32 protein-coding genes (1 of these 32 running past the window's edge) are annotated in these 43,269 nt (G+C 67.9%); 18 read left to right on the top strand and 14 right to left on the bottom strand.

Annotation, left to right across the window (positions count from 1 at the left end):
- The 3 genes from JF781_RS02440 to JF781_RS02450 form a co-directional block, all read left to right on the top strand.
- Positions 1 to 562 carry the 3' portion of an alpha/beta hydrolase gene (locus JF781_RS02440; RefSeq protein WP_225326622.1) on the top strand. Its footprint begins 395 nt before the window's first position, so 562 of the gene's 957 nt are visible here — the last part of the coding sequence; its start codon lies off the left edge, out of view; it ends in the stop codon at positions 560 to 562.
- Positions 563 to 784: 222 nt separating this feature from the next.
- Positions 785 to 1,936, top strand: a complete 1,152-nt coding sequence (locus JF781_RS02445; RefSeq protein ID WP_225326621.1) for an acyl-CoA dehydrogenase family protein — start codon at positions 785 to 787, stop codon at positions 1,934 to 1,936.
- On the top strand, positions 1,933 to 3,177 hold the full coding sequence (locus JF781_RS02450; protein ID WP_225326620.1) for an acyl-CoA dehydrogenase family protein: 1,245 nt from the start codon (positions 1,933 to 1,935) through the stop codon (positions 3,175 to 3,177). The genes JF781_RS02445 and JF781_RS02450 overlap by 4 nt, the downstream gene beginning before the upstream one ends.
- Here the strand turns inward: JF781_RS02450 and JF781_RS02455 are convergent.
- The 8 genes from JF781_RS02455 to JF781_RS02490 all read right to left on the bottom strand — a co-directional run bounded on the left by JF781_RS02455 (position 3,174) and on the right by JF781_RS02490 (position 13,998).
- Positions 3,174 to 5,141, bottom strand: coding sequence for a SpoIIE family protein phosphatase (locus tag JF781_RS02455; protein ID WP_225326619.1), 1,968 nt, complete (start codon positions 5,139 to 5,141; stop codon positions 3,174 to 3,176). The two genes, JF781_RS02450 and JF781_RS02455, sit on opposite strands and share 4 nt — an antisense overlap.
- 406 nt (positions 5,142 to 5,547) lie before the next feature.
- Positions 5,548 to 6,756 (bottom strand): amidohydrolase family protein, encoded by a 1,209-nt coding sequence (locus JF781_RS02460; RefSeq protein ID WP_225326618.1) that lies wholly within the window; start codon positions 6,754 to 6,756, stop codon positions 5,548 to 5,550.
- An 81-nt stretch (positions 6,757 to 6,837) separates the two neighbouring features.
- Positions 6,838 to 7,869, bottom strand: coding sequence for a hotdog fold thioesterase (locus JF781_RS02465; RefSeq protein ID WP_225326617.1), 1,032 nt, complete (start codon positions 7,867 to 7,869; stop codon positions 6,838 to 6,840).
- A gap of 246 nt (positions 7,870 to 8,115) precedes the next feature.
- Positions 8,116 to 9,624: a class I adenylate-forming enzyme family protein gene (locus tag JF781_RS02470; protein WP_225326616.1), complete on the bottom strand. Its 1,509-nt coding sequence runs from the start codon at positions 9,622 to 9,624 to the stop codon at positions 8,116 to 8,118.
- A gap of 34 nt (positions 9,625 to 9,658) precedes the next feature.
- Positions 9,659 to 10,594 carry an acyl-CoA dehydrogenase family protein gene (locus JF781_RS02475; protein WP_225326615.1) on the bottom strand — a complete coding sequence of 312 codons (936 nt, stop codon included), beginning with the start codon at positions 10,592 to 10,594 and terminating at the stop codon, positions 9,659 to 9,661.
- Positions 10,591 to 11,748: an acyl-CoA dehydrogenase family protein gene (locus JF781_RS02480; RefSeq protein ID WP_225326614.1), complete on the bottom strand. Its 1,158-nt coding sequence runs from the start codon at positions 11,746 to 11,748 to the stop codon at positions 10,591 to 10,593. The genes JF781_RS02475 and JF781_RS02480 overlap by 4 nt, the downstream gene beginning before the upstream one ends.
- Positions 11,745 to 12,854, bottom strand: coding sequence for an acyl-CoA dehydrogenase family protein (locus JF781_RS02485; RefSeq protein ID WP_225326613.1), 1,110 nt, complete (start codon positions 12,852 to 12,854; stop codon positions 11,745 to 11,747). The genes JF781_RS02480 and JF781_RS02485 overlap by 4 nt, the downstream gene beginning before the upstream one ends.
- Positions 12,855 to 12,927: 73 nt before the next feature.
- Positions 12,928 to 13,998, bottom strand: coding sequence for an acyl-CoA dehydrogenase family protein (locus JF781_RS02490; protein WP_225326612.1), 1,071 nt, complete (start codon positions 13,996 to 13,998; stop codon positions 12,928 to 12,930).
- Between the two features lie 76 nt (positions 13,999 to 14,074).
- Here JF781_RS02490 and JF781_RS02495 point away from each other — a divergent pair, with 76 nt between their 5' ends.
- A complete protein-coding gene (locus JF781_RS02495; protein ID WP_225326611.1) occupies positions 14,075 to 14,935 on the top strand; it encodes an LLM class flavin-dependent oxidoreductase in 861 nt (286 codons plus the stop codon).
- 3 nt (positions 14,936 to 14,938) lie between these two features.
- On the opposite strand, the gene JF781_RS02500 is transcribed toward JF781_RS02495, so the two are convergent.
- Entirely contained in the window at positions 14,939 to 15,655 is a 717-nt protein-coding gene (locus tag JF781_RS02500) for an SDR family oxidoreductase (protein WP_225326610.1), read from the bottom strand.
- A gap of 19 nt (positions 15,656 to 15,674) precedes the next feature.
- Positions 15,675 to 16,496, bottom strand: a complete 822-nt coding sequence (locus tag JF781_RS02505) for a FadR/GntR family transcriptional regulator (protein WP_225326609.1) — start codon at positions 16,494 to 16,496, stop codon at positions 15,675 to 15,677.
- A gap of 92 nt (positions 16,497 to 16,588) precedes the next feature.
- On the opposite strand from JF781_RS02505, the gene JF781_RS02510 reads away from it, so the two are divergent.
- Together JF781_RS02510 and JF781_RS02515 are read left to right on the top strand one after the other, a co-directional pair.
- Positions 16,589 to 19,003: a CoA transferase gene (locus JF781_RS02510; RefSeq protein ID WP_225326608.1), complete on the top strand. Its 2,415-nt coding sequence runs from the start codon at positions 16,589 to 16,591 to the stop codon at positions 19,001 to 19,003.
- A 19-nt stretch (positions 19,004 to 19,022) separates the two neighbouring features.
- Positions 19,023 to 19,217 carry a ferredoxin gene (locus JF781_RS02515; protein ID WP_009957531.1) on the top strand — a complete coding sequence of 65 codons (195 nt, stop codon included), beginning with the start codon at positions 19,023 to 19,025 and terminating at the stop codon, positions 19,215 to 19,217.
- Between the two features lie 104 nt (positions 19,218 to 19,321).
- Here the strand turns inward: JF781_RS02515 and JF781_RS02520 are convergent, their stop codons facing one another.
- Complete coding sequence (locus tag JF781_RS02520; RefSeq protein WP_225326607.1) at positions 19,322 to 20,566, bottom strand: cytochrome P450; 1,245 nt, start codon at positions 20,564 to 20,566, stop codon at positions 19,322 to 19,324.
- Positions 20,567 to 20,672: 106 nt separating this feature from the next.
- On the opposite strand from JF781_RS02520, the gene JF781_RS02525 reads away from it, so the two are divergent.
- Genes JF781_RS02525 through JF781_RS02550 form a run of 6 tightly spaced genes read left to right on the top strand, consistent with a single transcriptional unit; the run spans position 20,673 to position 25,363 of the window.
- Entirely contained in the window at positions 20,673 to 21,800 is a 1,128-nt protein-coding gene (locus tag JF781_RS02525; RefSeq protein WP_225326606.1) for an aromatic ring-hydroxylating dioxygenase subunit alpha, read from the top strand.
- 10 nt (positions 21,801 to 21,810) lie between these two features.
- Positions 21,811 to 23,376: an AMP-binding protein gene (locus JF781_RS02530; protein WP_225326605.1), complete on the top strand. Its 1,566-nt coding sequence runs from the start codon at positions 21,811 to 21,813 to the stop codon at positions 23,374 to 23,376.
- Positions 23,377 to 23,412: 36 nt separating this feature from the next.
- Positions 23,413 to 23,838: a nuclear transport factor 2 family protein gene (locus JF781_RS02535; protein WP_225326604.1), complete on the top strand. Its 426-nt coding sequence runs from the start codon at positions 23,413 to 23,415 to the stop codon at positions 23,836 to 23,838.
- A gap of 13 nt (positions 23,839 to 23,851) precedes the next feature.
- Positions 23,852 to 24,382 carry a MaoC family dehydratase N-terminal domain-containing protein gene (locus tag JF781_RS02540; protein ID WP_225326603.1) on the top strand — a complete coding sequence of 177 codons (531 nt, stop codon included), beginning with the start codon at positions 23,852 to 23,854 and terminating at the stop codon, positions 24,380 to 24,382.
- A complete protein-coding gene (locus tag JF781_RS02545) occupies positions 24,379 to 24,840 on the top strand; it encodes a MaoC/PaaZ C-terminal domain-containing protein (protein ID WP_225326602.1) in 462 nt (153 codons plus the stop codon). The genes JF781_RS02540 and JF781_RS02545 overlap by 4 nt, the downstream gene beginning before the upstream one ends.
- Complete coding sequence (locus JF781_RS02550) at positions 24,833 to 25,363, top strand: maleylpyruvate isomerase family mycothiol-dependent enzyme (RefSeq protein ID WP_225326601.1); 531 nt, start codon at positions 24,833 to 24,835, stop codon at positions 25,361 to 25,363. Before JF781_RS02545 ends, JF781_RS02550 begins: the two co-directional genes overlap by 8 nt.
- Here JF781_RS02550 and JF781_RS02555 read toward each other — a convergent pair.
- Positions 25,358 to 26,824: an aldehyde dehydrogenase gene (locus JF781_RS02555; RefSeq protein ID WP_225326600.1), complete on the bottom strand. Its 1,467-nt coding sequence runs from the start codon at positions 26,822 to 26,824 to the stop codon at positions 25,358 to 25,360. The genes JF781_RS02550 and JF781_RS02555 overlap by 6 nt on opposite strands.
- A 138-nt stretch (positions 26,825 to 26,962) precedes the next feature.
- Between JF781_RS02555 and JF781_RS02560 the strand changes: the two genes are divergently transcribed.
- Positions 26,963 to 28,318 (top strand): lipocalin-like domain-containing protein, encoded by a 1,356-nt coding sequence (locus JF781_RS02560; RefSeq protein WP_225326599.1) that lies wholly within the window; start codon positions 26,963 to 26,965, stop codon positions 28,316 to 28,318.
- On the opposite strand, the gene JF781_RS02565 is transcribed toward JF781_RS02560, so the two are convergent.
- Together JF781_RS02565 and JF781_RS02570 are read right to left on the bottom strand one after the other, a co-directional pair.
- A complete protein-coding gene (locus tag JF781_RS02565; RefSeq protein WP_225326598.1) occupies positions 28,307 to 29,452 on the bottom strand; it encodes an aromatic ring-hydroxylating dioxygenase subunit alpha in 1,146 nt (381 codons plus the stop codon). The two genes, JF781_RS02560 and JF781_RS02565, sit on opposite strands and share 12 nt — an antisense overlap.
- Before the next feature lie 75 nt (positions 29,453 to 29,527).
- Entirely contained in the window at positions 29,528 to 30,373 is an 846-nt protein-coding gene (locus JF781_RS02570) for a helix-turn-helix domain-containing protein (RefSeq protein WP_225326597.1), read from the bottom strand.
- Positions 30,374 to 30,459: 86 nt separating this feature from the next.
- Between JF781_RS02570 and JF781_RS02575 the strand changes: the two genes are divergently transcribed.
- From JF781_RS02575 to JF781_RS02595, 5 genes are all read left to right on the top strand, one after another.
- Positions 30,460 to 30,900, top strand: coding sequence for a hypothetical protein (locus tag JF781_RS02575; protein ID WP_225326596.1), 441 nt, complete (start codon positions 30,460 to 30,462; stop codon positions 30,898 to 30,900).
- Between the two features lie 49 nt (positions 30,901 to 30,949).
- The gene (locus JF781_RS02580) at positions 30,950 to 31,672 is read left to right on the top strand and encodes a DUF1906 domain-containing protein (protein ID WP_225326595.1); all 723 of its coding nucleotides are present in this window, start codon (positions 30,950 to 30,952) and stop codon (positions 31,670 to 31,672) included.
- Between the two features lie 550 nt (positions 31,673 to 32,222).
- On the top strand, positions 32,223 to 41,480 hold the full coding sequence (locus JF781_RS02585) for a type I polyketide synthase (protein WP_225326594.1): 9,258 nt from the start codon (positions 32,223 to 32,225) through the stop codon (positions 41,478 to 41,480).
- A gap of 9 nt (positions 41,481 to 41,489) precedes the next feature.
- Complete coding sequence (locus JF781_RS02590; protein ID WP_163706636.1) at positions 41,490 to 41,882, top strand: holo-ACP synthase; 393 nt, start codon at positions 41,490 to 41,492, stop codon at positions 41,880 to 41,882.
- Positions 41,879 to 43,269, top strand: a 1,391-nt coding sequence (locus JF781_RS02595) for a dipeptidase (RefSeq protein ID WP_225326593.1), incomplete at its 3' end; no start/stop codon positions are given. The genes JF781_RS02590 and JF781_RS02595, both read left to right, overlap by 4 nt.

Here is a 43,269-nt window from a genome sequence, read left to right on the forward strand (position 1 = left end):
GTGTCCGGCCGCGCTGGACGACGTCGAAGCGGCCTTCCGCTACGCGGTCGACCACAGCGCGGAGCTGGACGCCGACGCCAGCCGCATCGCGGTCATGGGCCGGGACGCCGGCGCGGCGCTGGTCGCGAGCCTGACCCAGCGCATGTTCGACCAGGAAGGTCCACCCATCCTGATGCAGATCCTGCATCAGCCGATGCTCGACTCCGATGCCACGCCGTCGCGTCGCGAGTTCCAGCGCACCCCGGGTCTCAATGGTCCGGCCGTTAGCCGGGCCTGGAACCACTACCTCGGCCACGCCAGCGCCAGTGGGCAACACGTCCCCGCGCACCGGGCGAACCTCGAGGGGCTGCCACCCACGTTCGTCAGCTGCTCCGAAATCGATCCCTGCCGAGACGAGGCCATCGACTACGCCAATCGGCTGCTGCATGCCTACGTCCACACCGAACTGCATGTGATTGCGGCGACCTTCAATGGCTTCGACTCGATGGTGCCGGATTGGATTGTTTCCCAGGAGAACCGGGCGCTGCACGCCCAGGCGGTACGCCGTGTGTTCGCCATGTAGGAAGGGCTCGTCCGGGTAGACCCGGGCGGTTTCCGCGATTCCCCGAGGCGCACGTTCGGCACGGTTTTTACCGACCGAACTCCGGTATCTCTTACCGTATCGCCCGTTGCTAACATCGGAATCGCCAGCCAACCGAGGACCGATCGGGCGGATGATCAAATACCCAAACCGTTTCCGTTGCACCCGCAGCGATCGAATGTCAAGAAGGATCCCCTCGGCGCCATGACCACCATCGACTCTCCCGAAAAGATCCTTTTCACCTCGACCACCCAAGCCTTTCTCGAAAAGGAGGCGCCGCTGCGTCGGGTGCGGGAGCTACACGCCGAGGGCGCGTCGTTTGACCCCGCGTGGTGGCGGCGCGCCGCGGAGCTCGGCTGGGCGGGGCTGCTCGTCCCGGAGGAGCTGGGCGGGGGAAGCGTGTCGGAGAGCGGGTTTGCCGACCTGGCGACGGTCGCCGAGCAACTCGGAAAGACGGTGGCGCCCGGGCCGCTGTATCCGGTCAGCACCGTCCTGTCGGCGCTCGCCGACTGCACGAACTCGGCCGCGCACAGCGACGCCATCGAGGCGCTGATAGCGGGTGAAACGGTGGCGTCGTGGGCGGTTTGTGAGCCCGGCCAGGGGTGGGCGCCGCTCGATCCCTCGGTGACGGCCACCGAGACCGACGCCGGCTACCGCATCGACGGCATCAAGGACCGCGTCGAGGCGGGCGCCCAGAGCGCGGCGCTGCTGGTGGTGGCGCGCAGCGGGGCGAATGCCGCTGAGATTCGCCAGTTTCTGGTCCCGACGGACGCGTCCGGCGTCAGCATCGAGCCCCAGCAGTCGGTGGACCTGGTCAAGCAATACGCGCGCGTGCGTTTCGACGGTGTCGTCGTACCACGGTCCGCGGCGGTCGGCACCGCCGACGAGACGGCCGCGCTGGTCGATCGACAAAGCCAGATAGCCCAGGTGTTGCAATGCGCCGAGGTGGTCGGCGTCCTGCAGACGGTGTTCGACTTCACCACCCAGTGGGCGCTGGACCGGCACACATTCGGCCGGCCGCTGGCGTCGTATCAGGCCCTCAAACACAAGTTCGCCGATATGAAGCTGTGGCTGGAGGCCTGCCGGGCCACCACGTGGGCGGCGGTGGACGACGTGGCCGCCCGCGCGCCGCAAGCGGGTTTGTCGGCCAGCATCGCGAAGTCCTACGTGGGGGAGATGGCCGGCCAGATCGTCCAGGCCTGCGTGCAGATGCACGGCGGCATCGGCGTCACCTGGGAGCATGACCTGCACCTGTATCTTCGCCGGGTTGCGTTGTACCGCGGCATGTTTGGGACGCCGGAGGAACATAACCTGCGGGTGTACGAGTTCGAAAAGGCGGGTCGTTCGGACAGATGACGCAGACCGAATCCGTCGCAGAGTTCGCCGCCCGGGCCAGGGCATGGCTGGCCGACAACATGCCCGCCATCGACCGCGACTCCCCGCCACCGGCCCCGCGTGACGATGCACGGGCGTGGCTGCGGGCGCGAGAGCTGCAAAAGCGCTTGTACGACGGCGGTTTCGCCGGCATCTGTTTTCCCCGCGAGTACGGCGGGCTGGGGCTGGACTACGAATACCAGCAGGCATTCGACGCCGAAACCCTGGACTACGAAATGCCCTTGATCCTCAACACCCCGACGTTCACCATCTGCTGTGCGACGCTGCTTGACACCGGCAGCGAAGACCAGAAGAAGCAGCACATCGCCGCGGCGCTGCGCGGCGAAGAGGTGCTGGTGCAATTGTTGAGCGAACCCAGCGGCGGATCGGATCTGGCCGGCGTGCTCACCCGGGCCGAACGCGACGGCGACCGTTGGATCATCAACGGCGCCAAGACCTGGAGCACGAGCGCGTTCGCCGCCGATTACGGCCTGTGCCTGGCCCGCACGAATTGGGATGTGCCCAAGCACGAAGGCCTGACCATGTTCCTGGTGCCCATCGCTCATCCGGGAATCACGTTGCTGCACATCACCATGCTGAGTGGTTCCACCGAATTCTGCGAGGAGTTCCTCGACGGAGTCGACGTTGGGGACGACGCCGTTGTCGGGGAGGTCAACGGCGGCTGGGCGGTGGCCTCGCGGCAGCTGTATCACGAACGGCGGGCGGTGGGGCAGGGCTCGGAGTTCGCCAGCGGTGGCGGCAGCGAGGGCGGCAACGCGATCCCGGTCGATTACGTGAGCCTCGTGGAGAAGACCGGACAAGCCGACGACCAACGCGTGCGCGAGAAGGCCGGCCGCGTCCTGGTGCACCGTGCCGTCGCCGAGCAGTTGATCGGCCATGTGTACCGCAGTGTCAGGGACGGCGTCCTGCCGCCGGCGGCCGGAACGCTCATCAGATTGTTTCACTCCGAGACCGTGACCACGGATGTCGACACCGCGTTGGAGATCGTGGGAAGCGCCGGCGTGGTGGGGGAGCAGGGCGCCGGCCTGGAGGCGGGGTTGCGTTACTTGTCCCGGCAGACGGTCGCGATCGGCGGCGGCACAACGGAAATGGCCCGCAACGTGATCGGCGAGCGGGTGCTGGGCTTCCCCCGTGAATATGCCGCCGATCGCGGGGTGCCGTTCAACCAGGTGCGGCACGGCGAGCGATCCGAGCGGTCTTAGCCTTCGGCCACGACGTTCTCGGCGAGACCGCTGACCACCGGGATCTGCACCAGTGACAAGACGTGGTGCGCAGGGGTTCCTGGCGGGGCCACCAGCACGTACTCGCTGCCCTGTCGTTGCGCCCGCTCCCGCGCGGCGGCGAGAGCGCTGACGCCCGCCGATCCGAGGTGGGTGACGGCGCTGAGATCGATGGTCAACGGTGCGACGCCGGAACGGCTTTCGACCGCGATCTGACGGTCCAGGGTGGACGCGGTGTTGGAATCGACGTCGCCGCTGACCACGATGCGGCCCGGTTCGGTGACCGCGGAGACGAACTCGGAGTCGTGTGCCCGACGACCGGCCGCGCGGCTGATCAGCGAGTCCGTGACGAAGTCCGCCGGCCGCGACAGGTGGTGCCTCACACTGGCGGTCGTTCCATCGGGGCCGTGACTGACGTGCGCGTGTGACACCAAGGCTTCGGCCATGGCGAGGCCGCGGCCGCGGCCGGTCTCGCCTTCGCGGTGATCCTTCCACCGTCCGCGGTCGATCACCGAGACGTGCAGATCGCCATCGCCGGACAGCGTCGCTTCGACGACGACGCCGTCGGAGACCTCGGTGGCGTACCCGTGCTCGACCGCGTTCTCGACGAACTCCGAAATCGCGTGCACGACATCGGAGATGTCGTCCGCGTCGGCGCCGATCTCCGACAGCCACTGCCGCAGCCGATTGCGTACCGTGCGGGCGGTCTGCAGCGTGGCGTCCAGCGTCATGTTCAGCGGCGCGGGCGGTGTGCGGCGCTGCGCCGCAAGGAGCGTCACGTCGTCGCTGTAGCCGGTCGACCGCAGCAGTAATTCCAGTGTCTCCGAACAGATTCGGTCGACCGGTCGCTCCGATGATGCGATGACAAAGCCGCGTTGCCCTCCGGCGATATTCGCGGCCAGCTCGGCGAATTCGGCGGTGCTGGCGCCCAGTGGCCGGCCGGGTCGCTCGATCAGGCCGTCGGTGTACAGCAGGATCGAGTCGCCCACGTCAAGGAATTCGGTGCGGACCGGAAAGCCGGTGCCGCTGCCGAGCGGGCCCGCGCCGGAGGGCTCGAGATAGCGCGAGGTCGCGTCCGACGTCACCAGCAGCGGTGGTGGGTGACCAACGGTGCAGTACCGGAATTCGCCGGTGCCGAAGTCGAGCGCTCCGACGCAAATCGTGGCCGTGTTCGACCCGGGCACGTGCTTGCGGAATCGGTCGACGGCCTCGAGCGCCTCGGCGATCGGATATCCCGCAACGACCTGCATCCGCAGTGCGGTCCGCAGTTGCGACATCACCGCGGCCGCTTCGACACCATGGCCGACGACGTCACCGACGACGAGAACCAGCCTGTCCCCCAGGGGAATCGCATCGAACCAGTCGCCACCGGCCGCGGTGTCTTCCGTGGCGACGAGATACTGCGCGGTCACGTCCGCGCCGGGAATGACGGGCACCGACGGCGCCAGCAACGCCTGCTGCATGACGGTGGCGGAATCGCGGACGTTGCGGTACCGCTCGGACAGCTCCTCGAGGCGCGCTTCGGCCGCCATCCGCATTTGCACCCGGTCCGTGACGTCGGTGAACGCGAGCTGCACGCCCTCGATCGTGCCGTCCTGGGCGTGGCGCGGCGAGACGATGAAGTCGAAGAAGTGTTCCTGCGCTCGGCCCGCGCCTTCGAAGTCGGCTTGGACCCGCCACTCTGTTCCTGACTGCGGCTCGCCCGTCTGGTACACCCGGTCGAACATCTGGATGATTTCCTGGCTCACAAGCTCGGGATAGACGTCGCGGGCCAGCAGGCCGATCGAGTCGAGGGGAGGACTGAGGATGCGGTAAGCCGCGTTGACCGCGACGAATCGGTGGTCGGGCCCCTCGAGCCCGACCAACAGCATGGGGACATGCTCGAAGACGCGCCGTACATCGTCGGCCGCACCAACGGTTCTGTCCCAGTCCTTTTCGGCCACCATCTGGCCGTTCCTCCTCGCAGTTTCGACGGGCCTGCGGGCAATCAGAGTCGTAAACCGGGTCAAATGAGTTGACTTATTCAGCGCACGTAGGTGTTCAGATTAGCAATGGTATTAGTTGCATACCGCAACGGTTTGATACCGGAGTGTTATATCGCCGAATCCGGCGACAGGCAAAATTGACGTCGCCGCAAATCGCGATAGCCGTCGACGCGGGTGCGCGCGTGCGGAAAGGGCTTGCCCGAGTGCGTCATCGGCAGCGTCATGCGAATTCGTCGCGCCGTGTCCGCAGGTGCATTCCGGAAGGCCGGTTACGCGTTGCCGGGCGAGCGAGTTCGCGATGGGTCACCCAAAACTACAGGCGCACAAAATATTTCGGCCGACCTACCGGACGGCGCCGGGCACCCGATCAGGCCGAGACGGGCTTTTTTGAAGCCGGCGCGGAAACCTTCATCAGCTTCATCAGGTTGCCGCCCATGATCTTTGCCTTGTCCTCGTCGCTGAAGTCGGCCAGCTCGTCGACGAAGGTGATCGGGTCTTTCAAGCCCTCGGGGTGCGGCCAGTCCGATCCGAAGACCACCCGGTCCGTGCCCACCATGTTGACGATCTCGGTGAACCGGTCCTCCCAGAACGGGCTGACGTACACGCACCGCTTGAACGTCTCGATCGGGTCCTCGGCGAACGCTTGCGGCATCTTCTTGTAGACGCCCTTGAGGCCCCGGAACAGGGTCGGCACCCAGTCGGCGCCATTCTCGATCGACAGTATCCGCAGGTCAGGGTTGCGGGTCAGCGCGCCATGGCAGATCAGGGCGCCAAACGCGTCCTCGATCGGGCGATGGCCCATGGCCAGGCTGCGGAAGGCGGTCGGCTTGAACGGCAGGAACTCGTCGCCCGGCTCCCAGATGTTGAGCAACTCGGAGTAGCCGCTATCCGAAGCGTGCATCGAAACGGGGATCTCGGCGCGCACGCAGGCCTGCCAGAACGGATCGAACTCTTCGAGCCCGAACGACCGGCTGCCGCGGTAGCCGGGCACCGGCGCCGGACGCACCAGGACGGTGCGGGCGCCGCGCTCCAGGCACCACTGCAATTCCTCGAGCGCGCGGTCGACGATCGGCAGGGTGATCACCGGGGTGGCGAAGATGCGGTCCTGGTAGTTGAACGACCACTGCTCGTACATCCACTCGTTGAGCGCGTGGATGACGTCATGGGTCATCTCCGGGTCGTCCTTCATGCGCTCCTCGACGAGGCTGGCCAGTGTCGGGAACATCAGCGCGAAGTCGATGCCGAGTTCGTCCATGACCTCCAGGCGTGCGCCCGGTTCGCGGAAGGCAGGGATGGCTTTCATTGGCTCGCCGAGGATTTCGCGGTAGCTCTTGCCCTGCGAGCCGTGGCGGAAGTAGTCCTCCTGGGCGCCCGGGCGGGCCACCACTTCGAACGTCGGGTTCGGGATGTATTCGCTGATGTGGCCGCGCACAACGATCTTGGTGCGGCCGCGGACCTGGACGTAGTCGATGACGTTCTTGCGTTTGTCCGGCAGGAACTTGGTCAGCGCTTCCTGCGGCTCGTACATGTGGTTGTCCGCGTCGAAAACGGGGAAGGGAAGCTCGCGAGACGGCATGGCGATCTCCTTGCAAAGATTCTGAATTCTCACTGCCCGGTAACGACGTTACCACTCCTGGGCAACGAGGTATACCCGCGCCTACCCGTCCGCCTGCGGCCCGATGGTCGGCGTTGTGCCGTTGATGATGGCGAAGTTCACGGTGGCGGTGGCGAGCAGTTCGTCGTCGCCGTCCCCGAAGATGTCCACCTGCATCACCATCGCCCGCCGTCCGGATCGCAACACCTTGGGCACCGCGAACGCCGCGCCCTGCCGGACGGGTCGCAGGTAGCGGACAAACAGATCCGAGGTCGTCATCGTGGTGCCGGGCTCCAAATACTCCAGCCCGAATTGCCCGCCCGCCACGTCCACCAGCGTCGCGATCAGGCCCCCCTGCAGGGCGCCGGACGTGTTGACCACCTGCGGGCTGACCGGCATGGTCATGGCGAATTCACCGTTGCGGCTTCCCGGGCGCATGCCGATCTGAGCGAACAGCTCGGCCAGCGACGGGACCGTCGACTCTTCGTCGGTTTCGCGGATGCCGAGGGCGCGGCTGCAGAAGTCGTAGAGGTGGCCGGTATCGACGGGTGCGCCGTTCAATTCCGAACCCAGCCAATGCAATCGCTGCGCGCCCATCACCGTCTGCATGACGATGGCGGCCGACGCGCCGACGTCCAATCCGGGGTTGAAGACCCCTTCGGTGATGCCCTGCCCGACGATGTCGCGAATCAGCCGGTGCAACGGTGAGAGCACGCGGGCGTAATCGCGGGGACGGGTCTCGGCCAGGTGCTGGTTGTACAGGGTCAGCGCCCGATTCAGGCTGTCCTGGGTGCTCGATTCCGGTTGCTGGCTGAGCCGGTCGATCAGCAATTTCAAGGCCGAGGTGCTGTCCAGCCCGTCGGTCTCAGCGCGCCACGCCTGCACCGATTGGGCGATGGTTCGGTCGAACAGCGCCAGCAGCAGTTCGTCCTTGCTGGCGAAGTGTTGGTAGAAGGCCCGCAGCGAAGTCTTGGAGCGTGCCACGACCTCCTGCACGGTGAAGTCGGTGCGTCCCGTTTCCCCCAGAATCGCGACGGCGGTCTTGATGAAGCGGTCGCCGCGCGTCACTTCGGCTTCCTCATTAGGGGCGGTCATCGGCGCTGGTCCCTTCCGTGGCGCAATCCTTGCGCTCCGAGAATGAGGTTACCGCGCTTCGTGGCGTGTCCGCGATGCCCAGGACCGGCCGCCGTCCCCCCTGGTGACGGCGCACCGCCCCGCCGCACGCAAATCGACCGGGCCGACCCCCATTTTCACGGTGCGTTTGTTGACGTCACATTTGATTTTGCTGTCATTGAAATTCTCGATGCGGCCGAATATGCCCGCTGACCAACGGTCCGACGCTCAGCCGCCGCGGGCCTCGATCATCGCCGAGCGGTTCACCTTGGTGGCTGCGGTGCGCGGTATCGCGTCGACGAATTCGACCGTCTTGGGCGCCTTGTAGGGCGCAAGGCGGCTCTTGGCGTACTCGATCACGTCCCGTTCGGTGAGGGGCTCGGCGCCGTCGGCGTCGGCGCGCTGGATCACCGCGTGCACGCGGCGCCCCCACTGCGGATCGGCAAGGCCGATCACGACGACGTCGGCGATTCCGGGGTGGCCGGCCAGCGCCGACTCGACTTCGGCCGGAAAGACATTGGCGCCGCCGCTGACGATCATGTCCACACGGCGGTCCACGATGTAGAGAAAGCCGTCCTCGTCGAGGTGGCCCATGTCCCCGGCGGAGCGGAAGCCGTCCTCCGTCGACGGAAGCGGGGGCGCCCCACCCAGGTAGCGGTACCCCGCGCTCATCGGCGCTCGCAGGTACACGTCCCCGTCCTCGCCGGGTCCCAGCGGCCGCTTCTCGGCGTCCAGAATGCGGATCTCGGTGTCCCGGAAACCGCGACCCACGCTGCCCGGGTGGGCAAGCCACTCGTCGCCGCGCAGCGCTGTGAGCCCCAGGTTTTCGGTCATGCCGTACGCCGTCACGATCTGCTCCGGGCTGAGCAGTTCGAACCAGGTGTGCAGCAGCGACGGCGGCATCACCGCGGCGCCCTGCAGGATGAACACGATGCTGGACAGGTCGCGCTCCCGGACGTCGGGCCGGGCCGCGATGCGCGCCAGCATGGTGGGCGTCGCGGTGAAATTGGTGATCCGGAAGCGCTCGATTACGTCGAGAGCCAATGCGGCGTCGAACTTTTCGAGTATCACCAGATGGTCGCCCGCCAGCAGCATGAGGAAGGTGGCGAAGCCGTTGGTGTGATACATCGGCGCGGGCACCATGATCGTCTGTGGCTGGGAAACCGGTGTCCAGTTCGACAGGAACGGTTCGCCCTGCTGGGGGACCCACAGCGACGGCGCCAGGTTCAGGATCACCTTGGGCACGCCGGTGGAACCGCTGCTGCAGATTCCGTTGGCGGTGGGGGAGACGGCCACCGGCAGGGGACCGTCGGACTCGCCGGCCGCGCGGGTGTCGAGTTCCCAGCGGCTCTTTTCGTCGACGACGACGACGGGATCGATCACCTCGCGTACCCGGTCGCGCTCCCACTCGGGAAGATCCCAGTGCATGGGCACCGGAACCGCGCCGATCTTCCAGCACCCCAGCGTCGCCAGCACAAGATGCGCGGAGTTCGGGATGGCAAGGGCCACAAGGGAACCGGTCGCGGCCCCGTTGGCGGCAAGGGCCCGACCCCACTGGTTGGCGCGGGCGTCGAGCTCGCCGAATGTCAGCGTATGCGCGGTGCCGTCGAGCGCCACGATCGTGACGCCGGTATCGTCCGGACGTTGTTCGGCGAGCTCTTGCAGCTTGGTTCCGAACGGAACTCCGTCCGCGAACGGGTTTTCCGCCGCGTCGGCCGCGACGGGTTCGCTACTCACCTGCGCCGTTCCTCCTCAATCATCGTGCGGCGGCTCACGCGGATACCGGCTCGCTGAACAGCGTCTCCAGCGACCCGTCCGACACGCTGGGGATCAGGCGCAGGGCGAGTTCCTCGGTGCCCAGCGGCAACCGGATCAGCGGCTGGGTGTGCCGGTCGAGCACGCTGACGTCGGACTCGTCGCAGAAACCCAGGGCTCCGAGTAACTGGTGCGACGTGCGCATCACCTGCCGCGCGGTGTCGGCGGCTTTGAGCCGAAGGACCAGGGCGTCGGCCGAATGGATCTGCGACGGCAGCGATTCGGGTCGGCAGATCGTATATTTCGCGAGTTCGTGCAGCCCGCGCACCGCGACGGCGGCGTCCGCGACGGCAAACCTGACGGCCTGAAAGTCCGCGAGCGGCTTGCCGAACTGAATCCGGGCGCGCACGTGTTCGGTGACAATCTGCAACGACTGCTGCACCGCTCCCAGAATCCGCCATGATCCCAGCACGAGATGAAGATTAACGTCGGCGGCTCCGACGCTTCCCTCGGGTGCGCCCAGGGTGGCCGGAACCAGGAACGGCCCCAGCTTGGCGCCGGTCCGCGCCGCCGGCTGCGGCCGGTACCGGTTGCCGTCCAGGTCCGCGGCGATCCAGTCGCCGGCCAGATCTCCGTGGTCGATGCGCGGGGCCTTCGGATTCACCAGGGCCAGGCGCGCGCCGTCGATCGACAGCAGCTCCTCCACCAGTGGATAGGGCAGCACTGTGGCGCCGGCGGCCTGGCACAGCACCGCGGCAGCCAGCAGATCGTCCGGGGCCGAGCGCACGTCGAGGTCGAACGCGCCCACCTCGTTCAACGCGGCGCGCGCCGCGTCGCGGACGGTGTCGTCGGCCTCGGCGCGCAGCGCGGCCGGCGGTCCACCCAATCGGGTTAGTCGCTTGCCCGCGACCGCGGCGAAATCGCTGATGTCTTGTGGCAGATCGGTTTTCATCGACTTCCTCCCAACACGTCCCGTGCCACCAGCATCTTCTGCACTTCGATGGTGCCCGATGCCACGGTGGCCGCCTGTGCGTAACGCCAATGGTCTTCGATCGCCCCGTGCAGTGGCGCGGAGCTGCCGCTGTCCAGCGCCGTGGGGCCCAGCACGTCGAACAGCAGCTCGGCGACCTGCTGATCGAGGGTCGTCGTGACGATGCGGGCGGCGCTGGCGGCCGCGCCCGCCGCCGGATCGTCCTGCAGTGACACGGCGCGATAGGCCAGCAGCCGGGCGACGCGCAGGTCGACGAGCGCCCGCACCCACCGGGTGCGAATCGTCTCGGGCAGCTCGTCCCATTCGTCGCCGAGCCGGCTGCGCATCCGTTCGAGCAGCGACTCGCACCGCGCGTACCGGGCGATGCCCACCCGCTCGAAGGCCAGCGCTTCGCGCATCACCCGCCACCCGTCACCGACCTCACCGAGCACGTCGCCGGGAAACGCCTGCACGTCGTCGAGGAACATCTCGTTGAGGTGGTGCGGCCCCAGCATCGACGGGATCGGCCGGACGGTGAAACCGGGGCGGTCCATCGGGATCAGAAACAGGGTGAGCCGCTGGTGTTTTGGGGCGTCTGGGTCGGTGCACGCCGCCAGCACGCACCAAGAAGCCATCAGCGCATAGGACGTCCACACCTTCTGGCCGGTGATGCGCCAACCGTCGCCGTCGGGAACGGCGCGGGTGCGCAACGACACCAGGTCGGTGCCGGCCTCGGGCTCCGAAAAGCCTTGGCACCAGATGACGTCCCCGGCGGCGATGGCCGCCAGGTGCTTGGCTTTCTGTTCCTCGGTCCCGTAGCGCATCAGCGCCGGACCGACCCAGTTGATCCCCATGTACTGCGGACCGCGGGGCTCATGTTGGGCCCACATCTCCTCGCGCAGCACCGTCTGCTGCCAGACCGAACCACCGCCGCCGCCATGCTCTTTCGGCCACGCCAGCGCGAGCAGTCCCTCGGTGGCCAGTAGTTTGCAGAACGTCTCGGTGGTGGCGAGGTCCTGCGGGTTTTCGGTGCACGCGCCGAGGAAGTCGGCGGGGATGTGGTTGGCTACCAGCTCGCGCAGGTGGCTTCGCAGTTGTCCGGCGTCGTCGCCGAGGTCGTAGTCCATCGTGGTCATCCCTTCGGCAGTCCGAGCAGCCGCTCGGCGATGATGTTGCGCTGCACCTCCGACGTGCCGCCGTAGATGGTCGCGGCCAGCGCGTCCTGACGTTCGAACAGCAGGTCCGGGTCGGCGGCCGACTCCGGGCCCGCCGTGGCCGCGCCCAGTTCCCAAACACGCTGCAACGTAAGCGATCCGAGCAGCTTCATGGTGTCGGCTTCCGGGCTGGGCCGCCCGGCCAGTTCGTTGCCCAGCGCGCGATATCCGGTGGCCCGCAAGGCTTCGGCGTCGGCGAGCAGCGAGCCGAGCTCGGCGTAGACGTCGTGGCCCAGGCCCGTGCCGGAGCGAACCGCGTCGAGCCCGCGTTTGATCTCGACCCAGTTCATGATCCAGATCATCTGGCGTTCATGCTGCAGCGACGACAGGGCGACATTCCAGCCGCCGTTGAGCGGCCCCAGCAGATTGTCGGCCGGCACCTCGACGTCGTCGAGGAAGACCTCGCAGAATGTTTCGTCGGAGATCGAGGCCATGCGGATGGGCTCGATCCTGACGCCGGGCGCGTGCAGGTCCAAAATGAGGCACGAAATGCCGCGGTGTTTCGGCGCATCGGGATCCGTGCGCGCATACAGGGTGCACCACCGCGACTCGTGGGCCTGGGTGGTCCAGATCTTGTGACCGTTGACCCGGAACACGTCTCCATCAGGGCCACAGCGTTCGGCGCGGGTGCGCAGTCCGGCGAAATCGGACCCGGCCTCGGGTTCGGACATGCCCAGCGCCCACCACTCGTCACCGCGTAACAGCGGAACGAGCAGCCGCTCGACCTGGGCGGCGGTGCCGAACTGACGAATGCCGGGCGCGGCGACGTTGGGGCCGGCGATGTTGGGCAGTTTGGGCGCAGAGCGCAGCGCGGCCTCGAGCCGGACCTCCATGGCGTCGCGCAAGCCCAGGGACCGGCCGCCGTGCTCGCGAGGCCAGGTCGGCTGGATCCACCCGGCCTCGAAGGCGGCCCGTTGGTAGTCGCGCCGCAGGCCCAGGTCCCACCGGTACTGCCGGTACTTCTCGTAGTAGTCGTCGGGCAGAAACTCCGTCAGCCACCGACCGAATTCCTCAACGACGATGCTCATCGGCACCGCTCCTCCTCATCGCTGCGTCCCCCGCAAGCGGGAGGTGCCCCCGCTGCATCGTCGCCGGTGCGGCTCACGCGGCGCCTCCGCAGAATCGGCGGCCCACCTCGTGATAGAGCGCGCGACTGTCGCCCAGCAGCGCGGCGCCCTGCCAAGCGCGCCTGACATAGAGGTGCACGTCGTGTTCCCAGGTCTGTCCGAGCGCGCCGTGCACCTGGACCGCGGTGCGCGCGCACGCGGCGGCCGCGTCACCGGCCGCCGCTTTCGCGAGGGCGGCGGAGGTCCACGCATCGCCGGGCGTCGCGGCCGGGTCGGAAAGGCGCGCCGCGGCCGCATAGGTGAGACTGCGGGCGCGTTCCAGGCCGACGTAGTTGTCGGCCAGCGCGTGCTTGATTCCCTGGAATGCGCCGATCGGTTGGCCGAACTGGCGCCGCGACTTCGCGTGCTCGACGGAGCGGTGCAACGCGGCGCTCGCCACGCCGACCAGGTCGGCGGCGCAGGCCACCCACGGCGCCGTCAGCGCCGATTCGACGTCGACGCTCGCGGCGGCCGCGGGCACGGCGTCGATGTCGACCGCAGCCAATGGCTGGGCGGGGTCGGTGGGTTCAGCCGCCGGCACCACGGTGACACCGTCGCCGCCACGGACGACCGCCGCCACGGTGTCACCGGCGTCGTCGCGGGCGAGGGTGACGACCAGCTCGGCGCGCGACAGGTGGGGGACCGCGACGGCGCGGCCGCGCATCCGCCCGTCACGCAGTGTCATCGGCGCGCCGGGCAGTCGCGACCCGGGTGCGTGGACGGCCAACGTGGCCACGGCGCCACCGGCGATGTCGGCCAGGACGGAGTCGAGGCCGGCGGCCCGCAGCACGCCCGCGGCCAGACCGACGCTGCTCAGCAACGGGATTGGCGCGAGCGCGGCACCGCATTCCTCGAGCACCACGGCCAGCTCGACCGGCCCGTAGTCGGTTGCTTGGGGGGCGGCGAGTTCGGTCCAGCCGAGGTCGACGACCGTCTTCCACAGGGCGCGCCAGCGCTCCGGATCGGTGATCGCTTGACGCGCGGCCTCAGGCGGGCACTCCGTACGTAATATGTCGCGTACGGCGTCGCGCAGCGACAACTGTTCCGAGTTCAGCCCTACATCCATAAGACCTCTAACATAGTAAAGATAATAAACTAGCCCGGCCGGTGCAATCGCACCGAATCACACGCATAGGTGGCGCATGGTCGAGTGGTATCTGTTCCTGCCGCAGGTCCGGTTGTCGGCGGCCGACATCGCGGAGCGGGCGCGCCACGCCGAGGCCAGTGGTTTCGACGGCATCGCGTTCATCGATCACCTCGAGGCGCCCGGGCTGCCCGACGAAAGCATCTGGGAGGCAATGGGGATCGCCACCTGGGTGGCCGCCAAGACCGAACGGCTGCGGATCGGTCATCTGGTGCTCTGCGACGCGTTCCGCCACCCCGCGGTGCTCGCCAAACAGGCCGTCACCCTCTCGGAGGCGTCCGGCGGCCGATTCGAGCTCGGCCTGGGGTCGGGGTCGTGGCCCGCGGAGTTCGCCAGATTCGATGTCGGCCAGCAGGATCCGAAAGCACGGGTCGCTCAACTCGACCGCCACCTGAAGCTGCTCAGGCAGTACTGGGGCGACGGGATGGGGGAGGGCGAGTCGGCGCCGCAGGCGCCGCGACGGTCGCACCCGATACCGCTGGTCCTGGGTGGCAGCGGTCCCCGGATGATGGAACTCGTTCGCAGATACGCGGATTGGTGGAATCTGCCGGCGCATCAGCTCGACAAGCTGCCGAAACTGGCCGGGGCCGCGGGAACCGCCCGGTTGTCGACCCAGCAGATGGTGGGCTTTGTTCGGTCGGGAACCGATCCCGATGCCGTGCGCGAGGTGAGCACCCGCCGATTCGGCAACCTGGGATCCGGACTGATCTGCGGGGCTGCCGACGAGCTGTTCGGGCACTTCACCGGACTGGCCGGCCAGGGGGTCGAGCGGTTCTATGTCTGGTTCGCCGACTTCGCCGCACCGGACTCCCTGCACGAGTTCGGCGAATCGGTGATCAAGCCCTTTCCGGCGCCGTAGGCGTCAACCCCGTTGCGCGCGGCGGCGGGCCTCGGTGGGCACGACCGGCGGTCGCGCGAAAGGGCCGCGCTCCACCGCGGACAGGCGGATCTCCGGCAAGTCGACCGACGGGTCAACGGTATCCAGCCACACGACCGCTTCGGCGACATCCGAGACCGCGATCGCGTACATCTCGAACGGAACGTCCTGCAGCATCTCGGTGGCCACCGGGCCCGGCGTGACGACATGCACGCTGATGCCGTCGCGATCGACTTCGAGCGCCAGGGCCCGCGCGAACGCGTTCATGCCGGCTTTTGAGGCGGAATAGGCGGTGCGCGCCGGCATCGGCTCGTGTGCCGCCGAGGACGAGATGAACACCAGCCGCGAGCCCGGCTTCATCCTGGGCAGCACCGCGGACGTCACCACGAAGCACGAATCCAGGTTCGCCGACATGATGGCCTGCCACTGCTCGAACGTCTGCTTGCGCGCGTAGGTTCCGCCGAGCGTTCCCGCCGCGTGGACAACGAGGTCGATTTCCCCCAATGCGCTTATCGCGGTGGGGAATCCGAGCGGATCGGAGGCGTCGGCCACCACATGACGCGCACCGATCTCCTCGGCCGCGGCGCGCAGCGGGCCTTCCCGGCGAGCCGAGAGCACCACATCGTAGCCGCGCTCAACCAGCTTGCGGGCGCACCCTTTTCCGATCCCGCCGCTGCCGCCGGTGACCAATGCGGTTCGCATGACCGTTGCAGGCCGCCCTTCAGGATTGGCGAATATCCCGCGACCGCGACAAGGCCTGCGGGGACAGCGCATAGATGCGTTGATCGTGCTGACCGGACAGCACGTAGGTCTGGGTGTCGGCAAGGTGGCGCCCGGCGATACGACGGGCCCGGTCGACGTTGCCCTCCGCGATCGTCTCGGTCAGCTTGACGTGCGTGGTGAGCACCGCGCGGCGCTGAGCCAGCGAAGGGTAGGTGCCCCGCGACGCGCTCTCGTCGGCCCACTGCCGTTCGTGACTGGTCCACAGCGTCTCCAGGCTGCCCACGACGGCGATGATCGTGTGGTTGCCGCAGCCGCGGACGACGAGATCATGGAATTCACGGCCGATTTCGGTGAACCGGCGGCCGTCTTCGAGGTGTTCGGCCATCGACTCGTTGATCCGCGTGAGTTCGGGCACCAGGGTCTCGGCCCGGTCCGGGCGGCGGGCGGCCAGCGCGGCGCAGGCGGGCTCGAGTTCCTGTAACGCCATACCGAGATCGGCCACCTCAACGGACTCGCTCTGCAGCAACAGGCCGAGCATGTAGGCGGCGCTGGTCTTCGCCGGGGCGTGCACGACGGCACCGCCACGGTTCCCGCGCCGCACCGACACCAGCCCCTCGGTTTCCAGGATCCGCAAGGCCTCACGCAGCGACACCAAGCTCACGTTGAACTGTTCGACGAGCACCTCTTGCCGCGGCAGGAGATCGCCATCGGCGAGGTCGCCGTCGATGATCTGACGGCGCAACTCATCGGCTACGATTTCGGCGATCCGCGGCGCCGACAACCGGCGCCGGGCGTCGGGGCCAATTCCCAAGGCGGTCATCCGATCCTCGAACAAATCAACTCGCTGGCTTAGCTATTTTAGCAGTAATGATATAAATAGCTTCTCTGATCGCGCGTCGATCGGAAGGGCGGGTGCAAGTGAGCGAGCGGTCCGAAAGCCGGCCGACACCGCTACACGATTTGCGTGTCGTCGAGATCAGTGACCGGATAGCGGGCAGCTACTGCGGGAAGCTGCTGCTCGACGCGGGCGCTCAGGTCTACAAAATCGAACCGCCGCAAGGGGATTGGCTGCGGCGGTATACCGCCAGCGGTTCGCCGGTCGCCGAAAACGGCACCGCGCCCTTTTTCAGCTACCTCAACGCCGGCAAGCGCAGCATGACGTTCGCCCCCGGTGGCTCGGATTCGTCGCGACTGCGCGCCATGCTGGGCGCCGCCGACGTCGTCGTCGTCACCGCCGGCTCGGCGCAGGCCGCGGCGATGGGCATCGACCCGCGGCAACTGCTGGAACATTCGCCGCGGGCCGTCATCGTTACGATCTCCGATTTCGGCTGGGCCGGACCCTACGCGGACCGCGCCGCCAGCGAGTTCACCTTGCAAGCGTGGGCGGGCTCGCCCGGCTTCCGCGGCGATCCCGCGGGGCCCCCGATTTCCATCGGCGGCGACCTGGGCGAGTACATGGGCGGTGTGTTCGCGGCGTTCGGCGCGTTGGCCGTGCGCCGCCGCGTCGAGCGCGGCGGGCCCGGCGAGCATCTCGACCTGTCCATGCTCGAAGCGCTCACCACGATGCAGAGCAGCGAATGGCTGCATTCGCAACTGCTGCGCGTCCCGCCGATCCGCCGCACCACCGAGGTGCCGTCGATCGAGCCCGCCAAGGACGGCTACGTCGGGATCACCATGGTGACCGGGCAGCAGTGGCTCGACTTCGCCGCGATGGTCGAATGCCCGCAACTGGAGGAGATCGAGCAACTGCGGTTTCAGATCGGCCGGTGGCAATACCGCGACCTGATCCGCGAACAGATCCATCCCTGGCTGGCCGAAAGGACCGTCGCGGAAATCGTCGAGCTCGGACAACTGTTCCGGTTGCCGATCGCCGCGCTGGGCAACGGCTCCACCATCCGGGACCTGGAATACGTGCGCCAGCGCGAGGCCTTCATCCACAACCCGGCCGGTTTTCATCAGCCCCGCCCACCGTGGCTGATATCGGCCTGCGCACCGGCTCGCGTGGGCGCCACGCCCCGGCTCGGTGAGGCCGATGGCGAATCGCCTTGGCGCCGTGATGAATCCGAATCCGAACCGGCGCTGGACGGGTTACCGTTGGCCGGTGTCCGCATCATCGACCTGACCGCGTTCTGGGCCGGGCCGGCCGCGACCCACCTGCTGGCCGCGTTCGGCGCCGACGTCGTCAAGATCGAATCGATCCAGCGGCCCGACGGCATCCGCTACTCGGGCGGCATGCGCACCGACGTGGACGACTGGTGGGAATACGGCTGGGTGTTCCACGCGATGAACACCAACAAGCGTTCGGTCACACTGGATTTGGGATCCGAGCAGGGCCGTCGCCTGTTCACCGAACTGGTCGCCGGCGCCGACGTCGTGATCGAGAACTTCTCGCCGCGGGTGATGGAGCACTTCGGCCTCACCGCCGAGGTGCTGCTCGGCGTCAACCCCAAACTGGTGTTCGCCCGGATGCCCGCATTCGGTGTCGAGGGTCCGTGGCGGGATCGGGTCGGCTTCGCCCCCACCATGGAACAGATCGCCGGATTGGCCTGGGTGACCGGGCTGCCCGAGGCTCCGCCGGTGGCCCCGCGTGGGGCCTGCGACCCACTGGCCGGTGTGCACGCCGCGTTCGCCGTGCTGGCCGCGCTGAGCTTCGCTGAGCGCACCGGGTCGGGCCAGCTGGTCGAGTTGCCGATGCTCGAAACGGTGCTCAACGCCACCGCGATCCAGGCGATCGAGTCCGAGGTCTTCGGTGTCACGCTGAGCCGCCGGGGCAACCGCGGACACGGCGCGGCGATCCAGAACATCTACCGCTGCGCCGGCTCCGGCGACAAGAACGACGATTGGATCGCCGTGACCGTCCGCGACGATGCGCAGTGGCACGCGCTGGTCGACGTGATGGATCGTCCCGGGTGGTGCGCGGACGAGGCCCTGTCCACCGTTGCCGGGCGCCACGAACGAGCCGACGAGGTCGATGCCCGGCTGGCGGACTGGTTCGTCCACCAAACCCTTGAATCGACGGTGGAACGCTTGGCCGACGCGGGAATTCCCGCCGCGCCCGTGGTGTCGCCGTCGCTGGTCACCGACAATCCGCAGTTGCGCGAGCGCGGCTTTTTCGAGGCGCTGCATCATCGCAGCACCGGACTCGGCCTTTACCCGTGCCCGCCGTTCGCCCTGCTCGACGGCCAGGATCGATGGCTGCTGCGGCCGCCGCCCAAGCTGGGCGAGCACAATGAAGAGATCCTGCGCGATCGGTGTGGGCTGACCGACGAAGAACTGACACGCCTTGCGACCAGCGGGGTGATCGGGACCCGCCCCAAGGGTCTGTAAGAGAAGTGGAGGGCATCTGATGCGCGTAACGGTCGACGAGAACCTGTGCGAGGCCAACGGCTTTTGCGAATCGCTTGCACCGGACGTGTTCGAGTTGGGGGACGCCGACGTGGTGCAGATCGCGGACGGCCCCGTGCCGGCCCGGCTGGAAATCGACGTGCGGGCCGCGGTGGACCAGTGCCCGAAGGCCGCGCTGCGGCTGGTCGAGGACTGACTCGCCCGACGGCGAGCGGCGGAACGGCGCGAGTGAGGAGTCGGGCAATCAGACTCGCCCGGCGACGGCGAGCGCCGGAAGGGCGCGAGTGAGGAGTCGGGCAATCAGACTCGGCGGCGCTCGCGCAGCGATATCGCCATCTCGTCGTAGATCGACATGTTGGTGGTCAGGTTGGGATGCGCGGCCTTGGCCGGGCCGATTTCGATGTCATCGCAGCGCAGCAGCAGTTCGTCGAAGACCGCGCGCAGTTCCGCGCGGGCCAGCATGGCGCCCAGGCAATGATGCGGTCCGCCGCCCCCGAACGCCACGTGCGGGTTGGGCTGGCGGCCGATGTCGAAGGCGAACGGCGCATCGAAGACTTCCTCGTCGCGATTGGCCGAGCGCAGCATCGACACCACGCGTTCGCCTTTGGCGATGCGCTGGCCGTCCATCTCGACGTCGACCTTCGCGGTGCGCGTCCAGTACGCCACCGGCGACGCCCAGCGCAGCACCTCTTCGACCGCGCCGGGCCGCAAGGCTTCCTGCGCGCGATACCGCTCGATCTGCTGTGGATTGCGCACAAACGCCTGCAGCCCGATGGCCAACGCGTTTTTGGTGGTGTCGCTGCCGGCAAACGCCAGCACGAAGAAGAAGAACTCGAGCTCGTTCTCGGGCAGGCTGAATCGCTCGCCGTCGTCGCCGGTGATCACCGCGGTCGCGAGCGTGCTCCAGATGTCGTCGGTGGGATTGCGGCGCTTTTCGGCGGTGAGCTCCATCGCGTACCCGAACACCGAAGCAAAGAGATCGAGTTCCACCTGCCCGCTCGGGCGTGCCTCGGGCGCAAGCGCTTTCAAGATCTGGTCGAAGATGCCGAAGATTCGCGGCCGATCCTCGTCCGGGATGCCGATGATGTCGCCGATCACCGTCATCGGCAACGCGTCGGCGACGTCCTCGATCCAATCTCCGCCGCCCGCGGCCAGCAGGTCGTCGATCATCCGCGCGGCACGCGCGCGGATTCCCTCCTCGAGTTTGGCTATGGCGCGGGGATTGAACGCGTTGGAGATGAGTTTGCGGCGCCTGTTCAGGTCCGGCGGGTCCAACGTGATGATCGTTGGGAACGACGAGAACATGGCGACCGGCTGGATGAGCGGGCCGTCGGCCGCGGTGAACGACTCGGTGTCACGGTGCAGGCGGACCGCGTGCCGGTGTTTGGTCGCCATCCAGAAATCGCGGTGCACGGCCTGGGCCACCCCCGGCGTCAGGTCGTGCCGGAAGAGTGGGCTGGTGCGTCGCAGCTCGGCGAACAGGTCGTCGGGAAAGCCGTTGCACCACAAAGACCGATCGGACAGGTCGACCGCTGCAGCCGTCATCGCCGAGCCCCGTTCTGCGGCGACGCACCGACAACCGGTGAGCGCCGCGTTGACGTTCTATGCCTAAGATAGTAAAAATAGAGCTAGTCGTCGAACTGGAGTGCTCGTGACGCGAACAGTTTCGGACTCGGCCCCGGAGTCGGCCGAGGACCCCTCAGAACGAGAGTTCGGGCAGGCCGGCATCGCGCTGTCGACCTACCGTTTCCCGACGGGCTGGTTCATCGTCGCGTTCGGCTCCGACCTGGCTCCCGGTCAGGTCAAGCGCGCGCACTACTTCGGTGAGGAGCTGGTGCTCTTCCGCACCGAGTCGGGCCGGGTCCACGTGATGGACGCCTACTGTCAGCACCTCGGCGCCAACCTCGCCGTCGGCGGCACCGTGGAGGGCGAGCACATCGTCTGTCCTTGGCACGGTTGGCAATGGCGCGGCGACGGCAGCAATGCGCTGATTCCCTACAGCAAGATCGGCTGCAAGAACAATGTCCGCATCCGGACCTATCCGAGCATGGAGTGGTACGGCTTCGTCCTGGCCTGGCACGAGCGGCACGGGCGGGCGCCGTACTGGCAGCCGCCGGTGCTGCCCGAGCTGGAGACGAACGAGTACTACCCCCTGCACCCGCACACCCAGATGCTCAACCGGGTCAAGGTGCACCCGCAGATGATCATCGAGAACGCCGCAGACCCGTATCACGTTCAGTACGTGCACAAGGCCGCCAATCCGGCCACTACCGCGTCGTTCGAGGTGGCCGGATACCACCTGCACGCCACGGTCAACGCCCACTTCGGCGGGGGCCGGGCGCAGACGTGGCTGACGCCGAACGGACCGGTCGACGCCAAGATCATCTACGACAACTACTCGCTGGGGCTGGGTGTGGTGCGATTCCCCAGCGAGCTGGTGGCCACCGTTCAGGTCACCGGCCAGACGCCGGTCGACGAGGACTACACGGACTACTTCTACACACAGGCTTCCGTTCGTGAGCCGGGGGACACCGGTGACGTGCCCACCGGACGCGCCGCCCGGTTCCTCGCGCTTCAGCAAGAAGTCATCAAGCAGGACTTCTTCACCTGGGAGAACATGAAGTATCTGGAGAAGCCGAATCTGGCTCCCGAAGAGGCGCACGATTACGCGGCCCTTCGCCGCTGGGCGCACCGCTTCTATCCGGGAACGCAACCGTCGCCGTCCGATTTCGGCTACACCGCCGACGGTGAGCCCGACCCGGCGGCGTCGGAAGCCTGACGAAACTCTGATGCCTGCGCCCGCCGATTTCGGTGTCGACGGTTTCACTGTGCCGGCCGTGCTGGATCGGCGGGCCGAGCAGCATCCCGACCGGGTGATGATGTCGATCGCCGGCGTGGACGTGACCTTCGAGCAGATGCGCCGACGGTCCCGTGCGGCGGCAAACATCTTGTCCGGCTTGGGTGTCGGCCGCGGCGACTGCGTGGCGTTGTTCACCGCCACGTGCCCGGAATGGGTGTACTTCTGGCTGGGCGCGGCGCGCATCGGCGCGGTCAGCGCGGCCGTCAATGCCGCGAACAAGGGTGATTTTCTGCTGCACACGCTTGAATTGTCGCGCGCCAAGGTGATCCTCACCGATGCCGAGCGGGCGCCCCGGGTCGACGAGGTCGCCGGCCGGCTGGATGCGGTGACCGACGTTGTGGTGCTGGATGATTCGCTCACCGAAGCGTTGCTCAGCACGCCCGTTCACCCCGTGAGCGACAGTCCCGCGGGCGAGGCGGACGTGGGGGTGCTGTTTTACACATCGGGCACGACCGGGCCCTCGAAAGCGGTTGCCACGACGTGGCATTACCTGTTCTCGGTCGCCGCGACCGTCGCGTCGGCGTGGGAGTTCGGCGCGGGGGAGGTGTTGTGGACGGCGATGCCGCTGTTCCATTTGAGCGCGGCGCCCAGCGTGCTGGCGCCGATGCTGGTCGGCGGAACCACGGTGTTGGCGAAAGCCTTTCACCCCGCAGAGGTGTGGGACGAGATACGCGCCCACGGCGCTATCGGTTTCGCCGGAGCCGGCGCGATGGTGTCGATGCTGCAAAACCTGCCCGCGGATGCCCGTGATGCGCAGCTGCCGCTGCGGTTCATCTCGGCCGCGCCCATCGACGCTGCCTCCTACCGCGACATCGAAAAGCGTTACGGCTGCCGCATCGTCACGATGTACGGGTTGACCGAGGCATTCCCGATTGCCCTCAAGGCCGTGGCCGACGAGGGCGTACCCGGAACCTCGGGACGGCCCAATCCCGATTTCGACGTACGCATCATCGACGAGCGCGGCGATCCGCTGCCGCCCGGCGCCGTCGGGGAGATCGCCTGCCGGCCCAAGCGGGCGCACGTGATGAGCGAAGGCTATGTGAGCGAGGGGTTGCGGGTAGACCCGCACCCGGAGTGGTTCCGCACCGGTGATCTCGGGCGACTCGATGCCGATCAGAACCTGACCTATGTGGACCGCGTCAAAGACTCGTTGCGCAGGCGCGGCGAAAACGTCTCCTCGGTCGAAGTGGAGGCGGTCGTGATGCGCCACCCGGCGGTTTTCGAAGCCGCGGCCGTCGGTGTCCCCAGCGAGTTGGGTGAAGACGACATCCTGTTGGTCGTGACGTTGCGTCCCGGGGCCACGCTGGAATGCGCGGAGCTGCTCGACTTCTGCGCGGCCCGGATGCCGTACTTCTGCGTGCCGCGATACGTCGAGGTGGTGGACGAACTGCCGAAGAACATCGTCGGGCGCATCCGCAAAGACCTCTTGCGCAACCACGGTGTGAATCCGGACGCATGGGATCGCGAGAAAGAGGGGTATATCGTTGCCCGGTAACGTTGCCCATCACTGTGAGAGAGGCTGCGAAGCGAAATGACCATGACCTATCAGGAACAGCAGCTGCTCCACGCCGCCACCGGCCGCGCCGCCATCCTGGACCTGAATGCCCGGCACAATCGGGCCTATTCGGGCGGCGACCGCGAGCGCTGGATCGCCACCTTCCGCCATTCCGGCGCCAGCTATACCCGTGACGGTGAGACGTTCACCGATCTGCGCGCGGCCTTCGACGGCGGCGACGGGCAACGGCTGATCACGGTCGACCACGAGATCACCGTCGACGGGGTCAACGCCGACCAGCATTGTGTCGCCGTGCTTTTCGCGACCATGTTCGAGGACACCACACTGCGGGCCACCGGGATCTTCCGCGACACCCTGGTCTACGAGCGCGGCGGCTGGTACTTCACATCCCGTACGTTGCAGTGGGATTCGATCCCTAGCCGGCACCCGCTCGTGATGTGAGCGGCATCGATACGTGGATCAGGATTTCAGCCAGCGGCTGGCCTTCGGCACCTATGAAGATGCGCTGCGGATGGTCGGCGCGAAAAGCGAACCCCGCACCGCGGCCACGGCGGTCAGCGCCGCGCGCATCCAATTGTTCGCCGCGATGGTCCGCGACGGCAATCGGTCCTATTGGGATTCCGAGTTCGCTCGTCAGCAGTGGGGAGGGCTGCTCGCGCCGCCCGCTCTGCTGATGGGATGGTTGATCGCGCCGCCCTGGCAGCCCGGAGGGAGAGGGTCCGGTTCATTGATCGCTTTGCGGGTGCCGCTGCCGGGCACCACATTCATCAACGCGGCCAACGACGTTGAGTTTCCCCACCCCATCGTCGAAGGCGACGTGCTGACCGTCGTCGACGAGCTGGTATCGGTGTCGCCGGAAAAGCGGACCAGGCTGGGCGTCGGTCATTTCGTCGAGACGCTGGAGACCTACCGCCGCCAGGACGGCACCGTGGTCGCCACCTCCCGCAACACCCTGTTCCGCTTCACCCCCGGACCGTCCTCGTGACCGCCGACGGCCTGGACTGGAACCGGATCACCGTTCCGGTCGAGCTGCCCGAAGTGGTTGACCACATCAGCTACCAGCGCGTGGTGGAGAACGCCGGGGCTACGTGGGACTACTTTCCCGGCCATTTCGATCCGGATTACGCCCAGGCCCAGGGCAATCCGACGATCTACGTCAACACGATGCACCTCGCCGGTTTCGCCGACCGCGTCGCGACCGAGTGGGCGGGACCGCGCAGCCGGGTGGTGCGTCGCTCCATGCGGCTGACCGGGTCGGTGTACGCCGGTGACACGATGACGGGCCGCGGCCGGGCCGTGGCCAAACGGCGGGACACCTCGGTGGACCCGCCACGCTGCCTGGTCGACGTCGAGATCCAGGTGACCAATCAGCACGGCGCGCTGTGCTGCCCGGTCGAGCTGACCTTGCAGATGCCCGTATCCCCACCCCACGGCGATGGATGACGCGGTCGAGTTGCATTTGGCGGTGTGTCGGCGGTTCGGTGCGGCGGTCGCCTCGGCGAATGGCAATTGGGACCGTCAAACCCCCTGCGATGCCTGGGATGCCCGAGGAGTGCTCGAGCACGTCATCGGCTTTCACGATGTACTTCTTTTGCGGCCGCTGGGACTCAAACCCGAACGCCCGCACGAAGATCCGCAGCGGCGGTGGCAACTGACCTACCACTCGCTGACGGAGGCTTTTACCTCAGGCGTGGCAACACGGCTCGATGCCTACCCGCTGATCCCGAATCTGACCCGCGATGTCCTGGTGCATACCTGGGACCTCGCGCGTGCGGTGGGGGCCGACGCCAGACTGGACCCCGAGTGGTGTGAGATGTTTTGCGCCCGCCTACCGACGGATCCCCTGGACTTGGGCACGTCCGGAATGTTCGGTGCACCGATTACGCTGCGCGACGAGACCGACGCGCAGGCAAGGCTTCTGGCGCGCCTTGGCCGCGATCCCTGCTGGCGGCCGGAGACCTCATAGGGGCGGCAGCTGTCCTTTGCATACCAGCGTCTGCAGCTCGACGTACTCGTGCAGGCCCTCGGGGCCGAACTCGCGCCCGATGCCGGATTGCTTGAATCCGCCGAACGGCGCGCCGATGTCGAGCGTGTACATGTTGATGCCGTAGGTCCCGGTGCGGACGGCGGCCGCGACGTCGAGGCCGTGCCCGATGTCGGATGTCCACACCGAACCGGCCAGACCGTAGTCGGTCTCGTTGGCGATGCGGATCGCGTCATCCTCGTCGCGGTAGCGCAGCACCGTCAGCACCGGCCCGAAAATCTCCTCCCGGGCGATGCGCATGTCGTTGGTGGCGTCGGCGAACAGCGTCGGCTGCACGTACCAGCCGCGCTCGGACGGACTCTGTTCGCCACCCAGGACGAGGCGGGCGCCTTCGCTGCGGCCGGACTGGATGTAGTCCTGGACGCGGCGCTGTTGTCGTTGGGCGACAAGCGGTCCGATGTCCGTTGCCTCGTCGGCCGGGTCGCCGACATTGAGCGCTGACATCATGCCGGCCAGCGCGTCGACGACCTCGTCGTGCTTCCGGTCGCTGACCAGGATGCGGGTCTGGGCGACGCACGCCTGACCGTTGTTCATCAGGCCGGCGCTCTTCAATCCGGCCACGGTCTTGTCGATGTCGGCGTCGTCGAGAATGATCGCCGCCGACTTGCCGCCCAGCTCCAGGCTCACGCGCTTCAGCTGTTCCCCGCACAGGGCGGCGATCCGGCGCCCGACGGCGCTGGAGCCGGTGAACGCGATCTTGTCCACGCCCGGGTGGCGCACGAGGGCCTCGCCCACGTCGGTGCCGCCGGGCAGGACGGAGACCACGCCTTCGGGCAGGTCGAGCTGCTCGATCATCTCGGCCAACCACAAAGCGTCCAAAGGCGTTTCGGGTGCGGGCTTGACGATCACGGTGCAGCCCGCGATCAGGGCGGGGATCAGCTTGGGCATGATCAAGAACTGCGGCACGTTCCACGGCACGATCGCCCCGACCACCCCGACGGGGGCCCGGCGCAAGTGCACTTCGCCCAGCACCCCCTGGCGGCGTTCGGTCCATGGAAAGTCGCGGGCGGCGGCCAGCGCGAGGTGGATCAGCGTTGCGGCGGCCGCGCCCTGGCCCATCCGGCTGAAACTGCGCGGCGAGCCCATCTCGTCGGTGATCAGGTCGGCCATCTCGTCGCTGTGGCCGGCGTAGATCGCGGCGAGCTGTTCGACTTTGGCCATCCGATCGGCATGACTCATCTGCGGCCACGGTCCGTGATCGAAGGCGCGCCGCGCGGCGACGACCGCGGCGTCGACGTCCTCCGGCCCGGCCGCCTGGACATGGCCGACCGGCTCTTCGGAGTGCGGCGAGATCACATCGAGCTGATGCGGATCGGCGGGCTTGCGCCACTGCCCTCCGATGAACACTTCGTCATAACAACGATGGTCGGCATTCTTCGTCATCGGGGCGCCTCCTCGAGGCAGCGGTGGGTACGGGACGAGACCGTGACCGTGATTCGCTATTGACGCTAACATAGCCAAAATAGAACGAGTAGCAGCCGCGGGTGGATCATCAGCAACGATGTCGAGGCGAGGCGCGATATGAAGAGCGACTGGCGCAGTTATCCATTCCAGTTGGTTCCCGGGGACGGCCAGCTCGAGTTCCCCGCCGCCGAAGGTGAACACCCCGACCAGGAGTCGGACACCTGGTTCATCGCGGGCCAACTCGACGCCGCCGAGACCGACCGGTCATTTGCCTTCCTGACCATCTTCAACAAGAACCGGCCCGGCGGAACGATCGTCGCCGACTTCTACACTATGGCGCTCTTCGACCTCGATACCGGCGATTACGGCACCTACACGGATTACGACATGCCGCCGACCAACCTCGAACCGGGCGCCTCGCGCAAGCTGGAGCTCGCCACCGGCTACCTCGACATCAGCTATGCCAGCGGTGCCGGCACCGCGTCCTGGATCACCTGCCGCAACGGCGACGGGGGTCTGCTGCCCTACACCTACCGCGTCAGCCTGGTGGGGGAGGATCATTCCGGCCGGCGCATGCGGCTGGACCTGGCCGTAACCCCCACGCGCGCACCGACTCCGGTGGGCGCCTCGACCTACAACGGCAAGATCGTCTGCTTCGGCCAGGACGACACCTACTCGTACTTCCAGACCGGTATGGCGATGACCGGCACCCTGCGCTGGGGCGAGGAGGTCCACCAGGTCTCCGGCAGCAGCGGCCATGTCGATCGGCAATGGTTCCCGAAATACGCCGGCGGCGGGGGAACCGCTGGGGATCCGAGGGCCAGGTCGCACGAATGGCGCACCATCAACTTCGACAACGGCGTCGACTTGAGCATCTGGCGACAGTTCGACCGCATGAACGACAATGCCCTGCAGCCGTTCACCGGTGTCACCGCGAGCTACCCCGATCCCGCCACATCGCCGCAATGCGCCGAAGACGTCGAGGTCACGATCAGCAGCTACGTCCGGTGGCCGGAGACGGTGCGGCCCCTGGTGCGTCCGCTCGCCCCGGCCCGGTATATGCCCGACCGCCACCGGATCACCTGTCCCACACTGGGACTCGACATCGTCGGCGAGCCGGTTGTGGCCGCACCCGCGCACGGCCTGCCGATCGAATACATGGAAGGGCCCTACCGTTACCGCGGGACGCTGGGCGGCCAGCCGGTGACCGCGTTCGCCTTCAACGAACGATCGCTCGCGCTGTATCGGGATTGGGAGCTGGTCGAGGTGCTCACCACCACCATTACCAATACCGGACCGTCCGATCCCGACCTGCAGACCACCGTGGATCAGCTGGTGCCGTTGGTGGCCGCCGGGCGTCGGCGCGAGGCGATCGAACTGCTCAGCGCGGCGCGACCCGCCCAAACCGGCGTGCTGGCAACGCTATTGGACGACCTGGTGGCGGTGCTGTCGGCGGACGAGTCAGCGAGCTGAGCCCGCCAGCGCCTCGGCCCACGTGATGTGGCGGTGCTGCAATCCCGGCTCGTTGCGACCGAACACCAGGTGGTCGCGGGCCCCCGACTCGAGGTTGGCCTGTAGCCCCTCCACCAACCGGTAGTCCTCGTCGCGCACGGTGGCGTGTGCGTATTCGAAGACGGCTTGAGCGCCGGCGGCCACCGATTCGTCGGACAGGTCTTGCGGTGTGGCGTTCTGGTGGACGGTGATCGACCTGCCGGGCTGAACACCCGGGTAGACGCGGAACAGTTCGCCGTTGGCGATGGTTACCGACAGCACGATGTTGGGGAACAGCGCGTAGATCACGACCATGTTGTGGAACGGATTCCACTGCTCCTCGGGCATGTCGTCGAGTTCCAGGATGGTGTTGAGCGGGAAGATCAGCCGATGATGCGGGCCGAAGGAGTCGAACACCGTGCAGTTGCTGCGTGCGATGGTGGCGAAGGTTTGCCGATGGACGGTCGCGAAATGGTAGTTCTCGGCGAACGTGTCGATCGCCAGTTTCCAATTGATCGCAGTGTCGAGAACCTTCTCGCCCAACGGCGACCAGCGCCCGATACCCCAGGAGTCGAGCTCGTCGGCGAGCGGCCCCAGGTGCGCGGCCACGTCCAGCTTCGTACCGGGATCCAGTGAGACCCAAAGGAATCCGGCGAATTCGGTGGCCGGAAGCTCGGCCAGACCGTCGGAGCGCAGCGCCGCGTCCGGGAAACCCTCACGCCCCGGCACCCCCACCAGCCGCCCGGTGTTGTCGTATGTCCACGCGTGGTAGGGACAGGTGAACCGCTTGGCGGTGCCGCATCCCGTGACCACCTGCGACTGCCGATGCAGGCAGACGTTGTCGAACGCCTTCACCGATCCATCGGAGGTTCTGGTCAACAGGATGGACCGCCCCATCACCGTCTTGGTGCAATACGCCCCGGGGGCGGGAAGTTCGGACACGTAGCCGACCAACTGCGGGCTGGCCAGCAGCATGGCCCGGTCGAGGCGGTGGCGCTCGGGGCTGGTGTAGTCCCGCGCGTCGACCCGATGCTCGCTCGGCGCGAGGTCGGTTGTCTTGTCGCGCGCCAACTTCAAGGCACGGCGGGTCAGGTCGATGAGCTGGTCGCGTTCCATCTGAACTCCGGTTGCAGTCGAGCGCTCGCGTTAACTCTACTAACTTTATAGTGATAATAAATTAAGGTCCACGCGCTAGCGCGAGCCGATGTAGGGAAGCACCTGCGGGTGCTGCTGCGCGATCGCTCGCAGGCGCCGATCGCTGTCGAGACCGCGCAGGTAGTCGGCGGTGGCCGGGTCCGCGGGAAAGAACGACTCGATGATGAGGCTCTCCACCGAGATGTCGAGCGGGCTGCCGAACGTTGCGATGGTGCTGATGAACCGGAGTTCGGTGTCGTCGAGCGTAAGCATCCGAAACGGCACGTACAGCTCGCCGGTCCGCTCGCCGCGGTCGGCTCCCTCCGGCGCCGGATAACTCGAAAGTTCCTCGTAAAGCCGGCGGATGTCGGGCGCCGCGGTGGCCCGCGCGTGCCGGCGAACCCGGCCCAGGATGGCCGCGTGCACCTCGGCACGGTTGAGCAAGCGCTGCGCCAACCCCAGCGGGTGCAGGCACAACTTCATGACGTTGATCGGTGGGCGCAGGAGCTCGGGGTCAACCCCTTCGGCGAGCACGACGCAACCCACGTTCCCCGCGATCAGGTTCCAGCAGGCATCGGTGACGATGGCCGGGTACGGGGCGTGGCCGGCCAATACCGAGTCGACGGCCGCCTTCACCGGCCTCATTCGTTCGGCATCCAAGGTGTGCTCGCCGAACACCGGTGCGTAGCCGCCGTCGAGCAGCAGTCGGTTGCGCGCAGCCAGCGGAAGATCCAGGGACTCGCCGACGCGCAGCAACAAGGCACGGCTGGGATTGGCCCTGCCGGTCTCGACGAAACTGAGGTGGCGGGGCGAGACGCCGACCTGATGCGCGAGTTCCATCTGACTCAATCGCCGACGAGTGCGCCACTCCCGCACCGCGGTACCCGCTATGCCCCCAGCCATCTTGAAAAACCTAACGCCGTAGGTGGGCCTAAACCACTACCTCGAAGGTAATCGACGTAGTTACCTGGGCGGCGAAGACTGCATGCATGACCACATCACCGACACCAACGTTGCCGCCGCAGCCGACGGTTCTGCGCCGCGCATTCGCCGCGGCCGCCGTCGGTCGGATCCTGCTGGGCGCCACCGCGTTCGCCTACCCCGCATCCCAGACGCGCATGAACGGCGTGCCGGATCACCTGCTGTCCACGGAGCTCAAGTACCTGATCCGCATATTCGGGGCCCGCGCACTGGCCCTGGGCGTCGGTTATCTCAGCAGCGACGAACCCAACCGTCGGCGCTGGCAATACATCGGCCTGATGGTCGACACGCTGGACAACGTCAACGCCCTGATGGAGCTGAGACGCCTCAAGCGCGGCGATCCCAAGGTTCGCTCGCTGCTGAGCCTCATGGCGGTGACCGGCCCGTACGCGATTTTGGGCGCAGCGGGCGCGCTGCAGCGCCGATACGGCACTGCAACACACATGTGACCAGTGTGATCAATGTGTCACTTGAGGTCTCTGTCGTACCCTGTGGCTTGTGTCATCAGTTTCGCGCCGCGACCTGTTCAAATACGCGGCCGCGGCGCCGGCCCTGGTGGGTCTGGGCGTCGCGGGTGCGTCGTTGCGCGCCGCGCCGGCCTCGGCGTCGCTGGGCACCCTGCTGGATTACGCGGCCGGCGTCATTCCGGCCAGCCAGATCCGGGCTGCGGGCGCCGTGGGATCGATCCGGTACGTCTCGGACCGCCGGCCCGGCGGCAAGTGGATGCTCGGCAAGCCGATCCAGGTCGCCGAAGCGCGCGACCTCCACAGCAACGGCCTCAAGATCGTCTCCTGCTACCAGTACGGCAAGGGCAACACCGCGGACTGGCTGGGCGGCGCCAATGCCGGCCTGCAGCACGCGCAGCGCGGGATGCAACTGCACGCCGCGGCCGGCGGGCCCGCCAGCGCGCCCATCTATGCCTCGATCGACGACGACCCCTCCTATGAGCAGTACAAAAGCCAGGTAGCGCCGTACCTGCGGTCGTGGGAGTCGGTGATCGGTCATCAGCGCACAGGCGTGTACGCCAACTCGAAGACCATCGACTGGGCATTGCACGACGGTTTGGGCTCCTACTTCTGGCAGCACAACTGGGGTTCCCCCAAGGGGTACGCCCATCCCGCCGCCAACTTGCACCAAGTTGAAATCGACAAACGCAGCGTCGGCGGGGTCGGCGTGGACATCAACGAAATCCTCAAACCCGAATTCGGGCAGTGGGCCTAGCGGCCCACATCGCCGTCCGTTCCGACCGGGACTCGGACTCTTAGAAACCCCAGCAAACACTCGTTCGCTCATTTCCGGGCGGGGCGGTCGCGCGCGCCCGGCGGACGACGCCGTCAGCGCCGCGTGAACGGCGCTCCGCGGCTCAAAATTTTTATGTAACGATTCGATAACAAAACTGCTTTGATCTGCGCAGTTATAGCTACTCGACCGTAACCACCTGCATGCAGCGGGTTTGCGAATCGCATGCGGGCCGCCGGTCAAACCACGTGTTACCCACAACACGGTTACCCATGCGTAGAACTCGCCAGTAACCGATCACCACGCAAAACGGGGGTCGAATCTTATGACACTCTTAGTACAGCCGATGAAGTCCGTCGCACCGCTCAGCTCCATCCGGGCGGTCCGCCGACAACGCACCGGCAGCCGTATCCCGGCTGTGATTCGACGCTGAACCACGCCGCATCGAGGAGCACCGGCGAGGCCCACCCTCTGGTGGTGACCGCCCACACGAACCGATACGAAAAGACGCATACCAGGGGAGACGCAGAAGGTGACGATCCACGAGCATGACCGGGTGTCCGCTGACCACGACGGGCACGGCCCGCAGGGGGGCAAGCGCCCCGCCGGGGACACCCATGCTCTCGTCGACCGCCTGACGGCCGGTGAGCCCTACGCCGTGGCGTTCGGCGGCCAGGGCAGCGCCTGGCTGGAGAACCTCGAAGAGCTGGTGTCGTCTGCCGGCATCGAGTCGGATCTCGCAGCGCTGGTCGGTGAGGTGGAACTGCTCCTCGAACCGGTGGCGAAAGAGCTGGTCGTGGTGCGTCCCATCGGCTTCGAGCCGCTGACGTGGGTCCGCGCGCTGGCCGCTGAGGACCCGACCCCGTCGAACAAGCACCTGACCTCGGCCGCGGTATCGATCCCTGGCGTGCTGCTCACCCAGATCGCCGCCGTGCGCGCGCTGGCGCGGCAGGGCATGGATCTGAGCGCGACGCCACCGGTGGCCGTCGCCGGACATTCCCAGGGCGTGCTCGCCGTCGAGGCGCTCAAGGGCGGGGGCGCTCGCGACGTCGAGCTGCTGGCGATGGCCCAGCTGATCGGCGCGGCCGGGACGCTGGTGGCCCGCCGGCGCGGAATCTCCGTGTTGGGCGACCGGCCGCCGATGGTGTCGGTCACCAATGCAGACCCCGACCGCATCAGCCAGCTGCTCGACGAGTTCGCGCAGGACGTGCGGACCGTGCTGCCGCCCGTGCTGTCCATCCGCAACGGCCGCCGTTCGGTCGTCATCACCGGCACCCCGGAACAGCTGTCCCGCTTCGAGCTCTATTGCCAGCAGATCTCGGAGAAGGAAGAGGCCGACCGGAAGAACAAGCTGCGCGGCGGCGACGTCTTCTCGCCGGTGTTCGATCCGGTGCAAGTCGAGGTGGGCTTCCACACGCCCCGGCTGGCCGACGGCATCGACATCGTCGGCAACTGGGCCGAGAAGGTGGGCCTGGACGTAGACCTGGCCCGGGAACTGACCGAATCGATTCTGGTGCGTCCGGTCGACTGGGTGCAGGAGATCACCCGCGTCAACGATGCCGGCGCCCGGTGGATCCTCGACCTCGGCCCCGGCGACATCCTGACCCGGCTGACCGCGCCGGTGATCCGCGGCCTGGGCGTGGGCATCGTGCCCGCCGCGACCCGCGGCGGCCAGCGCAACCTCTTTACCGTCGGCGCCGTCCCCGAGGTGGCGCGGGCCTGGTCGAGCTACGCCCCGACGCTGGTTCGCCTGCCCGACGGCAGGGTGAAGCTCTCGACGAAGTTCACCCGCCTGACCGGGCGCTCGCCGATCCTGCTCGCGGGCATGACCCCGACCACGGTCGACGCAAAGATCGTGGCCGCCGCCGCCAACGCCGGGCACTGGGCAGAGCTGGCCGGTGGCGGTCAGGTCACCGAGGAGATCTTCGCCGACCGGGTCGAGGAGCTCTCCGGGCTGCTCGAAGACGGTCGCACCTACCAGTTCAACGCGCTGTTCCTGGACCCCTACCTGTGGAAGCTGCAGGTCGGCGGCAAGCGGCTGGTGCAAAAGGCGCGTCAGTCCGGCGCGGCCATCGACGGCCTGGTCATCAGCGCCGGCATCCCCGAGCTGGAGGAGGCCGTCGATCTGATCGAGGAGCTGAACGACGTCGGCATCAGCCACGTCGTCTTCAAGCCCGGCACCGTCGAGCAGATCCGCTCGGTCATCCGCATCGCCACCGAGGTGTCCACCAAACCGGTGATCGCCCACATCGAGGGCGGCCGCGCCGGCGGCCACCACTCCTGGGAAGACCTCGACGACCTGCTGTTGGCGACCTACTCGGAATTGCGGTCGCGCTCCAACATCACCGTCTGCGTCGGTGGCGGCATCGGCACGCCCGAGCGGGCGGCCGACTACCTGTCGGGGCGCTGGGCGCAGGCCTACGGCTTCCCGCCGATGCCGATCGACGGCATCCTGGTCGGCACCGCGGCGATGGCCGCCAAGGAGGCCACCACCTCGCCGTCGGTCAAGCGGATGCTGGTGGAAACCCAGGGCACCGACCAGTGGATCGGCGCCGGGAAAGCCTCCGGCGGCATGGCGTCCAGCCGCAGCCAGCTCGGCGCGGACATTCACGAGATCGACAACAGCGCCTCGCGCTGCGGACGGCTGCTCGACGAGGTCGCCGGTGACGCCGAAGCCGTCGCCGAACGCCGCGACGAGATCATCGCGGCGATGGCCACCACCGCCAAGCCGTATTTCGGCGACGCCGGCGAGATGACCTACCTGCAGTGGCTGCGGCGCTACGTCGAGCTGGCCATCGGCGACGGCGACTCCACCGCCGACACCGCCTCACCGGGCAGCCCGTGGCTGGCCGACACGTGGCGCGACCGATTCCAGCAGATGCTGCAGCGCGCCGAAGCGCGTTTGCACCCACAGGATTTCGGCCCCATCGAGACGCTCTACAACGACGAGAGTCTGCTGGAGAACCCCGAGGCGGCGATCGATCTGCTGCTCGACCGCTACCCCGACGCCGAGACGGTCCAACTGCACCCCGCCGACGTTCCGTTCTTCGTCACCCTGTGCAAGACGCCGGGCAAGCCGGTCAACTTCGTGCCGGTCATCGACAAGGATGTGCGGCGCTGGTGGCGCAGTGATTCGCTGTGGCAGGCCCACGACGCCCGCTACGACGCCGACCAGGTGTGCATCATCCCGGGCACCGCGGCCGTCGCGGGGATCACCCGAATGGACGAACCCGTCGGTGAACTGCTGGACCGCTTCGAGCAGGCGGCCGTCGACGAGGCGCTCGCTGCCGGAATGGAGCCGACGGCCGTCACGTCGCGCCGGACCGGCCGCGCGGACGTGACCGGACCGCTGGCCGTGGTGCTGGACGCCCCCGACGTGCAGTGGGCCGGCCGCACCGCGATCAACCCGGTCCACCGGATCGCCGACCCCTCCGAATGGCTGGTGCACGGAGACTCTGAAGGACCCGAAAGCCGCCGCGCCACGCACTCGTCCACCGGGGCGCGCCTCACCGTCGACGACGACCGGGTCGTTCTCAGCGTCCCGGTGTCGGGGGTGTGGATCGAGATCCCATTCACCTTGCCCCCCAACACCGTTGACGGTGCGACGCCGGTGGTCTCCACCGACGATGCCGCCACGGCCATGCGTGCGGTGCTGGCGATCGCGGCCGGCGTCGACGGTCCCGAATTCATGCCGGCGGTCACCGACGGAACCGCCACCGTCACGGTGGACTGGGACCCCGAGCGCGTCGCCGACCACACCGGAGTCACGGCCACCTTCGGGGAACCGTTGGCCCCCAGCCTCTCCACCGTGCCCGACGCCCTCGTCGGCCCGTGCTGGCCCGCGGTCTTCTCCGCAATCGGTTCGGCGGTCACCGACACCGGCATTCCGGTCGTGGAGGGCCTGCTGAGCCTGGTGCATCTCGACCACGCCGCGCACATGGTCGGCGCACTGCCGAAGACCCCGGCTCAATTGACCATCACCGCAACGGCTTTGGCGGCCGCGGACACCGACATGGGACGTGTCGTGCCCGTGTCGGTCACCATCGCAGGCGCCGACGGTGAGGTGATCGCCACCCTCGACGAGCGCTTCGCGATCCTCGGTCGCACCGGCGCGGCCGAACTGACCGACCCGGTGCGCGCCGGCGGCGCGGTGTCGGAAAACGCCACCGACACACCGCGTCGGCGCCGCCGCGACGTCACCATCACCGCGCCGGTCGACATGCGCCCGTTCGCGATGGTGTCCGGCGACCACAACCCCATCCACACCGACCGGGCCGCCGCCCTGCTGGCCGGCCTGGAATCGCCCATCGTGCACGGCATGTGGCTGTCGGCCGCCGCCCAGCACGCGGTGACCGCCACCGACGGCCAGGCCCGCCCACCGGCGCGGCTGATCGGCTGGACCGCCCGCTTCCTGGGCATGGTGCGTCCGGGCGACGAGGTCTCCTTCCGCGTCGAGCGCGTCGGAATCGACCAGGGCGCAGAGGTTCTGGAAGTCGCCGCCCGCATCGGATCGGACCTGGTGATGTCGGCGACTGCGCGGCTGGCCGCCCCGCACACCGTCTACGCGTTCCCCGGCCAAGGCATTCAGCACAAGGGCATGGGCATGGACGTCCGGGCCCGGTCCAAGGCCGCCCGCAAGGTGTGGGACAAGGCGGACAAGTTCACCCGCGACACGCTGGGCTTCTCGGTGCTGCACGTGGTGCGCGACAACCCGACCAGCATCATCGCCAGCGGTGTGCCCTACAACCACCCCGAGGGCGTGCTCTACCTGACGCAGTTCACCCAGGTCGCGATGGCCACCGTGGCGGCGGCGCAGGTTGCCGAGATGCGTGAGCAGGGCGCCTTCGTCGAAGACGCGATCGCCTGCGGGCACTCCGTCGGCGAGTACACCGCGCTGGCCTGCGTGACGGGCATCTACGAGCTGGAAGCGTTGCTGGAGACGGTGTTTCACCGTGGATCGAAGATGCACGACATCGTGCCCCGCGACGAGCTGGGCCGGTCCAACTACCGGCTGGCGGCGATTCGGCCGTCGCAGATCGACCTGCCGGATGACGAGGTCCCGGGATTCGTCGCCGATATTGCGGCGAAGACTGGCGAGTTTCTCGAGATCGTCAACTTCAACCTGCGCGGGTCGCAGTATGCGATCGCCGGCACCGTCCGTGGCCTCGAGGCGCTGGAAGCCGAGGTGGAGCGGCGTCGCGAGATCACCGGCGGCAAGCGCTCGTTCATCCTGGTGCCGGGCATCGACGTGCCGTTCCACTCGCGGGTGTTGCGGGTGGGGGTCGCGGAGTTCCGGCGCTCGCTCGACCGAGTCATGCCGCGGGACAAGGATCCCGACGTCATCATCGGGCGCTACATCCCCAACCTGGTGCCCCGCCCCTTCACCCTGGACCGCGACTTCATCCAGGAGATTCGCGACCTGGTGCCGGCCGAGCCGCTCGACCCGATCCTCGCCGACTACGACACCTGGCTCGCCGAGCGCCGCATCGAGATGGCGCGCATCGTCTTGATCGAGCTGCTGGCTTGGCAGTTCGCCAGCCCGGTGCGCTGGATCGAGACCCAGGACCTGCTGTTCACCGAGGAGGCCGCCGGCGGTCTGGGTGTGGAGCGGTTCGTCGAGATCGGCGTGAAGTCCGCGCCGACCGTCGCGGGGCTGGCCACCAACACCCTCAAGCTGCCCGAATATGCCCACAGCACAGTCGAAGTGCTCAACGCCGAGCGCGACGCGGCGGTGCTGTTCGCGACCGACACCGATCCCGAGCCGGAGCCCGAGGCCGAAGAGGTTGCGGTCGAAGCGTCGGAGGCATCCGCCTCGCAGGTGGAGGCCGCCCCGGCCGCCCCCGCACCGGCGGCCGCTCCGTCGGGTGCTCCACGCCCCGACGACATCGGATTCGACGCCGCCGACGCGACATTGGCGTTGATCGCGCTGTCGGCCAAGATGCGCATCGACCAGATCGAGGAGCTGGATTCCATCGAATCCATCACCGATGGTGCCTCGTCGCGGCGCAACCAGCTTCTGGTGGACCTGGGTTCGGAGTTGAACCTGGGCGCCATCGACGGCGCCGCCGAAGCCGACCTGGCCGGGTTGCGCGCCCAGGTGACCAAGCTGGCGCGCACCTACAAGCCTTACGGCCCAGTGCTTTCCGACGCGATCAACGACCAGCTGCGCACGGTGCTGGGGCCGTCGGGCAAGCGGCCCGCCGCCATCGCCGAGCGGGTCAAGAAGACCTGGGAGCTGGGCGAGGGCTGGGCCAAGCACGTCACGGTCGAGGTCGCGCTGGGAACCCGCGAAGGCACCAGTGTTCGTGGCGGTGCCATGGGTCATCTCCATGAGGGTGCATTGGCCGACGCCGCCGCCGTCGACAAGGCCATCGATGCCGCGGTCGCTTCCGTCGCCGCGCGCCACGGCATCGCGGTGGCGCTGCCGTCGTCGGGTGGCGGTGGCGGCGGTGCGACCATCGACGCGGCCGCGCTGGGCGAATTCACCGACCAGATCACCGGCCGCAACGGCGTGCTGGCGTCGGCCGCCCGCTTGGTGCTGAACCAGCTGGGCCTCGACGACCCGGTCAGCGCGTCGCCGGCGGCCACCGATGCCGAGCTGATCGACCTGGTGACGGCCGAACTCGGCGCGGACTGGCCACGCCTGGTGGCGCCGGTGTTCGAGCCGAAGAAGGCCGTGCTGTTCGACGATCGGTGGGCCAGCGCCCGCGAGGACCTGGTCAAGCTGTGGCTGACCGACGAGGGCGACATCGACGCCCGATGGGTGGAGCTGTCCGAAAGGTTCGAGGGCGCAGGCCATGTCGTGGCCACCCAGGCCACCTGGTGGCAGGGCAAGGCCCTCTCCGCGGGCCGCCAGATCCACGCGTCGCTGTTCGGCCGGATCGCGGCCGGCGCCGAGAACCCGGATCCGGGCCCCTACGCCAACGAAGTCGCCGTGGTGACGGGCGCCTCCAAGGGCTCGATCGCGGCGTCGGTCGTCGGGCGTCTGCTCGACGGCGGCGCGACCGTCATCGCCACGACGTCGAAACTCGACGACGAGCGGCTGGCGTTCTACCGGGGCCTGTATCGCGACCACGCTCGTTACGGCGCGGCGCTGTGGGTGGTCGCGGCCAACATGGCGTCCTACTCCGACATCGACGCCCTGGTCGAGTGGGTCGGCACCGAGCAGACCGAAAGCCTTGGGCCGCAGTCGATTCACATCAAGGACGCACAGACCCCGACGCTGCTGTTCCCGTTCGCCGCACCGCGCGTCGTCGGCGATCTGTCGGAGGCCGGCTCCCGCTCCGAGATGGAGATGAAGGTCCTGCTGTGGGCGGTGCAGCGGTTGATCGGCGGGCTGTCGAAGATCGGCGCCGAGCGCGACATCGCGTCGCGGCTGCACGTCGTGCTGCCCGGCTCACCCAACCGCGGAATGTTCGGCGGTGACGGCGCCTACGGCGAAGCCAAGTCGGCGCTGGACGCGTTGGTGAGCCGTTGGCACGCCGAATCCTCGTGGGCGGCAAGGGTCAGCCTGGCGCACGCGCTGATCGGCTGGACCCGCGGCACCGGGCTGATGGGCCACAACGACGCCATCGTCGACGCGGTCGAGGAGGCCGGTGTCACCACGTACTCGACCGACGAGATGGCGGCAATGCTGTTGGCCCTCTGCGACATCGAGTCGAAGGTGGCGGCCGCCAGCGCGCCGATCAAGGCGGACCTGACCGGCGGGCTGGGTGAGGCCAACCTCGACATGGCCGAGCTGGCAGCCAAGGCGCGCGAGCAGTCCGCCTCGGGTGAGGACGACGCCCCCGAGGAGCTCGAGGCCGAGGGCAGCATTGCCGCGTTGCCGTGCCCGCCGCGCGGCTTCGACCCGGCGCCGGCACCCGAATGGGCGGACCTCGACGTCGACCTGAACGACCTGGTGGTGATCGTCGGCGGCGCGGAGCTCGGACCCTACGGTTCGTCGCGGACCCGCTTCGAGATGGAGGTGGCCGGCGAGCTGTCGGCGGCCGGTGTGCTCGAGTTGGCCTGGACCACCGGACTGGTCAAGTGGGAGGACGATCCCCAACCCGGTTGGTACGACACCGAATCCGGTGAGCTGGTTCCCGAATCGGAGATCGTGGAGCGTTACCACGACGCCGTCGTCGAACGGTGCGGTATCCGCGAATTCGTGGATGACGGTGCGATCGACCCCGACCACGCCTCACCGCTTCTGGTCAGTGTGTTCCTCGACAAGGACTTCTCGTTCGTGGTGTCCAGCGAGGCCGACGCGCGCGCGTTCGTCGAGTTCGACCCCGAACACACCGTGGCCCGACCGGTACCGGACTCCAGCGACTGGGAGGTGATCCGCAAGGCGGGCACCGAGATCCGGGTCCCGCGGAAGACCAAGCTGTCCCGGACCGTCGGTGCGCAGATCCCCACCGGGTTCGACCCGACGGTGTGGGGCATCACCCCGGACATGGCCAATTCCATTGACCGGGTGGCGCTGTGGAACATCGTCGCCACCGTGGACGCGTTCCTGTCCTCGGGCTTCACCCCGACCGAGCTGCTGCGCTGGGTGCACCCGAGCCTGGTGGCCTCCACGCAGGGCACCGGCATGGGCGGCATGACCTCGATGCAGACCATGTATCACGGCAACCTGCTGGGCCGGGCCAAGCCGAACGACATCCTGCAGGAGGTGCTGCCGAATGTTGTTGCGGCCCACGTCATGCAGTCCTACGTGGGTGGTTACGGCGCGATGGTGCACCCCGTCGCGGCCTGCGCGACGGTTGCGGTGTCGGTCGAGGAAGGCGTGGACAAGATCCGGCTCGGCAAGGCCGAATTCGTGATCGCCGGCGGGTTCGACGACCTGACCCTGGAGGCCATCATCGGCTTCGGTGACATGGCGGCCACCGCCGACACCGAGATGATGCGGGCCAAGGGCATCAGCGATTCGAAGTTCTCGCGCGCCAACGACCGGCGCCGCCTCGGGTTCCTGGAAGCCCAGGGCGGTGGCACCATCCTGCTGGCCAACGGTGCGCTGGCGGCCAAGATGGGATTGCCGGTGCTGGCCGTCGTCGGCTACGCGCAGAGCTTCGCCGACGGTGTGCACACCTCGATCCCGGCCCCCGGGCTCGGAGGCCTCGGCGCCGGTCGCGGCGGCAAGGACTCGGTGCTGGCCCGCTCGCTGGCCAAGCTGGGCGTGGGAGCCGACGACATCGCGATCGTGTCCAAGCACGACACCTCGACTCTTGCCAACGACCCCAACGAGACCGAGCTGCACGAGCGGCTGGCCGACTCGATGGGCCGGTCGCCGGGCAACCCGCTGTTCGTGGTGAGCCAGAAGACGCTCACCGGTCACAGCAAGGGTGGCGCGGCAGCGTTCCAGCTGATGGGCCTGTGCCAGATGCTGCGCGACGGCGTCATCCCGCCCAACCGCAGCCTGGATTGCGTCGACGACGAGCTGGCCACCGCCGGCCACTTCGTCTGGGTGCGTGAGCCTTTGGACCTGCGCGGCAAGTTCCCGCTCAAGGCCGGCCTGGTGACCAGCCTCGGCTTCGGGCACGTGTCGGGTCTGATCGCGCTGGTGCACCCGGAGGCGTTCATCGCCGCGCTGGACCCGTCCGATCGGGATGGCTACCGCGAGCGGGCCGCGCAGCGCATGCTGGCCGGTCAGCGACGGCTGGCTTCCGCGATCGCCGGTGGGCGCCCGATGTACGAGAAGCCGGCCGACCGACGGTTCAACCACGACGAGCCGGAGAAGCGTCAGGAAGCGGCGATGTTGCTCAACGCCGACGCCCGCCTGGGCGAAGACGACCTTTACGTCGGCTAGGGTCGGTGCGTGGCGATCGTCGGAGTAGGCATCGATCTCGTCTCCATTCCTGATTTCGCCGAGCAGGTCGACCAGCCGGGGACTGTCTTCGCCGAGACGTTCACCCCGGGTGAGCGCCGCGATGCCTCGGACAAGAGTTCGTCGGCGGCGCGTCACCTGGCGGCCCGCTGGGCCGCCAAGGAGGCGGTGATCAAGGCTTGGTCGGGTTCTCGGTTCGCGCAGCGGCCCGTGCTGCCCGAGGACATCCACCGCGACATCGAGGTGGTCACCGACATGTGGGGGCGGCCCCGGGTGCGGTTGAGCGGTGACATCGCCAAACACCTGGCCGACGTGATCATTCACGTGTCGCTGACGCATGAGGCGGACACCGCCGCCGCGGTGGCGATCCTGGAGACTCCTTGAGCGCGAGCAGACGCGGAATCGCACGGGGAGGCGAGTATTCATGCGACTCCGCGTCTGCTCGCGCAATAGAAGAGCGCGTCCGCGAGGTGCTGCCGTCGGTGCGGCGCGACCTGGAAGACCTGGTGCGCATCGAATCGGTGTGGGCCGATCCCGCCCGTCGTTCCGAGGTGCACCGCAGCGCCCAGGCGGTGGCAGATCTGTTGTCGCAGGCCGGTTTCGGCGACGTGCAGATCGTCAGCGAAGGGGGAGCGCCCGCGGTCATCGGACGCCATCCCGCGCCGCCGGGCGCGCCGACCGTGCTGCTGTATGCCCACCACGACGTGCAGCCCGAGGGTGACCGCAGCCAGTGGATGTCGCCACCGTTCGAGCCCACCGAGCGTGACGGGCGGCTCTACGGCCGCGGCAGCGCCGACGACAAGGCCGGAATCGCAACGCATTTGGCGGCCTTTCGGGCGCATGGCGGCAAGCCGCCGGTCGGCGTGACCGTGTTCGTCGAGGGCGAAGAGGAATCCGGCTCGCCCTCGCTCGCCCGATTGCTTGCCGCCCACCGCGACACGCTGGCCGCCGACGTGATCGTCATCGCCGACTCGGACAACTGGAGCGCCGACACCCCGGCGCTGACCGTGTCGCTGCGCGGATTGGTCGACTGCGTGGTCGAGGTCGCCACCCTCGACCACGGGCTGCACTCCGGCCTGTGGGGCGGGGTGGCGCCCGACGCGCTCACCGTTCTGGTGCGCCTGCTGGCCAGCCTGCACGACGACGACGGCAACGTGGCCGTGGCCGGCCTGCACGAAACCGACATCGCCGCGCTGAACTACCCCGACTACCCGCCCGAGCGGGTCCGCACCGATTCCGGCCTGCTCGACGGCGTGTCCGAGATCGGCTCGGGCTCCGTGCCGCAGCGGCTGTGGGCGAAGCCCGCGATCACGGTGATCGGCATCGACACCACCCCCATCGACAAGGCGTCGAACACGCTGATCCCGCGGGCACGGGCCAAGATCAGCATGCGGGTGGCCCCCGGCGGCGACGCCACGGCGCACCTCGACGCCTTGACCGCCCACCTGCAAAGCCGCGCCCCCTGGGGCGCGCGGATCAGCGTCACCCGAGGCGACATCGGCGAGCCCTACGCCATCGAGGCCAGCGGGGACGTCTACGACGCGGCCCGGTCAGCGTTCCGCCAGGCGTGGGACGCCGAGCCCATCGACATGGGCATGGGCGGCTCCATCCCGTTCATCGCGGAGTTCGCCGCCGCGTTCCCGCAGGCGAAGATCCTCGTCACCGGCGTGGAGGACCCCGGGACCCAGGCGCACAGCATCAACGAGAGCCTGCACCTCGGCGTGCTGGAACGTGCGGCCATCAGCGAGGCGCTGCTGCTGGCCAACCTGGC

The sequence above is a fragment of the Mycobacterium sp. WUMAC-067 genome (assembly GCF_020217485.1).
GTDB lineage: Bacteria > Actinomycetota > Actinomycetes > Mycobacteriales > Mycobacteriaceae > Mycobacterium.

Coding starts and splice junctions, on each gene's coding strand:
- JF781_RS02445 (WP_225326621.1), top strand. CDS start 785: ATGACCACCATCGACTCTCCCGAAAAGATCCTTTTCACCTCGACCACC.
- JF781_RS02450 (WP_225326620.1), top strand. CDS start 1,933: ATGACGCAGACCGAATCCGTCGCAGAGTTCGCCGCCCGGGCCAGGGCA.
- JF781_RS02455 (WP_225326619.1), bottom strand. CDS start 5,141: ATGGTGGCCGAAAAGGACTGGGACAGAACCGTTGGTGCGGCCGACGAT.
- JF781_RS02460 (WP_225326618.1), bottom strand. CDS start 6,756: ATGCCGTCTCGCGAGCTTCCCTTCCCCGTTTTCGACGCGGACAACCAC.
- JF781_RS02465 (WP_225326617.1), bottom strand. CDS start 7,869: ATGACCGCCCCTAATGAGGAAGCCGAAGTGACGCGCGGCGACCGCTTC.
- JF781_RS02475 (WP_225326615.1), bottom strand. CDS start 10,594: ATGAAAACCGATCTGCCACAAGACATCAGCGATTTCGCCGCGGTCGCG.
- JF781_RS02480 (WP_225326614.1), bottom strand. CDS start 11,748: ATGACCACGATGGACTACGACCTCGGCGACGACGCCGGACAACTGCGA.
- JF781_RS02485 (WP_225326613.1), bottom strand. CDS start 12,854: ATGAGCATCGTCGTTGAGGAATTCGGTCGGTGGCTGACGGAGTTTCTG.
- JF781_RS02490 (WP_225326612.1), bottom strand. CDS start 13,998: ATGGATGTAGGGCTGAACTCGGAACAGTTGTCGCTGCGCGACGCCGTA.
- JF781_RS02495 (WP_225326611.1), top strand. CDS start 14,075: ATGGTCGAGTGGTATCTGTTCCTGCCGCAGGTCCGGTTGTCGGCGGCC.
- JF781_RS02500 (WP_225326610.1), bottom strand. CDS start 15,655: ATGCGAACCGCATTGGTCACCGGCGGCAGCGGCGGGATCGGAAAAGGG.
- JF781_RS02505 (WP_225326609.1), bottom strand. CDS start 16,496: ATGACCGCCTTGGGAATTGGCCCCGACGCCCGGCGCCGGTTGTCGGCG.
- JF781_RS02515 (WP_009957531.1), top strand. CDS start 19,023: ATGCGCGTAACGGTCGACGAGAACCTGTGCGAGGCCAACGGCTTTTGC.
- JF781_RS02520 (WP_225326607.1), bottom strand. CDS start 20,566: ATGACGGCTGCAGCGGTCGACCTGTCCGATCGGTCTTTGTGGTGCAAC.
- JF781_RS02530 (WP_225326605.1), top strand. CDS start 21,811: ATGCCTGCGCCCGCCGATTTCGGTGTCGACGGTTTCACTGTGCCGGCC.
- JF781_RS02535 (WP_225326604.1), top strand. CDS start 23,413: ATGACCATGACCTATCAGGAACAGCAGCTGCTCCACGCCGCCACCGGC.
- JF781_RS02550 (WP_225326601.1), top strand. CDS start 24,833: ATGGATGACGCGGTCGAGTTGCATTTGGCGGTGTGTCGGCGGTTCGGT.
- JF781_RS02555 (WP_225326600.1), bottom strand. CDS start 26,824: ATGACGAAGAATGCCGACCATCGTTGTTATGACGAAGTGTTCATCGGA.
- JF781_RS02560 (WP_225326599.1), top strand. CDS start 26,963: ATGAAGAGCGACTGGCGCAGTTATCCATTCCAGTTGGTTCCCGGGGAC.
- JF781_RS02565 (WP_225326598.1), bottom strand. CDS start 29,452: ATGGAACGCGACCAGCTCATCGACCTGACCCGCCGTGCCTTGAAGTTG.
- JF781_RS02570 (WP_225326597.1), bottom strand. CDS start 30,373: ATGGCTGGGGGCATAGCGGGTACCGCGGTGCGGGAGTGGCGCACTCGT.
- JF781_RS02575 (WP_225326596.1), top strand. CDS start 30,460: ATGACCACATCACCGACACCAACGTTGCCGCCGCAGCCGACGGTTCTG.